61 protein-coding genes and 2 pseudogenes (2 of these 63 cut by a window edge) are annotated in these 57,306 nt (G+C 45.5%); 16 read left to right on the top strand and 47 right to left on the bottom strand.

Annotated elements, in window-relative coordinates; translation table 11 throughout:
- The 3 genes from QFZ80_RS12680 to QFZ80_RS12670 form a co-directional block, all read right to left on the bottom strand.
- On the bottom strand, nt 1-779 hold the 5' portion of the coding sequence (locus QFZ80_RS12680; protein WP_307559186.1) for a Gfo/Idh/MocA family protein. The gene continues 256 nt to the left of window position 1, outside the view; the window shows 779 of its 1,035 coding nt (coding positions 1-779); its start codon is at nt 777-779; its stop codon lies off the left edge, out of view.
- A gap of 129 nt (nt 780-908) precedes the next feature.
- Nucleotides 909-1,178, bottom strand: coding sequence for an HPr family phosphocarrier protein (locus tag QFZ80_RS12675; protein WP_307546315.1), 270 nt, complete (start codon nt 1,176-1,178; stop codon nt 909-911).
- 31 nt (nt 1,179-1,209) lie between these two features.
- On the bottom strand, nt 1,210-1,851 hold the full coding sequence (locus QFZ80_RS12670) for a serine/threonine-protein kinase (RefSeq protein WP_307546316.1): 642 nt from the start codon (nt 1,849-1,851) through the stop codon (nt 1,210-1,212).
- 236 nt (nt 1,852-2,087) lie between these two features.
- Here QFZ80_RS12670 and QFZ80_RS12665 point away from each other — a divergent pair, with 236 nt between their 5' ends.
- A complete protein-coding gene (locus QFZ80_RS12665; protein ID WP_307546317.1) occupies nt 2,088-2,978 on the top strand; it encodes a cation diffusion facilitator family transporter in 891 nt (296 codons plus the stop codon).
- Entirely contained in the window at nt 2,975-3,238 is a 264-nt protein-coding gene (locus QFZ80_RS12660) for a hypothetical protein (RefSeq protein ID WP_307559184.1), read from the top strand. Before QFZ80_RS12665 ends, QFZ80_RS12660 begins: the two co-directional genes overlap by 4 nt.
- Nucleotides 3,239-3,307: 69 nt before the next feature.
- On the opposite strand, the gene msrB is transcribed toward QFZ80_RS12660, so the two are convergent.
- The 11 genes from msrB to QFZ80_RS12605 form a co-directional block, all read right to left on the bottom strand.
- Nucleotides 3,308-4,291 carry a peptide-methionine (R)-S-oxide reductase MsrB gene (gene msrB, locus QFZ80_RS12655; protein ID WP_307559182.1) on the bottom strand — a complete coding sequence of 328 codons (984 nt, stop codon included), beginning with the start codon at nt 4,289-4,291 and terminating at the stop codon, nt 3,308-3,310.
- Nucleotides 4,292-4,405: 114 nt separating this feature from the next.
- A complete protein-coding gene (locus tag QFZ80_RS12650; protein ID WP_307559180.1) occupies nt 4,406-5,338 on the bottom strand; it encodes a manganese-dependent inorganic pyrophosphatase in 933 nt (310 codons plus the stop codon).
- A 465-nt stretch (nt 5,339-5,803) separates the two neighbouring features.
- Nucleotides 5,804-6,439: a polysaccharide deacetylase family protein gene (locus QFZ80_RS12645; RefSeq protein WP_307559178.1), complete on the bottom strand. Its 636-nt coding sequence runs from the start codon at nt 6,437-6,439 to the stop codon at nt 5,804-5,806.
- A 504-nt stretch (nt 6,440-6,943) separates the two neighbouring features.
- Nucleotides 6,944-7,297 (bottom strand): GIY-YIG nuclease family protein, encoded by a 354-nt coding sequence (locus QFZ80_RS12640; protein ID WP_307546322.1) that lies wholly within the window; start codon nt 7,295-7,297, stop codon nt 6,944-6,946.
- 35 nt (nt 7,298-7,332) lie between these two features.
- Entirely contained in the window at nt 7,333-8,088 is a 756-nt protein-coding gene (locus QFZ80_RS12635) for a DUF2087 domain-containing protein (protein WP_307559176.1), read from the bottom strand.
- Between the two features lie 134 nt (nt 8,089-8,222).
- The gene (locus QFZ80_RS12630) at nt 8,223-8,672 is read right to left on the bottom strand and encodes a DUF6157 family protein (protein WP_307546324.1); all 450 of its coding nucleotides are present in this window, start codon (nt 8,670-8,672) and stop codon (nt 8,223-8,225) included.
- A 5-nt stretch (nt 8,673-8,677) separates the two neighbouring features.
- Complete coding sequence (locus QFZ80_RS12625; RefSeq protein ID WP_307546325.1) at nt 8,678-9,226, bottom strand: DUF1697 domain-containing protein; 549 nt, start codon at nt 9,224-9,226, stop codon at nt 8,678-8,680.
- Between the two features lie 41 nt (nt 9,227-9,267).
- Nucleotides 9,268-10,116 (bottom strand): HAD-IIB family hydrolase, encoded by an 849-nt coding sequence (locus QFZ80_RS12620; RefSeq protein WP_307559174.1) that lies wholly within the window; start codon nt 10,114-10,116, stop codon nt 9,268-9,270.
- 66 nt (nt 10,117-10,182) lie between these two features.
- Nucleotides 10,183-10,443, bottom strand: coding sequence for a metal-sensitive transcriptional regulator (locus tag QFZ80_RS12615; RefSeq protein ID WP_307546327.1), 261 nt, complete (start codon nt 10,441-10,443; stop codon nt 10,183-10,185).
- A gap of 12 nt (nt 10,444-10,455) precedes the next feature.
- Nucleotides 10,456-12,915: a CoA-disulfide reductase gene (locus tag QFZ80_RS12610; RefSeq protein ID WP_307559171.1), complete on the bottom strand. Its 2,460-nt coding sequence runs from the start codon at nt 12,913-12,915 to the stop codon at nt 10,456-10,458.
- A gap of 229 nt (nt 12,916-13,144) precedes the next feature.
- Complete coding sequence (locus QFZ80_RS12605) at nt 13,145-14,398, bottom strand: TolB family protein (RefSeq protein ID WP_307559169.1); 1,254 nt, start codon at nt 14,396-14,398, stop codon at nt 13,145-13,147.
- A 210-nt stretch (nt 14,399-14,608) separates the two neighbouring features.
- Here QFZ80_RS12605 and QFZ80_RS12600 point away from each other — a divergent pair, with 210 nt between their 5' ends.
- The 3 genes from QFZ80_RS12600 (at nt 14,609) to QFZ80_RS12590 (ending at nt 16,665) form a co-directional block, all read left to right on the top strand.
- A complete protein-coding gene (locus QFZ80_RS12600; RefSeq protein WP_307546330.1) occupies nt 14,609-15,382 on the top strand; it encodes a threonine/serine exporter family protein in 774 nt (257 codons plus the stop codon).
- A 4-nt stretch (nt 15,383-15,386) separates the two neighbouring features.
- Nucleotides 15,387-15,815 (top strand): threonine/serine exporter family protein, encoded by a 429-nt coding sequence (locus QFZ80_RS12595; RefSeq protein ID WP_307555533.1) that lies wholly within the window; start codon nt 15,387-15,389, stop codon nt 15,813-15,815.
- Nucleotides 15,816-15,966: 151 nt separating this feature from the next.
- Nucleotides 15,967-16,665 carry a class I SAM-dependent methyltransferase gene (locus QFZ80_RS12590; protein ID WP_307559167.1) on the top strand — a complete coding sequence of 233 codons (699 nt, stop codon included), beginning with the start codon at nt 15,967-15,969 and terminating at the stop codon, nt 16,663-16,665.
- Between the two features lie 5 nt (nt 16,666-16,670).
- On the opposite strand, the gene QFZ80_RS12585 is transcribed toward QFZ80_RS12590, so the two are convergent.
- The 3 genes from QFZ80_RS12585 to QFZ80_RS12575 all read right to left on the bottom strand — a co-directional run bounded on the left by QFZ80_RS12585 (nt 16,671) and on the right by QFZ80_RS12575 (nt 18,575).
- Complete coding sequence (locus tag QFZ80_RS12585; protein ID WP_307546332.1) at nt 16,671-17,141, bottom strand: DUF2269 family protein; 471 nt, start codon at nt 17,139-17,141, stop codon at nt 16,671-16,673.
- A 42-nt stretch (nt 17,142-17,183) separates the two neighbouring features.
- Entirely contained in the window at nt 17,184-17,516 is a 333-nt protein-coding gene (locus QFZ80_RS12580; protein ID WP_307546333.1) for an ASCH domain-containing protein, read from the bottom strand.
- Nucleotides 17,517-17,630: 114 nt separating this feature from the next.
- Nucleotides 17,631-18,575, bottom strand: a complete 945-nt coding sequence (locus tag QFZ80_RS12575; protein WP_307546334.1) for a helix-turn-helix transcriptional regulator — start codon at nt 18,573-18,575, stop codon at nt 17,631-17,633.
- A gap of 131 nt (nt 18,576-18,706) precedes the next feature.
- On the opposite strand from QFZ80_RS12575, the gene QFZ80_RS12570 reads away from it, so the two are divergent.
- A complete protein-coding gene (locus QFZ80_RS12570; protein WP_307559165.1) occupies nt 18,707-19,132 on the top strand; it encodes a VOC family protein in 426 nt (141 codons plus the stop codon).
- Between the two features lie 124 nt (nt 19,133-19,256).
- Here QFZ80_RS12570 and QFZ80_RS12565 read toward each other — a convergent pair whose 3' ends face one another.
- The 4 genes from QFZ80_RS12565 to QFZ80_RS12550 are packed head-to-tail and all read right to left on the bottom strand — an operon-like array spanning nt 19,257 to nt 23,772.
- Nucleotides 19,257-21,086: a cache domain-containing sensor histidine kinase gene (locus tag QFZ80_RS12565; RefSeq protein WP_307559163.1), complete on the bottom strand. Its 1,830-nt coding sequence runs from the start codon at nt 21,084-21,086 to the stop codon at nt 19,257-19,259.
- Between the two features lie 38 nt (nt 21,087-21,124).
- Nucleotides 21,125-21,700 (bottom strand): type 2 periplasmic-binding domain-containing protein, encoded by a 576-nt coding sequence (locus QFZ80_RS12560; RefSeq protein WP_307559161.1) that lies wholly within the window; start codon nt 21,698-21,700, stop codon nt 21,125-21,127.
- A complete protein-coding gene (locus tag QFZ80_RS12555; RefSeq protein ID WP_307559159.1) occupies nt 21,684-22,634 on the bottom strand; it encodes an extracellular solute-binding protein in 951 nt (316 codons plus the stop codon). The genes QFZ80_RS12560 and QFZ80_RS12555 overlap by 17 nt, the downstream gene beginning before the upstream one ends.
- A 34-nt stretch (nt 22,635-22,668) precedes the next feature.
- Complete coding sequence (locus QFZ80_RS12550; protein WP_307559156.1) at nt 22,669-23,772, bottom strand: SGNH/GDSL hydrolase family protein; 1,104 nt, start codon at nt 23,770-23,772, stop codon at nt 22,669-22,671.
- Between the two features lie 250 nt (nt 23,773-24,022).
- Between QFZ80_RS12550 and QFZ80_RS12545 the strand changes: the two genes are divergently transcribed.
- From QFZ80_RS12545 to QFZ80_RS12535, 3 genes are all read left to right on the top strand, one after another.
- Nucleotides 24,023-25,594: an FAD-dependent oxidoreductase gene (locus QFZ80_RS12545; RefSeq protein WP_307564100.1), complete on the top strand. Its 1,572-nt coding sequence runs from the start codon at nt 24,023-24,025 to the stop codon at nt 25,592-25,594.
- Nucleotides 25,595-25,624: 30 nt separating this feature from the next.
- Entirely contained in the window at nt 25,625-26,683 is a 1,059-nt protein-coding gene (locus QFZ80_RS12540; RefSeq protein WP_307559154.1) for a Gfo/Idh/MocA family protein, read from the top strand.
- A gap of 80 nt (nt 26,684-26,763) precedes the next feature.
- Nucleotides 26,764-30,009, top strand: coding sequence for a family 10 glycosylhydrolase (locus QFZ80_RS12535; RefSeq protein ID WP_307546340.1), 3,246 nt, complete (start codon nt 26,764-26,766; stop codon nt 30,007-30,009).
- 183 nt (nt 30,010-30,192) lie between these two features.
- Here QFZ80_RS12535 and QFZ80_RS12530 read toward each other — a convergent pair whose 3' ends face one another.
- The 11 genes and pseudogenes from QFZ80_RS12530 to QFZ80_RS12480 form a co-directional block, all read right to left on the bottom strand.
- Complete coding sequence (locus tag QFZ80_RS12530) at nt 30,193-31,029, bottom strand: Gfo/Idh/MocA family oxidoreductase (RefSeq protein ID WP_307559152.1); 837 nt, start codon at nt 31,027-31,029, stop codon at nt 30,193-30,195.
- Nucleotides 31,030-31,104: 75 nt separating this feature from the next.
- Nucleotides 31,105-32,637, bottom strand: a complete 1,533-nt coding sequence (locus QFZ80_RS12525) for a type 2 periplasmic-binding domain-containing protein (RefSeq protein ID WP_307546342.1) — start codon at nt 32,635-32,637, stop codon at nt 31,105-31,107.
- A gap of 109 nt (nt 32,638-32,746) precedes the next feature.
- Entirely contained in the window at nt 32,747-33,667 is a 921-nt protein-coding gene (locus tag QFZ80_RS12520) for a carbohydrate ABC transporter permease (protein ID WP_307559150.1), read from the bottom strand.
- A gap of 24 nt (nt 33,668-33,691) precedes the next feature.
- Nucleotides 33,692-34,663 carry an ABC transporter permease gene (locus tag QFZ80_RS12515; RefSeq protein WP_373460063.1) on the bottom strand — a complete coding sequence of 324 codons (972 nt, stop codon included), beginning with the start codon at nt 34,661-34,663 and terminating at the stop codon, nt 33,692-33,694.
- A gap of 176 nt (nt 34,664-34,839) precedes the next feature.
- A complete protein-coding gene (locus QFZ80_RS12510; protein ID WP_307546344.1) occupies nt 34,840-36,438 on the bottom strand; it encodes a response regulator in 1,599 nt (532 codons plus the stop codon).
- 162 nt (nt 36,439-36,600) lie between these two features.
- Nucleotides 36,601-36,774, bottom strand: coding sequence for a hypothetical protein (locus QFZ80_RS12505; protein WP_307546345.1), 174 nt, complete (start codon nt 36,772-36,774; stop codon nt 36,601-36,603).
- A 130-nt stretch (nt 36,775-36,904) separates the two neighbouring features.
- On the bottom strand, nt 36,905-37,906 hold the full coding sequence (locus QFZ80_RS12500) for an aldose 1-epimerase (RefSeq protein ID WP_307546346.1): 1,002 nt from the start codon (nt 37,904-37,906) through the stop codon (nt 36,905-36,907).
- 215 nt (nt 37,907-38,121) lie between these two features.
- Nucleotides 38,122-38,253 carry a hypothetical protein gene (locus QFZ80_RS12495; protein WP_307546347.1) on the bottom strand — a complete coding sequence of 44 codons (132 nt, stop codon included), beginning with the start codon at nt 38,251-38,253 and terminating at the stop codon, nt 38,122-38,124.
- A gap of 43 nt (nt 38,254-38,296) precedes the next feature.
- Entirely contained in the window at nt 38,297-39,976 is a 1,680-nt protein-coding gene (locus QFZ80_RS12490; protein WP_307559147.1) for a ribulokinase, read from the bottom strand.
- A gap of 77 nt (nt 39,977-40,053) precedes the next feature.
- Nucleotides 40,054-41,016: pseudogene (locus QFZ80_RS12485) on the bottom strand (substrate-binding domain-containing protein).
- A 100-nt stretch (nt 41,017-41,116) separates the two neighbouring features.
- Nucleotides 41,117-42,163 (bottom strand): sulfite oxidase, encoded by a 1,047-nt coding sequence (locus QFZ80_RS12480; RefSeq protein WP_307546349.1) that lies wholly within the window; start codon nt 42,161-42,163, stop codon nt 41,117-41,119.
- Nucleotides 42,164-42,379: 216 nt separating this feature from the next.
- On the opposite strand from QFZ80_RS12480, the gene QFZ80_RS12475 reads away from it, so the two are divergent.
- A complete protein-coding gene (locus QFZ80_RS12475) occupies nt 42,380-43,051 on the top strand; it encodes an SIMPL domain-containing protein (protein WP_307546350.1) in 672 nt (223 codons plus the stop codon).
- A 22-nt stretch (nt 43,052-43,073) separates the two neighbouring features.
- Here QFZ80_RS12475 and QFZ80_RS12470 read toward each other — a convergent pair whose 3' ends face one another.
- The 5 genes from QFZ80_RS12470 to QFZ80_RS12450 all read right to left on the bottom strand — a co-directional run bounded on the left by QFZ80_RS12470 (nt 43,074) and on the right by QFZ80_RS12450 (nt 46,770).
- Nucleotides 43,074-43,472 carry a DUF1801 domain-containing protein gene (locus QFZ80_RS12470; protein ID WP_307546351.1) on the bottom strand — a complete coding sequence of 133 codons (399 nt, stop codon included), beginning with the start codon at nt 43,470-43,472 and terminating at the stop codon, nt 43,074-43,076.
- Complete coding sequence (locus tag QFZ80_RS12465; protein WP_307559145.1) at nt 43,472-44,047, bottom strand: histidine phosphatase family protein; 576 nt, start codon at nt 44,045-44,047, stop codon at nt 43,472-43,474. The genes QFZ80_RS12470 and QFZ80_RS12465 overlap by 1 nt, the downstream gene beginning before the upstream one ends.
- A 109-nt stretch (nt 44,048-44,156) precedes the next feature.
- Entirely contained in the window at nt 44,157-44,486 is a 330-nt protein-coding gene (locus QFZ80_RS12460; RefSeq protein WP_307546353.1) for a DHCW motif cupin fold protein, read from the bottom strand.
- 117 nt (nt 44,487-44,603) lie between these two features.
- Nucleotides 44,604-45,542, bottom strand: coding sequence for a hypothetical protein (locus QFZ80_RS12455; protein ID WP_307559143.1), 939 nt, complete (start codon nt 45,540-45,542; stop codon nt 44,604-44,606).
- Between the two features lie 100 nt (nt 45,543-45,642).
- Complete coding sequence (locus QFZ80_RS12450) at nt 45,643-46,770, bottom strand: low temperature requirement protein A (protein WP_307559141.1); 1,128 nt, start codon at nt 46,768-46,770, stop codon at nt 45,643-45,645.
- A gap of 197 nt (nt 46,771-46,967) precedes the next feature.
- Between QFZ80_RS12450 and QFZ80_RS12445 the strand changes: the two genes are divergently transcribed.
- Nucleotides 46,968-48,005 (top strand): stalk domain-containing protein, encoded by a 1,038-nt coding sequence (locus QFZ80_RS12445; RefSeq protein ID WP_307546356.1) that lies wholly within the window; start codon nt 46,968-46,970, stop codon nt 48,003-48,005.
- Nucleotides 48,006-48,142: 137 nt separating this feature from the next.
- Here QFZ80_RS12445 and QFZ80_RS12440 read toward each other — a convergent pair whose 3' ends face one another.
- From QFZ80_RS12440 to QFZ80_RS12420, 5 genes are read right to left on the bottom strand one after another with little or no spacing between them, the layout of a single operon-like run.
- A complete protein-coding gene (locus tag QFZ80_RS12440) occupies nt 48,143-48,793 on the bottom strand; it encodes a class I SAM-dependent methyltransferase (protein WP_307559139.1) in 651 nt (216 codons plus the stop codon).
- 45 nt (nt 48,794-48,838) lie between these two features.
- On the bottom strand, nt 48,839-49,102 hold the full coding sequence (locus QFZ80_RS12435; RefSeq protein WP_307546358.1) for a hypothetical protein: 264 nt from the start codon (nt 49,100-49,102) through the stop codon (nt 48,839-48,841).
- Entirely contained in the window at nt 49,095-49,814 is a 720-nt protein-coding gene (locus QFZ80_RS12430; RefSeq protein ID WP_307559137.1) for a hypothetical protein, read from the bottom strand. The genes QFZ80_RS12435 and QFZ80_RS12430 overlap by 8 nt, the downstream gene beginning before the upstream one ends.
- 33 nt (nt 49,815-49,847) lie before the next feature.
- Nucleotides 49,848-52,334: an ATP-dependent helicase HrpB gene (gene hrpB, locus QFZ80_RS12425; RefSeq protein ID WP_307559135.1), complete on the bottom strand. Its 2,487-nt coding sequence runs from the start codon at nt 52,332-52,334 to the stop codon at nt 49,848-49,850.
- A gap of 5 nt (nt 52,335-52,339) precedes the next feature.
- Nucleotides 52,340-52,480 carry a hypothetical protein gene (locus QFZ80_RS12420; protein ID WP_307546361.1) on the bottom strand — a complete coding sequence of 47 codons (141 nt, stop codon included), beginning with the start codon at nt 52,478-52,480 and terminating at the stop codon, nt 52,340-52,342.
- Between the two features lie 157 nt (nt 52,481-52,637).
- Here QFZ80_RS12420 and QFZ80_RS12415 point away from each other — a divergent pair, with 157 nt between their 5' ends.
- Complete coding sequence (locus tag QFZ80_RS12415; RefSeq protein WP_307559133.1) at nt 52,638-52,892, top strand: YpbS family protein; 255 nt, start codon at nt 52,638-52,640, stop codon at nt 52,890-52,892.
- A gap of 14 nt (nt 52,893-52,906) precedes the next feature.
- Nucleotides 52,907-53,071 (top strand): hypothetical protein, encoded by a 165-nt coding sequence (locus QFZ80_RS12410; protein WP_156389927.1) that lies wholly within the window; start codon nt 52,907-52,909, stop codon nt 53,069-53,071.
- A 53-nt stretch (nt 53,072-53,124) separates the two neighbouring features.
- On the opposite strand, the gene QFZ80_RS12405 is transcribed toward QFZ80_RS12410, so the two are convergent.
- From QFZ80_RS12405 to QFZ80_RS12395, 3 genes are all read right to left on the bottom strand, one after another.
- Nucleotides 53,125-53,688: an NUDIX hydrolase gene (locus QFZ80_RS12405; protein ID WP_307559131.1), complete on the bottom strand. Its 564-nt coding sequence runs from the start codon at nt 53,686-53,688 to the stop codon at nt 53,125-53,127.
- A 111-nt stretch (nt 53,689-53,799) separates the two neighbouring features.
- The gene (locus tag QFZ80_RS12400) at nt 53,800-54,057 is read right to left on the bottom strand and encodes a DUF2164 domain-containing protein (protein ID WP_307546364.1); all 258 of its coding nucleotides are present in this window, start codon (nt 54,055-54,057) and stop codon (nt 53,800-53,802) included.
- Nucleotides 54,054-54,374 carry a Dabb family protein gene (locus tag QFZ80_RS12395; RefSeq protein ID WP_307559128.1) on the bottom strand — a complete coding sequence of 107 codons (321 nt, stop codon included), beginning with the start codon at nt 54,372-54,374 and terminating at the stop codon, nt 54,054-54,056. Before QFZ80_RS12395 ends, QFZ80_RS12400 begins: the two co-directional genes overlap by 4 nt.
- Nucleotides 54,375-54,579: 205 nt before the next feature.
- Between QFZ80_RS12395 and QFZ80_RS12390 the strand changes: the two genes are divergently transcribed.
- From QFZ80_RS12390 to QFZ80_RS12380, 3 genes and pseudogenes are all read left to right on the top strand, one after another.
- The gene (locus QFZ80_RS12390; RefSeq protein WP_307546366.1) at nt 54,580-54,756 is read left to right on the top strand and encodes a hypothetical protein; all 177 of its coding nucleotides are present in this window, start codon (nt 54,580-54,582) and stop codon (nt 54,754-54,756) included.
- A gap of 143 nt (nt 54,757-54,899) precedes the next feature.
- Nucleotides 54,900-55,890 (top strand): annotated as a pseudogene (locus QFZ80_RS12385) (YpdA family putative bacillithiol disulfide reductase).
- A 124-nt stretch (nt 55,891-56,014) separates the two neighbouring features.
- Nucleotides 56,015-56,317, top strand: coding sequence for a hypothetical protein (locus QFZ80_RS12380; protein ID WP_235550974.1), 303 nt, complete (start codon nt 56,015-56,017; stop codon nt 56,315-56,317).
- Between the two features lie 64 nt (nt 56,318-56,381).
- On the opposite strand, the gene QFZ80_RS12375 is transcribed toward QFZ80_RS12380, so the two are convergent.
- Together QFZ80_RS12375 and QFZ80_RS12370 are read right to left on the bottom strand one after the other, a co-directional pair.
- Nucleotides 56,382-56,936 (bottom strand): DNA-3-methyladenine glycosylase I, encoded by a 555-nt coding sequence (locus QFZ80_RS12375; RefSeq protein WP_307546368.1) that lies wholly within the window; start codon nt 56,934-56,936, stop codon nt 56,382-56,384.
- A gap of 84 nt (nt 56,937-57,020) precedes the next feature.
- On the bottom strand, nt 57,021-57,306 hold the 3' end of the coding sequence (locus QFZ80_RS12370) for a TatD family hydrolase (RefSeq protein WP_307559126.1). It continues 521 nt past the right edge of the window; 286 of the gene's 807 nt are visible here — the last part of the coding sequence; its start codon lies beyond the right edge, outside the window — the gene reads right to left on this strand; the stop codon is at nt 57,021-57,023.

The following is a 57,306-nucleotide window of genomic DNA, read 5'->3' as shown; positions in this document are numbered from 1 at the left end:
GGTGCGCCGCTACCGTCCCACAGAGCGGTGCCCTGCTCGCCGGTCACACGCCAAGCCGCCTCCCAAGAGGTCGGCGCCCCTTCCGCGCACCAGGAGCCGCGGTAACAGAACACAGTGCCGTCTGACATCTCATAGATGCAGATAGCAGAGGCATTCCCGGCGTACCACGAGCCGGGCGGGTTGAATTCCTGGCAGTACACCGAAACGGGGTCTGCCCCAGTAATAAACCGAGCCTGATCGAAGGTATGGATCGCCATGTCTAGAATGAGCGGGCTTTCCATCGCTTCGCGAAAGCCCCCAAAATGCGGCCCCAAGAAAAAATCAGCGCCGACATAACCCACGCGGCCGATCGTGCCCGCGTTAATGATCTCCCGCAGTGCGCGGATGTTCGCGTCGTAGCGGCGGTTCTGCATGACGGAGAAGGATCTTCCCGTCCGCTCCGCCAGCTGCACGAGCTCCCGCGCTTCCGCCATCGTGGCGGCCATCGGTTTCTCACCGAAGACGTCACATCCTTGCCGGAGTGCTGTGCCGCACACCTGGAAATGGCTGGACGGAATCGTGATGTCCAGCACCAGATTAGCACCGCTATCCTGAATAGCTTGCTCCAGATTGTTATAGACGCCGCAGGTAAGACCATGGCGGTCAGCCATGGCTTGTGCGAATTCCGTCTTAATATCAACAAGCGCGACAATGTCGCTATCCTCACGTTTTAACATATACTCGACCCATACATTTGCCATGCTGCCGCATCCTACGACCACGATGTGATACTTACTCATCTCGTACATTCCTCCAATATCATCCCTAAATTGCGTATATCCGCTTTGTTACTCTTTATTTTATCCCTTTTCTTAGGGACATTCTCTATCCAATCTTGTGAGAATAGGGTCAAATATTGTGGTGAGTAATTAATCCCCTCGGTATGGCTCAAACAAATCAAACATAAAGTGCATGGCCTCTTCCTCATCTTTGCCTTTGGTGAGCAAACGAAGTGTAGTTCCAGCTTTGATCGGGACTAGAAGCATGCCTAGTAGGCTTTTCACATCCACAATGTGGTGTTTTTGATCAAGCTCAAAATCTATCGTAATGTCCGAAATAAAATGAGAAGACTTTGCAGAGATGATTGATAAATCGCCCCGTTGTAAATCGGAATGGATCTCAAATTCATGTACTCTCATAACCAAACCTTCCTTTTCTATAAATTTCGGTTCATTTGCTCTTTCTGCGGTATTTCTTCCATTTGCGATAGCTTCTCCGAACAACATTCAAAGCAAAGCCGGGAATGGGCATTTTCCGTACCCACGGATAATAGAAACGATCATAGGCATTTTTGAGATCGTCCCACATGGGACAATATTCGCTTTTCATAAAGTCAGATACGTCGACTACTAATCCTCTGCCATCCTTCATCATCACATTTTTCCCATGTACGTCATGTGGATTTAGGCCCCTGCTAACTGCGTAAGCGAGTGCTTCATCTATGTCTGTAATAACTTGCCGTGGAATTGGAAGCCCTCGATGTAAGCATTTGTATAAAGTAACTCCAGTCAAACGGCGCAATACCAAATAATTATCCCCTGCATGCAAGCATTCTGAAAATGCGGGATGTTTCCCTAGACGTCTGTATACTTCCTTTTCCTCCTCAATCCCTGGTCTGCCTGGTGCATACACTTTAACGACGACCTCAGGGTAATTCGGATGCGCAAGTACTGCTGCATAATTACCTGAACCAACTATCTTCCATGGCTTAGGTATATAGTGGACAATAATTGGATCGTAAGGTTGCTTACTGTAAAGCTCCAAATTCGGGAGCAATTGGTGTTCTATTTCAATCATCCAAGGCTTTAACATAGAATTATTTCTGCTCCCCTTCCATCTTTTCTCTACCCCCGTATAGGTGACGGAAACATGGTTTGTTAATTACTGCTATGTGTGGTATTATACAAAGATATTTGTGTAAAGTGAAGTGTTGAACATGTCCTATTATAATTTGCTAGATTCCCATATAAAAATGAAGCTAATCCCTTGACCCTTGGTCAAGGGATTTTTTTTCCTTGGGGAAACACTTCTGGAGGAGGTCATCATTGATGAACAACGACAACAAATCATCTTTTTGGGCGATTTGGATATCCCTAATCAGCAACATCATACTTACCATAATGAAAATCGTAATCGGATTGCTGTTTCATAGTGAGGTTTTATTAGCTGATGGGGTTCATAACGCAGGTGATATTATCGCTACGATCGCAGCACTTAGCGCGATGCAAATTTCCAAGCTTCCAGCCGATGAAGACCATCCCTATGGCCATGGCAAAGCTGAGGTGTTAGGTTCTGGATTTGTAGCTTTTATCCTTGCGCTAGCAGCCATTTATATTGCTTATCATTCGACTGCCGCATTTTTCCACGACCCCCTAAAACCAAGCTTAATTGCCTTTATTGCAGCAGCAGTCTCTATGGTTTGGAAATACGCCCTCTATGTTTACACGTTGCGGATTGGCAGCAGAACGAACAGTAAGGGGCTGATTGCTACAGCCAAGGATCACTTGGCCGACGTTTACGCCTCATTAGCGGCAGTTATTGGAATTGGAATGGCCTTTGTTGGTAAAACTTATAACATTCACTGGTTATCCTACGGAGATGCAGCGGCGGGAATTATCGTTTCATTATTGGTTTTGAAATTAGCTGTGGAAATGGGCAAGGAAGCCTTTGATGTTCTGATGGAGAAAACAGTGGATCAACAAAAGCTGCACCAGTATACGCAGTTAATCCAAGCGATTCCACAGGTAAAACGAATTGATCGTATTCGCGCAAGGGAACACGGTCATTACATTTTAGTGGATGCCAGAGTTGCGATTCCTGGTGAGCTTACGATCCAACAAGGTCATGATATCTCCCGTGCTATCAAGAAATCCATTATGGAACAGCATGGTGACGTAGATGAAGTCCTTATCCATTTGAACCCTTGGTACAAAGAATGATGCTCAACAACACGAAAATAACAGAAAGCGGTGATGTGATGCCAAGCAATGCTTATTATCTAATCTTTTCTGTCATTTTAATAGCGGCCGTCTTATTTACAGTGATCATTGGTCACTCCCGAACAAATAAAGAAGGCAATCCTGAATATGATAACAAAACCAAAGGCAATTGGTCTCGACTTACGCTCTTCTATGTAGCTGCTATTGCCCTTGGAGTGCTTGCGCTGATTATCTATGTAGTTAACCGTACATCCACGTAAATGAGAAAGACGCTAGCCAGGATCTTGATCCTGATTAGCGTCTTTTTTGTAAATCTCCCCTGAAAGGTCTTACTTCTCCTCAAAAAAACGAAGATAAGCGCCATAGCCTTCCTTTTCCAGATCTGCCAACGGAATAAACCGAAGCGCAGCTGAATTAATGCAGTATCTGAGACCATTTGGCCCTGGGCCATCATTAAACACGTGACCTAGATGGGAATCTGCCTCGTGGCTTCGCACCTCTGTACGTACCATGAAATGACTATGATCAGCTTTCTCTTTCACACTACCTTCGAATACCGGTTTCGTGAAACTAGGCCAGCCACAGCCCGAATCAAATTTGTCGTAGGAGCTGAATAATGGCTCACCCGAAACGATGTCCACATACAGACCCTTCTCATGAGAGTCCCAGAACTCATTCTCAAATGGCCGCTCTGTCCCATTATTTTGCGTTACTTCAAATTGAAGCGGTGTTAATTTTTGCTTACGTTCTTCTTTATCCTTGGCTGTGTTCCAATACTTCTCAATATAGGAATCACGTCCTGATCCTTTGCGGTAGGCCTTGTAATGCTGCGGATTTTTGTGATGATAGTCCTGATGATAATCTTCCCCAGGATAAAAGGCTTCAGCATCAATCCGAACAATCTCCGTCACGATAGGCCGATCGAAGCGACCGCTATCCTGAAGTGCTTGCTTGGAAGCTTCCGCTTTCTCTTTTTGCTGGTCACTATGGGCAAAAATGCCAGTCCGGTAAGACGATCCGCGGTCATGGAACTGACCTCCTGCATCCGTGGGATCAATCTGGCGCCAAAATGTATCAAGCAATTTATCATAAGGATATAGTTCAGGGTCAAATGTAATTTGAACGGCTTCTGCATGTCCTGTTGTCTCCGAGCATACTTCTTTGTAAGTCGGATTACTTGTGTGACCGCCAATGTAACCTGACACTACGGATATAATACCTGGCAGTTCCTCAAATGGTGTAACCATACACCAGAAACATCCACCAGCAAAAGTTGCCTTTTCATAATTACCTTGTTGAGCGTTATCAACCATTTCTGCTTCACCTCTTTCTTTTGTATCCCTTCTATCATACCAAAAAATGAGCGTACAACCAAAAGACACCGTTCATCCTGAACGGTGTCTTCGTAATACAGATAAAAGCGATTCCTACAGGTTGTTGAAGATATCCGTAAGAACAGGAACGATTTGAGATTTACGTGAAACAACGCCTTTGAGCAACGCTTTGTTGTCTACAAGCGTAACGTTGTAAGCTTTCTCCACAGCATCGGCTTTACGTCCAAGAGCAAGACCGACGGAATCATTGTTAAGAATGTCTGTAACAACAAACAAGAACAAGTCCAGGTTTTTCTCAGCGATGATGGCATTAAGCGCGGATTCAATCTCAGCTTGCTGGGAAAGAACATCGTTAACATCAACCGCATTTACTTGTGCGATTTCGGCTTTATAGCTGCCCATTTGGAATTCTTTTGCGTCCAAAGAAATCAATTGTGCAACTGTTTTGTCACTCAGATCTGCTCCGGCTTTCAACATTTCCAGACCATAAGTCTCAGCGTCCACGCCAGCAATTGCAGCAAGTTCGCGAGCAGCGGCAACGTCTTGCTCCGTGCAAGTCGGGGATTTGAACAACAAGGAATCCGAAATGATAGCTGAAAGCATCAAACCTGCGATGTCTTTGTCGATGGAAACTCCGTTTTCTTTGTACAATTTATTTAGGATGGTTGCTGTGCAACCAACTGGCTCTGCGCGGTAGTAAAGCGGATGGCTAGTCTCGAAGTTAGCAATACGGTGGTGGTCAATTACTTCCACAACACGTACTTGATCGATGTCTGAAACACTTTGTTGACGCTCAACATGGTCTACCAAGATGACATTAGCTGCTTCATTCGCAACAGTCTCAACTTGACGAGGCGCTGCAACTTTAAAAGTATCCAATGCATATTGTGTTTCACCATTCACACTGCCTAGACGAACAGCTTCGACCTCTTGGCCTAATTTCGTTTTCAGTGCAGCATAAGCAATTGCTGATGTGATTGAATCAGTGTCCGGATTTTTATGTCCGAAAATTAGTGTTTTTGACATTGTACGACTCCTTAACCGAAATAGTATAGTTAGTGCTTATAATCTCTATTTACGATTATACTAAAAAATCTCTGTAAATCCACTACTAAACCAAAAGCTTTAGTTTGAATTAAAAAAATGGACTGAATTGGGTCAGGTAAGAGCTATTGATCCCAGGAAAACTGTATGTTCTGCTCTCCAATGTGAGCGTTCTTAAGTTTGATGTTTAGTTAGTCAAATTGCTCGCTTATTCTTTTGATCAGCCTGAATAATGGTTTAAATTTGGGGTGGTTCAAGTAATGTTTGAATCAAATAATTTAGTTCAAATAATGTACCGATGAGAATTGTTGTACGATGTACAACTCCCTCTCAACTAAACCAAGGAAAGGCTGTCAAACTGGCTTTCTAATTGTCTTTATATTTCTCTTTTTTTTCACGCTATACTTCTAAACAAAAACAATTTAATAACTTACTTTATAATCTCACTCAGCCAACAAAGCTAATCAAGTTAATCAAGCTAACCAAACTAGCAGTAAGCTTCTGAACCCATGTAGCAAAATCATCTTCGCCATGAACGACAATTCGACTTAGTTCATATGGCGATTGGTTCGATGAAGCATACCCTTCCTTCGTTGTAAAGGCATAGCGGTAAGCCGCCTCTTTTAAGATCTTCAACGTTTCCTCATTATACTCGCCAAACGGATAAGCAAAAACATCTACGCTCTTCCCAAGCGCCTGCTCAATACGTCGGCGCGATTCCGTGATCTCTTCGCGCTGCTGTTCAACGCTGAGCTGTGTGAGATGCGGATGTGTCAGCCCATGCGGCGCTATGTCCCACCCCGCCGCGCTCAGCTCTTGCACTTGCGGCCAGCTTAAGTAGCCTGGCTGGCCAATGAATCCTGGCGACAGGAACAGCGTCGCCGGAAAGCGATGACGCTGGAGGATCGGCAACGCCACCTCAGCGTTATTCGCGTAGCCGTCATCGAACGTGAGCAGCACGGGCCTCTCCGGTGACGGCTGTTTCTTCTCGATGATGCGCACGAAGTCATGCAGCGTCAACGGGGTGTAGTGATGCGCAGCGAAATAGTCCATTTGGCGCGCGAACATATCGGGGTGGAGCACGTACGTGTTCCCTGGCTCCACCCCGATGCTGTGGTAGTTCAGCACGGGAATCACAATTCCGTGCTGCTGCCCATCGACCGCGACCTGTGACGCGGATGCTTGGGCTGCTGCTGGCGCAAAGCATGCCAGCAAGACCCACGCAAGCGTGAACGCTCGCGCCATTCGCAAATATTTATGAATCCCCATCGCATTCATAGTCATATATCGCATGCTCCATTCTTCCCATTCATAATCATATGTCGCTTACTCCACACATCTCATTCCTGTTCCCAATCTTAAACTCGGGATGGAATCCCTTAATACCTGCAGATGTCTACTCAGCTTCTCCGTCCCCTTCAACTCGTATGCATATAATCCTACTATTACTGTCTGTTACTCTAAACGATAATTGACTTCTCTGGCACTCAGCTGTCCAGACAATCCCGCATCTTTTGACAACAAAGAGTTACAGTAACAAACCAAAAAGAGGTTCAGCAGAATCCCTGCTAAACCTCTCCCAAACCCCTAAAGCTTCCGCTTATTATAACCGCGATCCTCATAGGGTTGGAGTTCCTCAAGCCACTTCTCTTCCAGCTTCTTCAACGCATCGTTCTCGTCGAAGTAACCAGTCTCCTTCACTTTGAGTACTTCTAGAACCTCAAGCACGAAGGCATCGCCGCCAAATTCGTTCCAATCCTTCTGAAGTAACAGATTCCGATGCGTGCCCATTTGCAATTCCAATAGCTTCCCATTCATAGTTTTTAAATTCTTCGTACTTAAAATCCACAACTTTCCATTCATCGTATTCCGGACTTGAAAAACACCGGCTTCCTTCTTCGTTTCTTTATATAGTTGCTGCAGCTCTTGTCTACGATTCATCTCATTGGGCTCCTTTTTACTCATGTTGTTCCTATTCATCCTTTCAGCCAATATTGACTTCCGTCTGGTTGTCGATCGAGAAAGCCATACTCAATCAAATATCTGCGAATCTTCACATAGTCATGAAAAACTGGCTTGATAATCTCGTTGACTTCCTTTTCTTCATAAAAGCGATCTTGTTCGAATCGTTTGGCGATTTCACGCAGCACAACGACTTTATGCTTTTCTTGCTGTGAAAATGAGACTAGCTCGCCTGACGTACCATTAGGGAAATACTTCTTAATGATCTTCTCGTACTCATCTTGCGTGATATTGTATCGTTCATCCACCATCTTGGCCGTTTTATGAATTTCTACAAAAACAGGCGCGTGCTGGTCCTTCTCTTTTAACAGTTCCATCATCGTCACAAAAATCTTGGCTTGGCGCTCTTTTTCCTTCAATCCAAATCGATGATTACGAATCGTTGAGGCACTGCCAATGCCCAATTCCTTTTGGATTTCACTATCGCTCTTTCCTTCATAGAACAGTTGAAGCAAACTATTCTGATGGTCAGTCAGACCTGTAAGCTTTTTATCCAACCCGATGAAATATTGAAAAACAGATCCATGTGCATGCCCTATATGCCATTTCAGATAACGCTCTGCCTCATACAAGACACCATCCTGGGGATAAATAATTCCCGCTTCCGTTCTCTTGCCGCAAAGCAAACAAATGTAACCATCATCTTCCTGTACATAGCCACGTTTCCACTCATCAAGTGAGGCTTTCCAGAACATTTCAGACATTTCCAAAGTAAACACTTCCCAATAAAGTTTATTATATATTAGACATTATATTATTTTGTTTATCAAAATGTCAAACCTCAGAATAAAAAAAAGAATCCCATTCTGATAAAAGGATTCCTTGGTTTCTCTTCCTATTTCTTTCACCCGCGAGAACTTCGCATCGCAAATAACAACTTCGGACCATCTTCACTCCCCGTACCTGCTTCAACAAATTGCTGGTAGGCTTCAGATTCCATAGGGTAAATCGCAATTTTGCCTTCTTCATTGTAATGTACGCCCCAACCGTGCTTTTTGGGAAGCATGGAAGCTCTTAAACAAGGGTGGTTTTTAGAAAAAAGCTCCTCACGAATTTCATTACTTCGAGCTTCGATTTCACTCTGAGGGATTTGCTTATGTAGCAAATAGACTTCATAAATAAGTTCGCCTTGTGTATATTTATAAGGGTTCTGTGACAGTAGCTCGTATTGAATCAAATGAGCGGTTTTACTATCCTTTTTCATGGAAGGTACAGTTCCGACTTCAACTGGACAGTCAGCAGAAACCTGTATAAATGTATCCTTATAACTCATATGCGCATCATCATAGGCCATCTAGGTTAACTCCCTCCTTCTGCAAGTTGAATCAATTTATTCACAGTCTCCCAGTTCCGTGTTGTCGCGGATACACCTAGCTTCTTTTCGATGAAATTGTTGCTGAACTTTGATTCTCCGTAGTTTTTACGAATGAGTAAATATACGGTGAGCCCTTTGACGTGGAACTCGTCCACTTCATTTTGAAAGGCTTCTAATTTGGCGATAGCCGCATCGGTCGCTGGATGAGATAAAAAGGTGATATATCTTTGTTCATTCGCTTCTGCATTGACTATATGGTATGGCGTATTTTCTACAACCTCGTGCAATTCTTCTAAAGTTCGGATGACGACAGGAATATCGAAGGTAAGTTGACCCTTTAGCTCACTGACAATTCGATCACGTACGACCGCAGGGTCTTCTTCCTCACAATCAAAAATGACGTTACCGCTCTGTATATACGTAATTACATTCTTATAATCCATGGATTCAAAAATGCTTCGCAGCTTGTCCATCTTAATAATCTTCTGTCCGCTGACATTAATTCCGCGCAAAAGTGCAACATACTTCGGCATCGCTTAACCTCACAACAATTTTTAGTACCATTATACACCAATTATGGCTTATTTGCTTTCATTCTAGCCTCGATAAAAGCAGCAACACCATCTTCTTCATTACTTTGAACAATCTCATCCGCCATGTCCAAAATTTCAGGATGCGCATTGGCAACAGCAACCTTACGACCTGCCGCTAGAAACATGCCGACATCATTCAGATTGTCTCCAAAAACTGTGACATCCGCAGAGCTGCATCCCACATGCTTAGCCCACAAAAGCAATCCATTCTGCTTATTCGCTTGTGGATGGCTGAATTCGAGAAAATAATGATTATCGATATAGTTATCTTTCATAAAATGAATGTGAACCTTTGACCCGAGTGCAGCGATTACCTTTTCTTTCAAGGGAGCAAGTTCATCAAACAAACCAATATAGGTTAGAATTAGAGGACGTAATGTATCAGGACATGCCAACTCCTCAACTTCACTGAATCTCGGATCGTTAGGTCGGCTGGCTGCAAACTGCAGATCCCCTGTCCTACCAAGCTTCTCATGTAGTACTCGCTCCTTATCCTCGTGATCTAAAGCAAACAGAAGAGGGACTAAACCGATTGATTTCCCGATCAGTAAAAGGGTATTCGTCGTCTTTGGATCAAGCCAAAATCCGTCCAGCACACATTTCTCGACAGGGTCGAATAGTAATGCCCCATTGTAGAGAACAAGCGGATGGGACCATGGAATTTGTGAAACGACGGCGTTTGAGCTTTGATAGCTTCGCGCAGTGGCATAACTTACGACGGCACCTTCCGTAATTGCTCGACTCATTACTCGTACAGTGTACTCCGACGGAGTAGCATTAGATTGAAGTAAGGTACCATCTAAATCTGTTAAATAATAGCCTTTGTTCATGGGCTTACTCCTTCTTCCGTTATAAGTCTTGACACTCAACTTCACAAAACGATAGAGTATCCTGTTTTATCTACTCTTGACGAGAAGTTCAACAGCTTCTTGGATCACCTTGTCTGGCGAGTTCCCCTTCTCAAGCTCTTCATGGATACAGTGCTGTAGATTAGAGCCGATGACAACACCAATCGTTCTATCCACAGCCGTACGAACAGCTGATAATTGAGTCACAATCTCACGGCAATCCTCCCCTGCCTCCAGCATTCCAAGGACTCCGCGGATTTGTCCTTCAATCCGTTTTAATCTATTTTTTAAAGCCTTATCGTATTCCATTCTCTTCTCTCCTTAGATAAAGAGATTGAGTCCGGCATCCTCCGCATCGCCCAAGTAGCTGGCTACACCGGCATAATCAATGCCATCGATCAACTCTTCCCGTTTAATACCCATTATATCCATACTCATCGTACAAGCAATTAATTTCACGCCGGCTTGGATGGCACCTTGCATGAGCGACTCTAGTGACTCGACATTTTTCTGCTTCATAACATGTCTAATCATCTTAGCGCCCATACCTCCCATATTCATTTTGGATAAAGGCAATTTTCTGGTTCCTTTGGGCATCATCATGCTGAACATAGATTCTAGACCATCTTTCGCTACGTAAGGCGCATCCTCTTTACGAAGTACATTCAAACCCCAGAACGTGAAGAACATCGTTACTTTCTTGCCCATCGCTGCCGCACCCGAGGCAATGATAAATGCAGCAATCGTCTTATCCAAGTCCCCACTGAATACGACCATCGTTGTCCCATTAGTGCTAACCTGTGAGGCACTCGATGAAAGGTCTGGCGTTTCCCCCTGTCCTTTGCGCACAACAGCCTTGACAATGCCTGAAGAAGTATCCACCGATTCCATCGTATGCCCGGTTTTCTCAGACCATTTCTGAATATCGGAAGCGAATCCGAAATCTGTAGCGTGAACCTCTAACCGTTCCCCGACCTGCAATCCTCGCATGGTCTCATAAACCCTCATGATCGGACCCGGGCATTGTAAGCCGCAAGCATCAACAAAGAGGGGTGGCTGATTCGTATTTGATTGTGCTTCCATAGACTTACTAATCTCCGTTGTTGTCACTGCTTTTATCGATTGTGTTTGAACTCCATCCATCATCACGCTATACGTCTTGTAGCCGCCATCCACATTACTAACTTTGTAGCCGTTCTGTTTAAGAATGCGAGCTGCTAAATACCCTCGTAATCCGACCTGACAGGAAACAGCAACTTCTGAGTCAATGGGTATGTCATGTAGACGATCACGTAAAGAGTTAAGTGGGATATTAATGGAACCTGGAATACAGCCAAGCTCTCTTTCAATTTCGTCTCTCACATCGATTAGAAGTCCACCATTTTCCACGTAACGATCAACCTCATGCCACTGAAGGGTATTTACTAGACCTTCCATAATGTTGGACGCCACATATCCGGCCATATTAACGGGATCCTTCGCTGATGAATAAGGCGGAGCATAAGACAGTTCTAAGTCAGCAAGCTCGTAAGCTTTCAAACCACCGCGCATCGCTGCGGCAATTACATCCAATCGCTTATCCACGCCATCTGCTCCAACGATTTGGGCACCGAAGATTTTTCCACTTTCTTTGTCAAAAATAAGCTTGAGCGAAATAGAAGCCGCCCCCGGATAATAGCTAGCATGAGAGCTCGGGTGTATATGAATGACTTCATAGGGAACTCCCAATCGTCGCAGTGTCTTCTCGTTATTGCCTGTAACGGCAGCAGTGAGATCAAAAACCTTCACAATGGCTGTTCCATATGCTCCATGATAAGAGGCTTGAAGTCCGTTAATATGATCAGCAACCAGACGTCCTTGACGATTAGCCCCCCATGCAAGGGGGACAACCGTTTCAAAGCCTTGAACCCGGTCTTTAACCTCAATAGCATCCCCAATCGCATAGATAGACGGATCATTTGTCTGCAAATGCTCGTTTACTCGTATTGATTCCTTAACCCCTAATTCAAGCCCTGCTTCACGGGCCAATTGGCTTTCAGGTTTAACACCGACCGACAGGATGATCATATCTGTGGCCAACGCTTTACCGGATGCTAACTTCACGGTTTTCCCACTATCCTCCAAAGCCACTACGCCATCATTGAAAATCAAGTCAACACCTTTGAGCAACAAATGTCTTTCAATTAGTTTCGCCATTTCTGGATCAAGTGGCCCTAAAACCTGTGGATTACGTTCGATAACCGACACTTCAATACCCCGGTGACGAAGATTTTCCGCCATCTCAATCCCAATGAATCCCCCGCCGATAATGGTGACATGCTTCGGTTTTGTCGAATCCAAGTATGATTTAATACGATCCGTATCCGGTATATTCCGAAGAGTAAATACGGCATCTGCTGCCGCTAAACCTTGAATGTCAGGGACGATAGGCTTAGCTCCCGGTGACATGATCAAAAAATCGTAAGGTTGTTCTTGAACTACCCCCGTAAACAGATTACGGGCAATAACCTTTTTGGCTTGACGATCAATGGCCATCACTTCGGTTTGAATCCTGACATCAATGCCGAAACGGTCCTTCATTGTTTTAGGTGACTGGATTAGCAGTTTATCGCGGTTCGTTATTGTTTCACCAATATAATAAGGCAAGCCACAATTCGCGAAGGAGATATGTTCTCCCCGCTCATACATGACGATTTCATCGTTTTCATTCAGTCTGCGAAGACGTGCAGCTGCGGACGCTCCCCCTGCAACTCCACCGATAATAACAATTGTTCTTTTCATTGTGTTCACTCCTAATATTGTATTATACCCCTATGGGTATATATAATACCCCACGGGGTATTATAATGTCTATAGTTATTTACGGTCCGGTTTCCATATATTCGTCCATCAACCTTAGCATGGCAAAGAAGCAGGCCGTCTTTGGGTTTGGGCGACCTGCTTCTAACTGAAGATCAGCTGATCGATACTGGTAAATGAGTAATCTACTTCAGGGATTCCTCATTTTTGTTTATTTTCGAATAAAAAAACTCAGTACCGTATTCCAGTTCCGCTGTTCGTAGTAGTTGGCCCCAAGGTCTATGTTTTCGATCCAAATTTCAGCATTTGTGCTATGAGGACTGGTGACCATGACATTGGATATGCTTCGATTGGATCTGATCCATGCCAACTGGTGTGAGGGTAGTGAGATGGGATTAAAGTCACCATAAGTTTCCGAAGGCTGTGTTATAAGCTTCTGTTGTTGACTCTTCAACTTCACATTAACCAAATAAGGAAACTCGCGTTTGGCTGAGTCGATCGACCACTCCGCTTCTTTGGATCTTGAAGTAATGATACTTCGGAGACTATACCAAGTGAAGCTATGCTCGACATATCCCCTAGGAGTGTAGGAAACAGAAACAGATTTCCCTACAGGAAGCCGTAAAACTTTCAAATGTTTATTCGTTGTAGCTTCTCTTCCGACACCTTCGATATAAGCAAGTTTCTCATCTTTGCTCGCCCACTCAAACCACATCACGTTGCTAACCATTTGATCAATTGTTTTGAAAACTGAACCGTCTGCGGATAACACACACAGTGTATTGCTATCGGCAGACAGCGATGCGGTAGGCTTTGCTAAGAAAACAATCCAACGTTCGTTTGCAGACCACTTGAAGATGCTGGTGTTCACAGCAAAAAAATCATCAGATTGCTTGGGCAGGACATACAACGTCTTAATGAGGTTAGGATCGGCATTTGCAGTTAATGGAATTTTCATTATTCGTATCGGTGTCCATCCATCGTGTAAAAGCTTAGCAGTTGTTGAAGCTAAGAATCCGCTTCCATCCGGATACCAGGAATAATTCCCGATACCGTCTGCAACCTTCACCGGTTTTGAAAGTTCATCTGAGTCTATCCAATTAAGCTGCTGCCCTGTTAGAAATGCGAGAGAATTCCGGTTAGGTTGCCATTGAAAGTTCCTTCCGCCTTCCTGTGCAACGAGATGACTTTGTCCAGTTTGAACCTGTAATAGCCACAGTTCCTGCTCATTTTCGCCCTTTATGTAAGCTATCCACTGGCCGTCATAAGACCATTTCGGGTTTAATATATATGCTCCTCGGGTTTGTTGTCTTTCGTTGTTACCGGCTTTAATCCATAGATCGCCATTTCGAACGAATGCTGCTTTCAGCAGTTCAGCGGGCTTTTTTGCATAAATAGTCGTACTATTCGTCATGATGAGTACTACAGCCAATATGACAAGAATGGCATTTCTAAAAGCTCTCATGATTTTCCTCCTAATATAGGGATCTTTGAGCGGAGATCAAAGTCTCTCTGCTTGGTAACTTACCTTTTACGATTTCCTTTTGTTGTTAAGAACATACGATGACATGACCTATTGTAGTTGTATGTACACCAAATGTACTCGGCATAGGATTTTCAAAGGAATCCATGATATATTATACTTTTGGCAAATACTTTTAGGAGAGAACAAACCATGGCGTATCCTGCTGCTACGAACTACGAAATTGCACAAGTTTGTTTACTAGCCGGTAAAATCATGTTGGAAAACGGTGGTGAAACCTATCGCGTTGAAGACACCATGACCCACGTCGCTGAAGCCTTTGGAGTACCGAACTCCCATAGCTTTGTAACGCCGACCGGTATCATTTTCTCCATAGATGGGCCTGAGCAGACCACACGACTTATTCGTATATCCGCTCGATCGACCGATCTTCGTAAAGTCACGATTGTAAATGCTGTTTCTAGACGAATCAGCCAAGGGGAACTTACACCTAAAGAAGCTTATCAACTGCTTGAGGACATTGATGTGGCCCAAATGGGTTATCCCGCTTGGTTTCAAATACTATCCGCTGCTGTTGCAAGCGGTTGTTTCTTAATCATGTTCCAAGGAGAATGGCATGATTTCCTATCTGCATTCGTTGCAGGCGGAGCTGGTTTAGCGTTTCTTAATTATTTTCATCGGCTAGTGCCGATTAAGTTCTTCGCTGAGTTTCTGGCTTCCTTACTCATTGGAACCATGGCTTTTTTGTTTGTTAAAGTAGGGCTTGGTCATGAACTTGATACCATTATTATTGGTTCAGTCATGCCGCTTGTTCCGGGACTTCTGATTACGAATGCCGTGCGCGACTTAATGGCAGGCCATTTCGTTTCAGGGGTTTCCAAAGGCGCTGAAGCCTTCTTAACTGCTTTTGCCATAGGAGCCGGCATTGCCTTTGTACTTTCATTTTATAATGGGGAGGGAATTTAGGATGATGATGATTGAACAGCTCTTAACGAGTTTCATCGCGACTGCGGCATTCGCTATTCTTTTCAATGTTCCTAAGGGCACACTTTTGCAGTGCGGCTTCGTGGGAATGTGCGGTTGGATGCTATATGTTTCCTTTCAAATGATTCCTTTAGACCCAATCCTGGCCACGTTGATTGCCTCTTTTTTCGTAACCGTGATTAGTCAATTTTTTGCTAAAATATACAAAACTCCTGTTATTGTATTCAGTGTATCGGGTATCATCCCGTTAGTTCCAGGGGGCTTAGCCTATGATGCTATGCGTAATGTCGTTCTCAATCACTATGATCTGGCCGTACAACTGGCAGCCAAAGCCTTCCTGTTATCGGGTGCTATCGCGATCGGACTTGTCTTCTCCGAGGTTCTTAATCAACTGTTGCGTCGAACAAAACATTGACCCCATCGAACTATTCGTTATAGTTCTTGCCCACTTGATAGTTTATACCTATAAAGATGATCGGTTTTATATCTTAGATTTTTCCTTCTTTTCCCTTTAAAATAAGACCAGGAAGCAGCACATCAATCTATGTAATGGAGTTGATCAGCCTATGAGCGAGACAGCAAACCAGCAAATCACAACAAAATTCAACGAAATTGCTGAGAAGTATGATAGCCAGCGGAGAAAACTGATTCCTTGTTTTGATGATTTTTACCACACAGCCACTTCACTTGTACAGGTCGATCATGAATCTCCACGTATTCTTGACCTAGGAGCTGGGACAGGCCTTTTCTCCTTATACGTACTTAGTAAATACCCAAATGCGAAAATAACACTAATTGATCTCTCGCAAAGCATGCTCGACATCGCTAAACGGCGATTTGGAGAAACCCAACCCAATATGACCTATATTGCTGAGGATTATAGTACATTCGAGACTTCAGAACCATTTGATTGCGTCATTTCTTCGCTCTCCATTCACCATCTCGAGGATCAGGATAAACATGCCCTATATGAAAGGATTTTTAAGCTGCTTAAACCAGGCGGGGTTTTCGTTAACGCAGATCAAGTCCAAGGCAGCAGCCCTTTCCTTGAACAATTGTACCGTTCTGATTGGGTGGCCAAAGTAGAAGCCACTGATCTAACTCCTGAAGCTTTGCAAGCTGCCTACGAAAGGACGAAGCTGGATAAAATGGCTCCCCTCGATCAACAGCTGAACTGGCTTCGGGCTTGTGGCTTCATGGACGTTGACTGCGTCTACAAATATTATAATTTCGTCGTGATGTACGCTCGAAAGCCAACTGTTTAACCATTTTACCAAAGGGTCGGTTTGGCCACCATAAACCACATCATCGACAGCGTAATAATGACATACCAGATTAATGCCTTGTGCAGCTTGTTGACTAAGAAATCTCGATTCTCGTGTGGTGCCTTGAGCTTACGAAGCAGAGGCGAGAATGCACGGGCAATAAAGTACAGCGAAGCAACCATGATGAGAACCGTGACGATAATCCATGATGTTTTCCACGTCCAAGCCGTTAACCACGTGAGTAAAATCCCTGTTGCTACAAGCACGTGGCCGGCATGCTTTGTAAGCCGAACTGTAATGCGAAATGGCTCAAGGTAGTTTGGCAATTGCTCGAATGGCGCATTACGAATGCTAGCTAATAATGGAAACAAGATAAAATAAGGACCAATACTTAAAACAACACTAAATATATGGATATATAAAAGCAGTACGTACCAAGACAACACCATCATCCGTTCTATCTGAGAATTCAACAAAACAGTGCAGATCCTTAGATCCACACTGTTTTTTGTTCCTACTTATTCAGCCTTTTGAAATTCGTGTACCCATACTTTCATCTGTGGCAGCCATGGCATTCCTGGATGCATAGCTAAAATACTATCACGGTACTCATCTACGGACGTATGGCCTTCTGCTTTTGCATGTTCCACAGTTAATTCACCCAAAGCTTGTTGGTAAACATTAGTTACTGTAAATGCAGTGCCTTGCAATTCCATCGTTTCACCGATATCTGCATAGCGTCCATTACGTCTGCAAGCTGTTTTCTCACCAGCGAGCACTTTGCTAACTTCAGCTTCTTTCGTTACGAGTCGATCGATCGAACACGTTTTTGGTGGCAATGTTTCGTTCATATTAGTTCCCTCCTTTTGGCAGTTCTCATTATAACGAAAGTCACAAGCTTTGTCGAACTGCGCGGCAAACTCGTCACTCGATTTACACCTTCCTCAACGATTAATCATATATTCTTACTTATATTTTGCCATGATCTCAGCAATCATCTCTTTCATCGCATCCACCAATTCCGGTGGACTTGTTACTGTCGCCTCATTTCCCAAACCAAGAACAAACTTTGCGAAAAAAGGGATGTCACTCTTCGCAATGTTACCGTCAAGCCAACCTGTGCCATCGTTACGGATATGCAATTTAGATACCGTCCATAATTCAGCCTCGCACTTCTGGACACCTTCTTTGCTCAATTCCACATATAAAATAACTTCCTCCTCTTCCACCTTGTTAAGAGATTCTCTATTTCCAAGATGAACATGCCGAAGATCCATCGGTTTGGAAGCAGAAGAAGAAACCGCTGAATGCATTCTGTCACATCGGAATACACGAATATCGCCGCGAAGAAAGCAATAAGCTGGACAGTACCATAAACCGTTGCTTGCATAGATGCCAATCGGCTGTATTTCCCTACTCGATATTCCTTCTCGCGATTCATAATCGATGAGAAGGACTTTTTGATCGATAGCCCCATCCAGCAAGATGGATAAATAGGGGGATTCCGAATGTCTTGACGGTGTTATAAAGTCAACCCGGTTCTTCATTTGATCAATACGATCCCGGACGTCTCCAGACATGTAGTTATAAAACTTGCTCAATGCCGAAGAAGCTTCTGTTTTAAAGGGAAGGTATGCATAATGCCGCAGGGCATAACAGGCAAAAAATAAGGCTATGGCCTCATCCTCGCTAAAGGCGATGGGTGGCAGGATTCTTTCATTCAACACCTGATAACCGCCGTGAGGTCCCACTTCCGAATATAAGGGAACCCCTAACTCACTTAATTCCTGTAAGTCTCTTAAAATCGTTCTCGATGACACCTCAAACTCTTGAGCAAGTTCCTTGACAGTAAACTTCCGTTTTCGGTTTATGGTCATCATCAATGCCAGGAGTCGTTTCGATTTGGACATAACATTTCTCCGTTTTTTATATTTATGACAACTACTGTCACTATTATAAGTTAGTATTGACATTGAGCCCACAAGAATTTCTGAACATCGTTCGAAAGAATAAAAATTTGTGTCTAGGGAGTTGTTTGATCATGATTTTACATTTAACACCTTTTATTATGTTGGACGGAAATGCCAAAGAAGCTATCGATTTTTATGTGCAATCATTAGAGGCTAAAGTTGTCTTTATCCAAACATTTGGAGAGAGTCCAGAAACACCCGAAATACCATTACCGGCACATGCAAGAGACCGTATAGCTCATTCGGTGCTAAAAGTCGGTCAAACAGAACTTATGGTTTCCGATATTTCTCCGGGTCAATCGCATCCTATTGGCAAACAAGTTACCATCTGTATAACAACTTCTGACAAGGAACAAGCTGTACAGCTATATGAATCGTTAAGACAAGACGGCCAAGTAAGCTTGGAACTGCAAGAAACTCATTTTAGCCCTGCTTACGGTATGGTCATAGACAAGTTCGGTGTAATCTTTCAAATTTTCACTGAGCGTCAGCGCTAACCTATTTGTTAAAGCAACTGATTTTCAATCGTGGAACAATAGCAAAAAAAACGGCTCCGTTCGCAACATCCGCGAATGGGCCGTTAAATAATGAAATACAATGGACTGAAATTCACAAAAACCCTCAGCCCGCCTGCTCTTCTAAAGGCGACACACATTTGTCCAGCGGTAGTCGGAGCGTGATCCGTGTGCCCCTCTTAGCGTCGCTCTCGAAGAGAAACTGCGATTCCTTGCCGTAGTACATAATCATCCGTGTGACCACATTTCGCAGTCCGAACAGATCCTTTTCCTTCTTGAGTTCCGTCGAAATACCTTCTGCCGCTAGCTTAGAAGCTTCCTCTAGTTTACTGCGAATATAGGAAAGCCTTTCATTATTGACCCCAACCCCGTTGTCGCATACTTCGAGCACAAGCCGATTACCTTCCAAATACGAGGAAATGAAGAGCTCTCCGCCCCCACTCTGTTTTTCCAGACCGTGTAACACAGCATTTTCAACAAGCGGCTGTAAGAGTAGCTTCAATACATGATATGGAGCGCTTTCCTCGGCGATGTCGTACCGAACGGTAAAATGATCCAAGAACCTCAACTGTTGGACTTTAATGTAATATTTCAAATGCTCGATCGTCTCCCCGACCGCAAACGTTTCGTTTCCCTTGTTCAGGCTTAGCCGGAAAAATTTCGACAGATTAATCACCATTTCACTGATTTCATCCGCTTCATAGTTTTTGGCCGTCCAATAGATGGAGTCAAGTGTGTTATAAAGAAAATGAGGGTTGATTTGTGATTGCAAAAATTTAAGCTCTATTTTGGAAAGTAAAAGCTGCTTCTCATAGTGGTCACGAATAAGTGTCTTCTGGTTCTCAGCCATCCGGTTGAACGATTCAATAACATATCCCAATTCATCTACGCGCGTATCTTCCAGTTGGATGGTGAAATTACCTGTACGGAGCTGCTTCATCCCATAGGCTAGCTTCCGCAGCGGGGCAGAAATCCCCCTATAGATGATCCAGGAAATCCAAACGGCCAGCACAAGGCTGACGGCTAAAATCCCATAACTAAACACCTTTAGAGAGTCGGTATGGCTGCGAAGCTCCTCCAAGGGCTGCTCCATCATGAGCGACCATCCGGAAAACTTCGATTTCACGCTGATCGAAACCATTTCTATACCGGTTTGCTGTGACTTACGGATGGACCTAACCTCGTTCACTGTGTCCCAGACTTGAGGATGCACACTCGCACCCGTGCCAGTGATCGAGCTTCCATCGCTTCCAAACAGATAGATGTTCGCATTTTTGGAGGGAAGCAGCGGTTTCGCCAACTCAATGAGGGCGCTTTTTTTGACGGAAAGCACGAGCAGATTCGGATTAATGAGTGTCCTGTTATAAGGATCCATCGTCCGGATTAGATGAACGCTGTCTGCATCAAAGTAAGATTCCCCCTCCTTCGGCGTAAAAAAAACCGTGCCCCCACTCGACTCCATTAATCGCTGATACCATTCCTGCTTCTCCGCTCCTTCGGACAGCTTGCGTCCCCCAAGTTTGGTGGAAATGACGGTACGTGACGGCATATGGATGATGGTGATTTGATCCACAATTAAATTGACCGTCGTCATGTTCGTTAACTGGTCCATCACTTGTGCAAAATGAACGAACGACTGCTTCTCCGGCTCCTGCCCGACGGACTGCAGTGTCGTATTCATGTTCATATCGAACGCGATCAGCGAAGAAAGCTGTTCGAGGTTCTGCAGTGTCAGATCGATGTAATCCGTCATCGTATGCAGAGCCCCTTGTGTCCTCTCACCCGTTTGCACTTCTAATATCGTCTGTGATTTTGAGATGGCAAAAAGACTGAAACCGGCAAGCGGAAGCAGAATCAGTAAAAAGTACCATGTTAGCCGAATCTGAATATAACCGACCAGTATTTTGCGCACTTTGGGCAGGATTTCTTTTAACATAGTGGTGGTCCCTCCATTCGTGCCCTGCTACTTTCCGGCTACTTGCCGGTTTCTCGCCACCATTCGTTCACTTCTCCGGTTATTTCATCGCCGCCAGCATCCTTCCATTTCTTCACAAAGGCATCGAATTCCTCGATAGGGCTCATTCCTGCGATGATTCGCGTAAATGTCTCTTCTTGCAGTTTGGACAACTTGACGTGATGCTTGCCCATTGCGGGTGTCGGTGGTCCGTTAAACCGGTCTTCCATCAGGTTGCTCTCTATTCGCTGCAGGTTTTCGTATAGCTGAAACTGTTCGCCGAGTCCCTCCAGCCGATCTTGTGTTATTTCCCGCTCTGCGGTATCGACCAACGATCCATAGATACCCCGATAACCATGCTTCGTGTGCTCGTCGAACCGGATAGAAAGCTTTCCGTTCACCCGGGTCCATATTTCATTTTCAAAACCGAGCTTTAGGCTTGTTTGTCCGGGGCCTGCTATAAAATCGAGAAATTTGACAACTGCTTCAGCGTTTTGACTCTTGACGGGCACAACATTGTAAGAACGGACGTTTGAAGTGCTGTAGACCCCGTGTTTGCCGTTCGGTCCGACCGGAAAGTCAAGCGGGATCCACACCGCTTTCGGATCGTTTTTGCGGTTTGCCGCAATGTGGGTGCGCTGTATCAGACCAAGCCGCGGAATATAGGCCGACCCGGCCGGTCGCTATCTTTTCGCCAAGTACATCGATTTTATTGAGCGGGAATTCCGGGTCCAGAATATTCTGGTCGTACAGGCTGCGAAGGTAAATGAGTGCCTCTTTCATTTCGGGGAGGATACCGGAGTAAACCAACTTACCGTCCCGTTCATACCAGGCGTTCATTTGTACGCCGAAGGCGCCGAGAAAAGGCGACGTTCTCCTGAGACGCTCCAAGATCGAGAGACCGAAGGTATCCGTCCTTCCGTTTCCGTCAGGATCTCCTTCGGCAAAAGCCTTCATCACCGCAGTAAACTCTTCAATTGTTCGAGGAGGCTGCAGGCCTAGCTTGTCCAACCAGTCTTTTCGGGCGTAAATGATTTCAGTTCCCTTCACCTCGTTAAGGCTGGGTATAGCGTATATTTGGCCATCAACGGTAACGTTATCCCAAGCTTCTTTTGGGATTTTGGCCTTCAGGTGCGCCCCATACTTCTCAATATAGTCATTCAAAGGCGTGAGCGCCTTTTGATTCACGAAATTAATAAACCAAGAGGGATTGCTCGTGTTCAGCAGATCCGGAGGCTCCCCAGCCGTCATAATGACGTTTAGCTTTTCATCATATCCATTCAGCGGCGGGAGTGTCACATTCACCTGTACGCCGATGTTTTTCTCGATATCGTTTAGGTAGGGGTTGTTATTCTCATCCATACCTTCCGGAAAGTTCATGCCCAGACTGTTCACGACGATTCGAATGACCGGTTCCTGTGCAGCTTCCGCAACCTTATCTTCGTTCTTTGCCCATTCCGGTAAGCTGCAGCCAGCAGTAGTGAAGCATGCGAGTAAGACGAGAATCGCTGCTTTCTTCCTTTTCATCATTCAACCACCCCTTCAGGCATAACGATACCGGCAATCAATCGGCCAAAATATTCTGCAGCACTGGCGTGAGCCCATTTGCCATACGCAAAAAGCCGAGGTCAGTCGGATGCGAACCGTCTACCGTACATTCGTGAGCATCCTCACCCAGCAGTTTAGAGCCGTCACAAAAATAGATGTTGGCGTCGCCCAGTTCGCGTGCCTGCTCTACGGCTCGGTTCTGGATTTGTTTGCGGTCCGCTCGATCCTGCGCCATCTGTGCCTGAAATTTTTCCTTGGCGTGGGTAATACGCGAGATCACGAGAATAGGCGTCAGTGGGTGTTTATCTCGATAGATCGATATGAACTCGGGCAGTGTTATCTGAAGCAGTTCAGTAGAACCACAGTTCCCCTCATAATCCAAGATCAGGCATGCAGGGTCCGGGATTTCAGAAAGGATATGAGCGAGCTCCGGTTCTCCCTTACCGTTTCCGGAAAAGCCTAGGTTGAGAAACTCCATGTTGATTCGTCTGGATAGAATGTTTGTATAAGCCATACCCGGACGGGCTGCGCAGCCGCCTTGTGTTATGGAGGTGCCGTAGACGATGATCTTACCGCTATTTTCGTAAATCGGTGGCGGGACGATCTGCGCTTCCCGATCCAATCCAATCCAAACTTCCTCTACGCCTTGGTAGAGCGGAAAATTCAACGTAATGATCCTGCTCTCTTGCGCCATATCTTTATAAATAACAGCTTCGTATTCGGTCAGCTTATGATCGTAAACGGTTGTGCCGTAATAAAGCTGCTCCCCCGGACTTCCGATGTAACAATCAAACCCGCATTGCCCCGTCGCGGGCATATGATACATATTGGCAGCCCCCGACAGTTTTACTTTGACAGATAACGAGGTGGCATCCGTCTCGAAACGAATTTGTCCGCCAGCGGTGCAGTTGGCCAATTGGTCTACCGCTTCTGGAAGTTTCCAATCTGGTTTTGCCGGCAGCCGGCGGTAAAGCCTTTCTTCGTGCAGCCAGCCGAAACCAGCAATATGGAATGGCTTCTCTAGCGGTGAATACCAATTAAGATTATTGTCGCCGGATTGCTGAATTCGCATGTTTGCGTCCAACTGCACGGTGTTGACCGGTTGTTGTTGATTTGGCATCATAAAGTCCTCCTCTACTTACTCCTTAAAATGAACTCACATCGTGAATCTTTGTTATCCATTTTCGACTCCGATCAAGCAATCCCTTTTTTTCATAGCCAATGGTTATTAAAGTACCAAAAGAAGTCATGGTCCTCCGCTGTGACCTCGTTCCCGCTGTATTACAATGAGGATAGCCTGTGAATTTATGCAGGCGAGGAGGAAAAAGGAGGGAATATTTCCGTTGTCACACAAGAACAGCAACCACAACATTCAAAAATTTCATACCGATATCGTCGTGATTGGCGGTGGAACCGGCGGCTGCGCAGCCGCACTTGCCGCTGCCAAATCGGGCAAGACGGTGATCATGACCGAGGAAACCGACTGGATTGGTGGGCAATTAACGAGTCAGGCTGTTCCGCCGGATGAGCACCCATGGATTGAACAGTTCGGCTGCACCCGCACGTACCGGCAGTTCCGGGATGGGGTGCGTGATTATTACCGGCGCCATTTCCCCCTTACCGAAGAGGCACGGTCCCGTTTCAATCTTAACCCTGGAAACGGTGGCGTTTCGCGGTTGTGCCATGAGCCACGCGCAGCATTGGCAGTTCTGCAGGAAATGCTGGCTCCTTATATTCACAGCGGGAGGCTGCAGATTCTTATCCGTCACAGCGCAGAATCGGCTTCCGTCGACGGTGATGACGTACGAACGGTAACGGTACGCAATTTGCTTACCGGACAACTCGTGGAACTATACGCTGCCTACTTCCTTGACGCAACGGAATGTGGAGATGTTCTGCCGCTTATCGGCGCGGAATATGTGACTGGGGCGGAGTCCAAAAGCCAAACCGGGGAACCACACGCCGTGGAAGGTGAAGCTCTTCCGCAGGATATGCAGGGCTTTACATACTGCTTCGCGATGGATTACATCGAAGGCGAAGACCACACCATCGAACGTCCAGAGCGCTATGATTTCTGGCGGCAGTACAAAGCCGATTTTTGGCCCGATCGGCTGCTAAGCTGGTCCGGCGTCCGCCCTCATACGCTAGAGCATGTCACTTATGAACTTTTTGAAGGGACGGAAAAGTACTCTCTGTTCTACTATCGGCGCATTATCGACAGCAGAAACTTCGAGCAAGGCTTTTATCCCGGAAGCATTACACTGGTCAACTGGCCGCAGAATGATTACTGGCTTGGTTCGGTCATCGACGTGAGCGATGAGGAAAGAGAGCGGAATCTGTGGGATGCGAAGCAGCTAAGCCTCTCCTTGCTTTACTGGCTGCAAACGGAAGCGCCTCGGCCTGATGGGGGGATCGGCTACCCGGGACTTCGTCTGCGCAAAGACATCGTAGGAACCGAGGACGGACTGGCCATGTCACCTTACATGCGAGAGTCACGCAGGATCAAAGCCCAGTTTACCGTACTCGAACAGCATGTGAGCACAGCCTGCCGACCCGATGGGAAAGCAGAGCAGTTCGCCGATTCTGTAGGCATCGGCTGTTACCGAATTGACCTGCATCCCAGCACGGGAAATCGCCATTATATCGATATCTCTTCCCTGCCGTTCCAAATTCCACTCGGCAGCCTGATTCCTGTCCGCATAAACAATCTGCTTCCAGCATGCAAAAATCTTGGCGTCACCCATATTACAAATGGCTGCTACCGGCTCCATCCGGTTGAATGGAACATCGGCGAGGCGGCAGGTTTTCTGGCAAGCCGCTGTATCGACCGTGAACTCCTGCCCCGCGAGGTACGCAGCATGGAGACTGAGCTTAGAGCCTTTCAGAATATGCTTGTAAGCTATGGGATTGAGCTGGCTTGGCCAACAATTCATTCTGTATAAAAAACATTCTAGAGACGAGGAGTTTTTCAAATGAGCAAAGTACGTGTAGCGGTCATCGGAGCCGGATCCATTTCCGAAATGCATTTGAAATCATACCAAAATAATCCAGACGCTGAGCTTTACGCCATCTGCGACCTGAATGAAGAACGCGCAATGGCGAAAGCCGAAAAATACGGCATAACTCGCATTTACACAGACTATAAAGAATTGCTTGCCGATCCTGGGATCGATGCCGTCAGCATCTGTACGTGGAACAATACCCATGCGCCGATCTCCATCGCCGCATTGGATGCCGGCAAAAACGTGCTTACCGAAAAACCGCTCTGCATGACGGTTAACGAAGCGCTTGCCGTGGAGGAAGCGGTCCATCGATCCGGCAAAACGCTACAGGTCGGTTTCGTCCGCAGGTATGCTTCTAACACTCGCATCATCAAATCGTTTCTGGAAAACGGTGAACTCGGTGATATTTACTACGCCAAAGCTTCGTGCATTCGTCGTCTCGGCAACCCGGGTGGCTGGTTTTCCGATGTCGAGCGTTCAGGCGGCGGTCCGCTGATCGATGTAGGTGTCCACGTTATCGACCTTTGCTGGTACTTGATGGGCCGACCGAAGGTGAAGTCAGTCTCCGGCAATACCTACAAAAAACTTGGCAACCGCGCTAACGTGAAAAACCTTGCCTTTTACAAGGCGGCGGACTATGACGCTTCTCACAATACCGTAGAGGATATGGCGAATGCGCTGATACGTTTCGAGAATGGCGCCTCCATCCTTGTAGACGTAAGCTTCACGCTTCATGCGAAGGAAGACGAGCTTACCGTGAAGCTGTATGGCGACAAAGGCGGCGCCGAACTGGAACCTCAGCTATCTATCATTACGGAGAAGCACGATACCATCTTGAACCTCACGCCGCAGATCAACAACCTGTCTTTTGATTTTGTTGCCGGGTTTCAGGATGAAATCAATTATTTCATTGAAGTATGCCAAGGCAAAAAAGAAACCATTTCTCCTGTTCAAGACGGTGTTGAAATGATGAAAATTCTTTGCGGTATCTATGAATCTAGCGAAAAAGGCGAAGAAATACACTTCTAAAAAAGCAGCTTACGACAAAACTCACATAGCATCGGTTCAAAACTAGCCCTATCACATGAATGGAAGGATAGTGAAACCCGTTGAATAAGTCGAAATGGTTGTCTATGACCCTATTGCTCACAATGATCGTTTCCCTTTGGTCCACAACCGCGCTTGCTGCGGAAACCGTCTCAGGCTCCGCTGCCACTGCCGCTGCTCCGACCGCCGCCGATTACATTGAAGTAGAAGCCGCTCCGGTCGACATTACCATTGATATTGAAGGTCCTCGCAAGCAAATTAATGCTGTTGATAAGGATGTAAGCGGCATCACCGATTATGTAGCTTTATTCACAACGGAGTATGCACCTCAGATTACGGTTGGAAAAACTTCCGTCGGCGTTGTCGTCGATGGAGCTAACCAGGTCACTCGGGTGGTAAACCCTTCTGTGAACGGCGCAGTGCCTGTCTGGACAGGGCCTACTGACCTAGTCATCCCACAAGGCGGTTACATCCTAGTTTCGAATGACGACAGTTGGGCGAACAAGACCTACAAGCAATATCTGGCGAAAAATTTCAAGGTCGGTGACAAAATCAAGCTGCGCAAAAACGGTGAAGTCATCCCTGTCTCTGAATTAATGACAGGACAAGGCCTCAAAGCTCGGCTTAAGCTGAACAACGATGAATGGTTTACGGTAACCGAGCCGAAAACAGTGGTCTCCGGCAAGCTGGAAAACCTAGAGCAAGGTATCCCCTATTCGATTCGTGTGAACCAATCCACGGTTGCCTTGCAAGCGAACGGCACCTTCCAGATCGAGGTTGTTCTCACGGAGGGTGTCAATTATCTTGATGTCATCGCCGCAAAGAACGGGACGGAAAATGACCGCAAGACGCTTGTCGTGTTTTATAAAAAACAAACCGGCACCGCGAAGGAAGTCGTCCTCTGGGTAGACCAAGGAACGAATATTTTCAAGTTACAGACGCCTGAAAATGTTCACGATATGCTGATCAAGGCAAAAGACGCCGGAGTCACGGCCATAGCATTAGATGTTAAAGGTGTAGAAGGCTTCGCCAACTACAAGAAGAACGACCTGACCGGTCGTCCACATATCTCACAGATGACTGCGCCTACCCGTGCGGGAGCGAATCCGAACCTAGACATGCTGGAGGAATTCATCAAGTACGGGCATCAGCTCGGCATCAAAATCCACGCAGCGTTCAATGTCTTTGCCGAAGGCTCACCTGCGCACAACGAGTATGGGCTGCTGAATCAGCACCTTGATTGGGAAGAGCACGTTTACCGACCCGAGGATGGCGGCCAGATTCTGCGGCTGCGTGAGAGCAACTATTTCAAAACGGGCAAATCCCTCGTTGCTTTCGTTAACCCGGCTAATGATGACGTAAGAGCTTTCGAACTGAAAAATATGGAAGAAGTCATCAAAAACTACGATGTTGACGGCGTCGTGCTCGACCGTACCCGCTATGACAATGAAACGGCTGACTTTAGCCCCTTAACCCGCTCGAAGTTCGAGGCGTTTCTCGCCGTTCGCGGTAAACAACTAACAAACTGGCCGGCCGACGTTTTCACTTATGTGAACAATGTCCGGCAATTCGGACCGCTCATCAATGATTGGTGGGAATTCCGCTCGCAGACGATTAAGACGTTTACGGATGAGGTCCGTTCGCTCACCGATCGCTACACGGCGCTGAAAGGCCATAAGATCTACTCTTCCGCCTATGTCGGCTCCTGGTTTGAGTCTTACTACCTGAACGGTGTCCACTGGGGCAGCCCGAACTTCAAATATGATAGTCGTCTGCAATTCCCTGCCGACAGCCTTTACACGGACTCTTACGCACAAACCGGCTATACAGGCAACATTGATTTTCTTATGATTGGCACGTATCAAACGACGCAAAAAGAAATCGAGCATCACATCACGCTAGGTAATATTGTAACGAACGGTGAAGTTCCGATGTACGCTAGTATCGCGCTGGCGAACATCCAAGATCCCCCGCTGCAGCGGTCGGTGTTCCAGGCTGGCTTGTCGCAATCGAATGGTTTGATGCTTTTCGACTATTCGCAAGTTAACTGGGCAGTTGTGAAAGCCTCGCTCCAGAACGTGGAGTACGTCAAGGATTATCAAGTAGGCTCGAGTGTTCCAGGCAATCAGGAATCGTTCCTCGAAGGCGATTTGTACAATGTGAGCCGGAATGAGAATAATCTCAACGTCTATACGGATTCGTTTGGTCTAACGACAGCTACCAGCACCTTTGGTGTCGAAGCGATCGTAGATAGCACCGGTAAAGTCACTAAGGTCGTTAACCAACAACAGGCGCTTAGCTGGAACTGGACGAATATGTCACCTAATAACAGCGTCATTCCGCATGGCGGCTTCGTGATTTCTGCTCTGGATGCTTCCGGCGTTCGGACGAGACGACAGCTGGTCGCCAGAACGTACAAGGTCGGCGATGCTGTCAGATCGGCTGTGCTGCGCGGTCACTTAGCCTATGCAAACACCAGCACACCACTGAAGAATCTCGAGATCAAAGGCAATGTTGAAGTGCTTGGGACGGGAATGGCTGATGTTCGTTTGAACGGCGTTCCGACTGCGCTGGCTAACAACGGAGACTTCAGTGGCAAGGTCTCGCTGGAAGTAGGTGCCAATCCCGTAAAAATCTCCGTTTACGTAGACGGCCGCAAAACGAACGAAAAAACCGTAACCATAACGCGTACGGCTCCCGTCATCACAGGCATTGAGCTTGATTCTGCCGCCTACCGACTAGTAGCAGGCGACAAACATGCCACCGTCACGACAGCCGTTTACTCGGACGAAACGAGAGCCGTAGTAACCGGTGCTGTGTTCAGCTCCAGCAATCCTGAGGTTGCAGCCGTTGCCGCAGACGGAACAGTTACCGCGCTGAAGGCCGGGACTGCTGAAATCACCGCTGTCTATGAAGGACAAACTACCAAATCTGTCGTTACTGTCGTCGAGCTGGCAAGTCTCACCTTTGATGAGAATAAATACAGTCTTGTCAAAGGTGAGACCTTCATAGCACCGCTCAAAGCTTCTTACTCGGATGGCACAATGGCGTACATCACCCAAGGAGCGACATTCATCTCTTCGCTCGATAAAGTTGCATCCATTGCTGCAGACGGCACTATTACAGCTGTGAAGCCTGGATCCGCAACTATTACTGCCTCTTATCGTGGCAAACAATCGGAGATTAAGATCAAGGTGTTCAATTCTCACCAAGAGAAGATCGAAGATAAAGAGAATGATGAAGGCGTATACGACGATGCAGCGAATGATATTAGAGAGAATGAAGTTGGAGATATGGTTGAAGGTTGACAACAGATAACGTCTGAGAACGGAAATCATCACATGTTCAAAAAAAGCATCCGTTACCTTCCATTTGGAAAGGGCCGGATGCTTTTTTGAGCAGTTTGTGTAAATGAGCCGATTGGTTAGAACCACTAGTTGGTACTCACGCGGGAACCTATCCCTGCCGTTTGATTTTTAATGTTTCTCAGTTTACGGCAGCTCCAACCACTGATAAGGCGTCTTTGCGGCCTTCATTCCAAATTCCAGAATCGTTGCAATCGCAATCGTTTCTGCCTGCGGAACAGGTGGCTTCTGAGTCTCGAAAAAACCGATAAGATTCTCAATAAAAGCCCCAAAGAAATCCGACTCGATCTTTAGAAACTTCGATGACCCCGCTTCATAACTGAGCGCCGTGCTGAACGGACATTCCCATCCATATAGGTTTATCGTTGCTTGGCGGCCATCCCCATACCCGATCAGCAGCGCTGGTGTATTTGCCGTTCCCGTCCACATCACGCGTTTGACTTCCGTCCCCATCAACGAGACGATCGGCTCCACCTGGTGGATCGAATAGTTCTCAAACCTCCCTGGTCCCAAGCTGCAAATGGAGTCTATTCCCTGCTTCTCAAGTTCCGTATACTCAGAAGCAAACCGTAAAGCCGAAGTTGAGTACATGGGGGTCCCATGTTTATCAGCGAGCTCGAACATCCGCAGGGCTGCGGCCCGGTCGGGTGCGAAGGTCTTATCGATGTAGGTAGGCTTGCCGGACCGAAGCGGAATCAGCGACAATTCTTCATGGTACTCCGGATGATCCGGCGACAGAACAACCAAGTAGTCACTCTGTTCCACAATCGCCTCGATCGAGTCAAGAAGCTGTATTCCCTTCTTCTCGCTCCAGTCCGCATTACTGAGTTTTCCTTCGATATTCGACTTACCATAAGCGTATGCGACCTTCATGCTGCCACTCGAGGCCTTTTCAATCCAACCAGGATATTTCTCCGCATGCCACTCGTCCAGAAAATAATCAATAAACCCGATCTTTTTCATCCTTATCTCACTCCCTCAGAGAAATAAAACCCCCACGGCACGAACCGCAGGGGAATATTGCGCCTTAAAACAGGCTTACTTCTTGTTCGCAGCGTACCATTCGTTGGCAGCTTTCGTCATTTCGTCTCCGCCTTCCGCTTTCCATTGGGCTAGAAACTTGTCATAGTTTTCGAGAGGCTCTGAGCCAGTGATGTATTTCAGGAATGAATCTTCCATCAGCTTTTGCAGCTTCAGATTGTATTTACCGATAGCTTCAAGCGGCGGTGCAAAAGCAAGCGGGTCAACGACGGTACTGCCTTTGGCTGCTTCCTGATTTTTATTAAAGGCATCCGTCAGAATCGGATCTTTACGAACACGAGCCTGCCAATAGATCGGGTAGTTCTTCTCATCCACACCTGTCAGGAAAGTGGAGGCATTGTTATATTGATCGTTGAAGATCGGCAAGATTGGAAGGTAGTTTCCATTTTCCACCTTGTGGTGAACGCCTTCTTTACCGATCGTCGCTTCTTTATGAATGTCTTTATCAAGCTTCATGTCCAGGTATTTGATGATCTCTTCTTTGTTTTCTGCCCATTTCGGTATACCTACATAATAGCTGATACCTGCGGAAGCCATAACTTGCACTTTACCATCATCGCCTTTCAGGTAAGGCAGGCTTGCGATTTTGGCGTTTGGCGTATTTTTCAGCAGCGCATTTTGTACGGTAGGCGCATTGAAGTAGCCGTTCGAGATAATAGCAGCTTTGCCGCTCGTGAAGTTCTCGATGACTTTGTTCGCCTGATTGAGAGACCATTCCTGGTCAATCAATTTCTCCGTATAAAGTTTTTTCATAAATTCCAAGTATTTTTTCATGTTCGGATTTTCTACCACATTGATCAGTTTGCCGTTAACATCCTGCCAGCCGGTCGTTGCGCTCGACTGAACCATCGTGATGCCGAACGTCGGCAAGATTTCAGGAACGAGCGGGGTTTTACCGCCGGACAAAGCCATGACATTTTTCTTCTCTTTGATCGTCTTCATGACGTTGTACAGCTCATCGCGTGTTGTCGGTGCCTTCAGTCCGAGTTCATCCATCCAGTCCTGGCGGACGATAAGTGCTGTGTTGACGATCGTACCCGATCCGGTCTGCGGAATACCGTAAATTTTACCGTTCAGCTTCGCCCCGTTCCAGGAGTTTTGAGTAATAACGTTTTTCATATTAGTGCCATATTTATTAACCAGCTCGTCAATCGGCTCAAGTGCGCCGGAAGCTGCCAGCTTGGAATATTGTGGACCGCTGAGCAGCATGAAGCCGTATTTCTCTTTGTTGGCCATGAGCAGATTGAGCTTGTCGTCCGGATTCTCAACCGGCAGCATGTCGTAGGTAACTTTGTAGCCGGTTTTTTCATTCAGGAACTTCGCTACTACTTCGGTATTGGGATCAAAACGCGCATATTGCAGCAGCGCCTTGAATTCCGGCTTCGGCTTGTTGGTATCTGCAGATGTGATTGGAGCTGTAGACGCAGACGGTGTTGTGGAACTGCCTGCCGATTGGCCGCTTCCGCCGCAAGCGGTGATAGACGCTGCCAAAGTCGTGATGGTCATCAGAGCTAACAATTTTTTAACCATGAAAGAGCCTCCCTTTTTCGTACTTGCGTATAGAGATGTGCATAAAACCAAATTTCATGGAACCATCTTAGGCCTGCAAACCACCACCCTTCAAGTTTAATTTGTGAGATCAGCCCTTTACGGAGCCGACTAGGACGCCCTTAACGAAATATTTTTGCAGGAACGGATACACCAATATGATCGGCAGCGTTGCCAGAATGATGGAAGCCGCTTGGATCGACTGCGGTGAAACGTTCAGCGATGCGTCAACATTAGTCCGCATAAAGGCATCCGTCGAAGAGACGAACAATTCTTTCAAATAAAGCTGCAGAGGTTTCATATCTGCCGAGTTGATATAGATCAGCGACGTAAAGTAATCGTTCCAGAACGTAACCGCGTAGAACAATGCGATGGTTGCCAGCACTGGCATCGACAGCGGCAAAATGATGCGCGCAAGGATCGTCATATTACTGGCCCCATCCATTTTCGCCGATTCTTCAAGGCTGTCAGGCAGACTTTCGAAATAGCTTTTGACAATAAGCATGTTGTACACGTTAATCATTAATGGCAAGAAGAGAACCGGAAGTTTATCGATAAGATTTAGCTTGTGCATAAGCAGGTAAGTTGGGATCAAACCACCGCTGAACAGCATAGTAAACAGGTACATGATGATAAAAAACTTGCGTCCCCGCAGTCTCGGCTTAGAAAGCGGATAAGCGGCTAGCGTCGTCATGAATAACGCGAGCAGCGAGCCAACCAGGGTCACAGTAATGGAAACCATAAACGCATTCAGGAATAAGGAATTGCTTGCCACATACTTGTAAGTCCCAATTTGAAAATCGATCGGATAAAAGGTAACCATCCCCGAAACGACGGCCGCCTCGCTGCTAAGCGATTTGGCGATGAGATTGATGAACGGAAAGATGGTGGAAAGTCCCATCAGGATAAAGAAAATATGATTAACTACTGTGAAGATTTTCTCGCCACGGGATGCTGGGATGGCTCCAGACCTTCTAACGGCAGGTGATTGTAAGGTGCCTTTTGTATGCATAGCTAATCCTCCTTTATTCGCCGTTTACCAGATACCTCGTCCGAAAAACTTACGGGCCAATCCGTTACCCGTTAAGATCAAAATAAACGCAACCACGGATTCGAATACACCTACAGCGGTTGAGAAGCTATAATCCTGTTCACCGAGACCTATGCGATACACATAGGTGCCAATTACATCTGCGACGTTGTATACGCTTGGGTTGTACATAACGAGAATTTGTTCAGTTCCCGCCTCGAGCACATAGCCCAGACGAAGGATGAACATGAGCAGGATGATCGGAACCAGGCCGGGCAGTGTAATATGTACGATTTGCTTCCATTTATTAGCGCCATCTATTTTAGCCGCTTCGTACAAGCCGGGATCGATACTGGCCAAAGCCGCCAAGTAAATGATCGTGTTCCAACCAGTCTCCTTCCAGCCAGCCGTGCTGATGAGAACTGAGCGGAAAATATGGCTGTCCAGGAAAAAGCGGATCGGTTCGCCGCCCATAGCGACGATTATTTTGTTGACGATACCGCCGTTCGTGGAAAGCAGATCAATGAACAAGCCGCTGACGATAACCCAAGACAGAAAGTGAGGCAGATAAATAACGGTTTGTACGCTTTTTTTGAACGCCATGCTCTTCAATTCGTTAAGCAAAATGGCGATCACGATCGGGAGCGGAAAGAGAAATATGATTTTGTAAACAGAGATCATTAAGGTGTTCTGGAATACCTGCAAAAAACTGGCGGACGATATCAATTTATCGAAATGCTTCCACCCGACCCATGGACTTGCGGCCATACCATCGAAAATATTGAAATCCTTGAAAGCAATGATAATCCCGTACATCGGCGTGTACTTAAACAGCAGCAGAAATGCGATGCCGGGAATGAGTGCGAGATACAAATCCCAATCTTTCCTGATATCGACCCACAATTGTCGTCTATAGCTCTTTTTACCATTTTTCTTTGTAAATATGACAGTTTCCGTCGTAGTGGTCGATTCTCGCAAGGTGTCTCCTCCTTCTTACCTGTCTTTCTTAGATTTAGTTTATCACCCACCGTTTTTTTGCGAATTAGAGGAATATTACTTGTTTTGGTACTTTCATAACTTCTCGTGTCGGACGTACAAAAAAAACCTTCCCAGATCAACTGAGAAGGTTGCAAACTAAACGGCTTGTAAGGAATTCAATGACGAACTTCCCCGGGCGTCACGCCCCAATATTTACGGAATACTCTTGTAAAATAGCTCACATCTCTATAACCGACACCAGCTGCGGCGTCGTATACCCTTGCTCCCTCTTGCAGGATCGCCTTGGCCCGCTCCATTTTACGTTCCAGCACATAGGTAGAAAAGGCCTTGCCTGTTTCTTGCTTGAAGAGACGGCTAAGGTAGGATGAGTTAACATACAACCGATCGGCGACAGCATGCAGCGTCATTTCCTGATCGATTTCATTTTCAACGAGACTTAAGATGGTCTTGATCATGCCATGACTCGTCGATTTCCGCCTCTGTCTGGCATAGGTTAAATATGCCTTAATCATCCGCTGCAGCCAAAACAGAATTTGTTCCTTCGCGGCCAGCTCCAAGTGATTGTGAAAATAAAGGTAATCCTCACCGGCCACTTCCCGCACTGGCCAGCCCTGCTTCTGGATCATGCAAATAAAGAGGCTTGTGAAATAGAGGATGTGCTCATGCATGTCTTCAACCGTTTCCGCTTTGGCCATGCCGCCGTCCCAAAGAGCTGTTAACGTTTCGATCGCTTTGTCGCCTTCCCCTGTTTCGAGCGCGATTTCCAGCGCTTTTTCCAAGTTTGGCTGAAACGACAGTTCAGGCTCTCTCCCCTGCTCTTCCCGGTATGGGATCGCCAGATCATAACCTAGTACGATCCGATTCTGTAACGCGCGAACCGCTTGTACGTACAGCTTATTCATATCCTCTTGGCAGCCCGTTATCCCGCAAATCCCCGCACTTGCACTTAACCTAAGGCAGCTTCGTACAGTTAAAAGCAGCTTTTCAGTCATTGCATTGATTTTCTGGAGGGCTATTCCAGACTCCTCATTTCCATCAAGCTGGAACACGATGACCGTACAGCCCGCATAATCGGTAGAAACCCAACAAGGTGTGTCCAGCAATGTCTCCTTCACGATGCTGCTCAGTGAAAATTGGAGCAGCGAAATATCTTTCTTGCTGAATCGGGTTTCATCCTCCGACAACGGGTCCATATCGACTACAGCAACAGCATATTCGGCATCTTTTTGTAAATCCATTTGAAGATCCTTGCTTTTCTGTTCAATCTCCCATGGTTCGTACTTTCCGTTCAGCCACCTCTGGAAAAATTCATTGATTAGGTGTGGAAGATGCAGCTTCCATTTTTGCTTTAACTCATCCTCGTTGTGGCGCTGCTCAAGCTCACTCTTCAATCGGTCGGCCGCTTCGAGCACTGTCTCCAATATCTCCTCGTCCCCAGCCGGTTTTAACAAATATTTCATAACACCAAGCCCCAGTGCCTCTTGAGCGTATGCGAAATCGTCATGTCCGCTGAGAACAATGATTTTCAACAAAGGATCGGCTTGGCGAAGTTTTCTTGCTAAAGTCAGCCCGTCCATCTCCGGCATCTGCAGGTCCAGCAAGATAATCTCAGGCTTTTTGAGGTCGATCAGCCGCAGTGCTTCCATTCCGTTTCCTGCCTGTCCTACGACTTCAATTCCGTGCTTGTCCCAGGGAATGTTGTTAGCTAGTGCGTTTCTGAGGCGGACTTCATCTTCCACAATTAATAAATTCATAGTTGGAATCTCCTTGATGGATAAGATGTATATGCAGAACCCCTTCGCTCATGACACGTTATTTTCCTGCTGCCTTGTTTGACATGAAAAAAATCTCCTGGCGATTTAAACCCTCACCAAGAGACTTTTTCTTATTTTAATGATCCTAGATTGGCTTTATGATTACTCTCTCAGCGCTTCCTTCAATTTCGTAGACATACTATCCATGGAGCCCGATGATGGACGGTTCACTCCGCGTAGTTTCGCGATTTCTTGTTTCAATCTCTCGTTTTCTAATGTTAGTCTCCTGATCTCTGCTGTGAGTTGTTCTTTTTCTAAAGCTTCATTATTTTCCACTATGTATCCCGCCCTTTCTTTCTGGATAAAAATACCCCCTCGCCGCTAGCAGATCATCACCTTGGATTCTCTCCATGCGTCAAAGGGGCCTTATTTAGAGATCTTTGGTCGGAGATCAAAGTCTCTCCTTTTATTTGTTCACTTCAATCGTATAAAGACGTCCTATTTCTTCCCAAATTTCGCCAGGCTCCAAGGAAACCAGTCCAATTTGTTCAGCAGGAAGATCTACATTCGGTGCATTCACCAGATTCATTTGCGGTTCTGGGCAGAAAAACCCTTCCGTAGCGCCATTATTCCAGATCATCCACTGCTTGTAGGAAGTCCCCACATCATAAACCAGTTTGATACCTTCGCGTGAATCTGTCAACTCCATATAGTTACGTCCATTTTGCGGCGAGGTTGTGTAATGGTTATCCATGGATTCAAAGAACGGCGACAAGCCGCCTACTTTCATCTTCTCTTCGTCAGCTGATAGAGGTTGATACTCACCAGTTGGCAGCATTCTTTCACTCATTTTCCAGCGGTTGCCGATCGTCATTTTGAACCCATAATCAGAAGCCTGACTGTTCGGCGCAAAAGGTGCATTGATCGTCGTGTGATACGCTAACAAGCAAGGCATAGCCTCTTTGCCTTCATTATGTACGGATACATGCTGATGCAAACCATATGCATTCAACGTGTAAGTCAAGCGTATCGTGAACTCATGCGGTAAATACGAATAAACCGAATGCCCTTCTCTTACGCGTAAAGCTAAAGTAACACGACTCTCCGATTCATCTGTACTGAATTTCTCCACATCCCATGGAATATTGTGCACAAAACCGTGAAGGTGATTTCCTGTTTTCGGTTCATTGATCGGAAATTCATAGACTTTGCCTTTCCAAGGGAACTTCCCGTCCTCATATCGATTGGGTGGAAATAATACGGGTATCCCGTGAACGATTGGACGTTCTTTAAAAGCTTCCATCTCTTCCATTGCAGGCTCACGCAAAAAGCGGTATTCTTTTTCAGTATCTCTAAAAGCAATTAGATTAGCGCCAATTTCCGGTAAAACAGCTGCTTCATAACGGCCAGCTTGTAACCAAATGGCTTTCTCTCCTTGATATGTTCCTTCAAACGCTTTCGTCGTCATTCCGCGTTAACCTCCTACATAGCTGTGCCTTTAAATTTGGACAGGCTCATATAAATTTACTCTAAAGCATGTGAATCAAAGAAGTCAATGGATGAAAATAACGCAAACAATGATAAATGTGACTTTCCGTAAAGTACGAATAAGAAAACTGTCCCCCTCAAAAAGGATGAACGGTTTCTCATTTTATTTAAAACATTTATTCTGTTTGCTCTCGTCTAGTGTTTCCAAGCAACCTCACTCCAGCGAAGCTCATTTTGGAACTGCAGCACTGAGGTGTTCTTATTGATAATCACCACTTCGACTCCAGCTAATTCTGCCCAGTCCACTTTTTCTGAAAAAGGGTTCATAGCTAATAGCCTCCTAGGTTGGTTGGGAATGTAAAAATCCGAACTAATGACGAGCTTCCTCACGAATAGAACGAAGTCTCTTCATCACGTCATTCTCTCCGCGTCCAAAATAATCATGCAGTTTGCTGTACTCCTGATAAAGCTGCTCATAGACAGCAACATTCTCAGCGATTGGCTTGAACGTTTCTTTACGAACACGGGCCATTTTGTGCGCAGCGTCAACGATATTATCATAACCGCCTTTGGCAGCACCTGCTGCAACAGCCCCGAACATCGCTGCACCTAGTGCTGGCGTTTGTTTGGAATCCGCGATTTTTATTTCCCGATTCGTTACATCGGCATATATTTGCATGAGCAGGCGATTTTTTTGCGGCAACCCGCCACAAGCGTATAATTCTTGCACTTCTACACCATTATTGTGGAATGCATCGACAATTTTACGTGTTCCGAACGCGGTTGCTTCCAGTAATGTGCGGTAAATTTCCTCTGGCTTCGTTAAGAGAGAAAATCCTAAGATAAGACCGTTTAATTCAGTGTCAACGAGTACGGAACGATTACCGTTCCACCAATCCAAGGCGAGTAAACCGGTTTCTCCCGGTTTGTAAGCGGATGCATGGCGTTCCAGCCATTCATGTACATTCGTTCCTTCTTGCTCAGCCGCAGCTTGCACATAAGCAGGTACCCCCTGCTCCACATACCAAGCGAAAATATCTCCAACCGCCGACTGACCAGCTTCATAGCCCAAATATCCAGGAATAATGCCGTCTTCTACGACGCCGCACATTCCTTCAACTTCTTTCTCTTCTGTCCCCAGCAGCATATGACAAATGGAAGTCCCCATCGCCATGACCAGTTTACCTGGTGTTACCACACCTACACCAGGAACAGCTGCGTGTGCATCTACGTTACCAACGGCAATGGCAGTTCCTGCTTTCAGACCCATCAATTTAGCCATTGCTTCAGTTAGCTCACCAGCTTTTGTACCGAGTGGGACGACATCACCGCGAAGCTTGGTTTCTGTCAAATTTTCAAGACGAGGATCTAGAGCCTTAAAGAAATCTTTACTCGGATAGCCGTCTTTTTTGTGCCAAATGGACTTATAGCCCGTGGTACAGCTGTTACGGACGATGTCAGACTGACCCGTCATTTGCGAAACGACCCAATCTGTTGCTTCCAAGAATCGATCGGTTTGCTCATAAATATCAGGAGCTTCGTTTAAGATTTGCCAAACCTTCGCAATCATCCATTCGGAAGATATTTTGCCGCCGTAACGAAGAAGGAACGATTCTCCTCTGCTTTCCGCGATCTCGTTAATAAGGTTTGCCTCATCTTGCGCCGCATGATGCTTCCATAACTTCACCCAGCTGTGCGGATTATTCGTCAGTACCGGATTGAAACAAAGCGGCTGGCCCTCTTTATCAATCGGGAGCATCGTACATGCTGTGAAATCAATACCAAGCCCGATGATATCGGCTGGATTCACACCGGATGCCTTCACAACCGCGGGAACAGACTGTGTCAATACATCGATGTAGTCTTGGGGATGCTGCAAAGCCCAATCATACGCAAGCTTTATCCCAGATATGGGCAACTTTTCATCAATAACGTTGTGCGGGTATGGCGTTACATGATCGGCAACCTCAGTACCATCGCTCAAGTCGACCAATACGGCACGGCCAGATTCCGTTCCATAGTCAACACCAATCGCATATCTCTTAGACATGGATAGTCTCCTTCAAATTTCAGCTGATTTTACATTCAGTATATCACTTGTACGTACAAGTTGACTAGATGCATTTTTTATGAAAGTGAAACTTGGATGGTTGACTCCCTGACGATTAGTTCCGGCTTGTAGACTTTCCCCGTTTTACTTCCATTTGCTCGTTTATTCTGTATCATATCGATCAATATCTCTGCTGCATCAACGCCCATTTCCGTTTTGGGATGCGTAAGTGTCGTCAGCTTGACCTCAGTTGCGGTTGCTAAAGAAGAGTCATCAAAACCGACCAGCGAGATATCCTGCGGCACTTGAAGCCCTGTTGTACGTATAGCTTCAAGTAGATAAATAGCTATCTCATCATTGTAGCAAACGAAAGCCGTTGCCCGCTCATCCACATGACCTAGCATCGCTAGTGCGCTTTCGTAGGGTTTGTGTCTCTTCTCCTCCGTCGAATAATGAATGACGAATTCCGGTAACAGCGGGATTTGATAGTGATGATGAGCACGAATAAACCTTTCAGCCGATTAACCCCTTGCAAGTCATCGGTCTTGAAGAACCCAGCAATGCAGCGATGCCCAAGCTCAATTAAGTGCTGAGCAGCCTTGAATCCGCCCTCTTCATCATCCAAGACCAAAGAAGGACAATTCATCCCGGGTACCGCTCATTAATCATCAAATAAGGAATATGTTCATAGTCTAAGGAGAGGTAATAGCTTAAATTTGGATTACTTTCTGCGCTTTTGGTCGGTTCAATAATAAGCCCGCTTAAGGGCTGACTCATCATCATGTCGAGACTTTCCTTCTCATTTTCCTTATCATTGTCTGTGGATGACAAGAGCAGTCTGTATCCTCTGGCACGTAAGGCTGATTCCGCTCCTCTTACGATATGAGGAAAAATATAGTCAGATATACGGCTCATCTAAAATTGCTCGGCTATTTCATTTCTGATGGCATTTGATCATTCGGTTTCAGCTTCCCGGTATGAAGCCACGATAGGATTTCCTGTTTCAACTGTAAGTATTTCGGCATTTGCTTTTCTTTCATAATTCACCTCAGGTTATTGATTCTGACCGTATTATAACATTTGCCCAACTTGTATGTACATATACAGAAGGAGAAGCGTTTCGAGATGTACAACTGATAGTCAATCCACATAAACACGTATGTGCTGTATCGCATTATAGCCATAACCTTTTACATTCCAATCTGCGATTTCACTTTGAACGTTACCTGCAGCATCCTTAGCTCTGACTTTAATGTCGTAGGTTCCGGATTCAGTTACCGTCCATCTCCAACACCAACGCCTCCAAGAATATGCTTCATGTTGTTCTAACCAAGATGCTGCCATCCAGGTATTGCCGTTGTCGATACTTATCTCAACCAGATCAACTGGATCTCTGCCAGATATCGCCGTACCCCATACCCAATTCTCCCCTTTTGCCAATACCTCCTGGTCTGATGGTCGGGCAATGGTCGAATTCAGCCGAATGGTTGTAACCGGTTCAGGGGAGGATGGCGTTAATGGTTTTCGATCATATACATAATCCACGACTTGGAAAGGTCCTTGGAAGTGTTCCTCTATAACGACGATACGGTGAAGCCATTTGACTGAAGCCATTCCATACCAACCTGGAGCAATTAATCTAGCTGGATAACCATGACGGAAGGGTAGCCGCTTTCCATTCATATAAAGAGCTATAATGGTATCGGGATGCAGAGACTGTTCGAGAGATAAACTTCTTGTATAGGAAAACACGCCTGGCATATCCGTTCGAACTCCTTTATCCATGCCCTCGAACGTCACTTCACGTGCATTCCTTTGAACATCTGCTGCATGCAATAAATCTTGAAGACGAACCCCTGTCCAAACAGCATGACTAATTGCCCCTAGTCCCCACTGCTCGCCACGAGTTTTCGGATGAAAAAACGATCTCTTATCGCCAACACATTCGAGCGTTACAGGCAATGTAACTTGGGGCATATTCAAGAGATCATAATACCGAAAATAAATCGGTTTGTTTACACATCCTTCGATAGAAAGTCCCCAAGTTCGCATGTCCACATTCGGATATGGAAAATGGTTTCGGATATAAAAAAGATGTTCTGGCGTGATTCGACTGGACAGTGACAGCATTGGGAACTCTTGATTTTCTGGCATAATTTTTCGTGTAATCAAATGAGGCGAATACAACAATTTAACCACCCTTTCGCAAGAACAAGATCTTACTAAAAGATATGGACCATATGTTGAATTGAGAATCCTGTTTCACCTTCCACCCTATTCAGACACGATCGCTATTTAAAAAGTAAAAGGGGCTGTCGATTGACAGTCCCTTTTTATATAAGAATTTTAGTCCACACATTTCCATACATTAGATTATGCCCTTTACTTGAAAGGAGTCCTTCTATGTGCAATTATCCAGTTAATAAGTCGGCCTCATTTTCTCAATATAAATGCCCACCTACAATAGAAGTCCTAGGTATAGGAACAGCGGCTGCAGCTCCCGACAGGGCGATAGTGGTGCTAGGAGCCATAACCGAAGGTCCAGTCTTACCTGCTGTCCAAACCGAAAACGCAAAAATAGTAACCACTATCATTCAATCCTTATTAAAACTAAACATCCCCCGGGAAAAGATACAGACGTATGATTTTGGAATTGAAATCCAGTACGATTATCAAGATGGTAAGCAAATTTTTCGAGGCTATAAAGTAACCCATCTCTTGCAAATCACCAACGACAGAGTAGAACTGACAGGAATTCTCGTTGATACCGCCGTTTCCAGTGGTGCCAATAACATCACCGACATTAAGTTTACGACTTCACAGCCAGAATTTTACGAGAATCAGGCCTTATCGCTTGCCATTCGAAACGCCCGTCAAAAGGCAGTGACCATAGCAAATACACTAGGAGTTACTCTTGTCACAGTCCCCAGCCAAATTCAAGAAATGACCGGACCCTCCGAACCCATCCCCTATGCAACCACCATGCTTTCCAAAAGTACGGTTACCCCGATCCAACCAGGACAATTAACGATTTATGCTAAAGTACGTGTGTGGTATCTGTTCGCCGACCGATAATTGAATCTTACTGAATGTCTAACTAGGAACTTGTCACTTCAATCCATCTCGCTACAACTTCTGCAAGCTTCTCTTTCTTATCCTCCACATCGCTCATATCGGTTAATTTGACAATAGCTCTATCATCGGCAACCCAATCTAATAAGCCTGTTGTGTCGTCAAAAAGCGGTCCATTCCCTGCATGATCTTTTATCTTGGCTCCACAATGAAACACAAGCCTAAAAAATCCTTTCCCTTGCAAATTAAAGGTCACCCGATCTTCATTATTAAAACAGAAACTTGGTGCATTCCATTTAATATGTTCCGTAATGTGTTCATTTGCGCTTAAAATGATTTTTCGAACTTCTTCTATTTCCTTCTTCTGGGGATGTTCAAGATTGTTCAAAAAATCAACTACTTTTTGATGACCGGATGGTTTCATTAATTCCACAACCTCTCAACAAGATTTAATTCCTTTTCTTCAAACTCTAGTCTATAAATATCAGGTTTAGTGGTCTGTTTCCAAAATTCAAATCCGTAATTAGCATCAAAATAATTTAATATGATCGTCATTATATTTCCGTGTGTACCTATAGCGATTTTCTTGCCTTTAAAGTCAGATAGTAATTTCATAATTAAAGGTATAGCCCGTTCTTGCGCCTGTCTTGTTGTTTCTCCCTCGGGCAGGCAAAAATCAATATCGACAAAAGATTGTTCAATTCCAATTAATAATTCCTCTTCGGATACTGCGTAATTCAAGCTAGCGATTGGTCTCTCGATAAGCTCTATGTATGGAATAATTTCTTTCTTTAATAGCTCTGCCAACGGACTAACCGTTTCTAATGCTCGAAAATATGAACTAGAAACAATAACATCAATGTCTTCGTTACTTAATATCTCAGCCACTCTCTTAGCGTCTAATTTCCCTTGTTCAGAAAGTCTAGTGCCACCTGTTCGTTCATGTTCAATTGAAAATGGGGCTATCCCATGCCGAATAAAATAAATATAGGTTTTCATTCATTCTCCTTTCACTTGCATCTTTTTACCGTAAATCTAATATTTTGAATTATAAGGAGGTGCATAACTTAGTTAGCCGATTAGCGCTATAAAGGCAGCAAATCAGTTATTAGTCAACAATAAATAATTTTGCTCCAGTTTTCGTGTAAGACCTATGTGGATTTGCATCATCAGCCACTTGATAACTGACTCCTGGCGTGAGTTTAAATTCTCTTCCATCTGAAAGTTCAGTATACAATTCACCATCTAGTACTAATAGAACGTGACCTCTATTACACCAATGGTCAGCTATATATCCAGGCGTATATTCTACCATTCGCACCCTTATGTTTCCCATTTCAAATGTACGCCAATACGCATTACCTTCAATTCCAGGATGTTGAGTAGCGCTTATTCCACTCCAGTCAATTGTGCAAAATGGAACATCCGTTATTTTCATAAAATGGCCCCCCCTACATAATTTGGTTTTCATATGTTTCCATATATTAAAAATAAGGTTGAACACGACTTGTGTCCAGCCTTATTTCCATTTTTTTGAATAAACGTTTTTTATTACTTACTGTGTTACGGTAATAACCATGGCGGTTAATCCCCTACTATTTATAGAAGCGTCTGATATACCGTTAGCTGAACCTGTAATTGTAAACGAGTAATTATAGGTGCCTGGACCCGGATTATCCACCCAAGTTAGAGAAGTCGTTACAGCTGCTTGCGGAAAAAAGGGCTGATCCTGATTTTGGATCATTACAGCATGATCCGTTGTTACGATATCCCCTAGATTTCTGGATATGGAGCTATCCACCGAATAATTTTGAACGACGATAAAATTAACATTCGCAAATGCATCTAATTTGACCACCTGATTAGGCAGCAATGTAATTGGGGGTAAAAATAACTCTGCTGTTGCATCTCCCGATCCTTGGGTAATGATAAATGGGACAGGAGTGTTGCTTCCTCCGAATCGAACATCGACAATTCCAGAAGAACCTGGCATTCCAGTCGGCCCCTCGGGACCTTGCGTACCTTGGAGTCCTTGAGCACCTGTTGGTCCTGGTATTCCAGCCGCCCCAGTAGGGCCTTCCGCTCCTTGTGGGCCCGTCGATCCAACAGGTCCTTGTGATCCTAACTCACCTTGAGTACCTGTTATCCCTTGAACTCCGGCTGGCCCTTGGAACCCCATAGGTCCCTGAGGTCCGGCAGCGTCACTTGCTTGACTAGCAGCTGTTGCGACGCTTAATGCACTAGCACTTATTAATTGCACAATGTTTGATGTGATATTGTTAACGACGCTGGGAGCAAGTTTGTCTATTGTGATGGCCCTCCTTGCTATCTTGGATCCACTAACAGATCTTTGAGCAAGTTCCCTGCTCGTTACTGCCCTCCTTGCTAATCTGTCTGATGTTATGGGCTGTTCAAGCTTCCTAACATCTCTCTTCACAGCTTGTATGTCATTATCTAAGCTGGATAACGTCCGTCTTCGGGCCAATGCCATCATCCTTCCTCATATCCTTCAAGGTATAACAACCTACCCACATTATATGAGGATGGCAATAAGATCCTGCACGATGTTTGTCTTGGTTCATTTATCTAAAAATTCAAGTTGTTAATTTAGCATATACGCCAAAAAACAGCGTCACTTCTCCAATAATCATGTAATTTGGTAAAAGAAAAAACAAATCCACCGCGAAAAAAATCCCAAGTAATCCTACTAATAACACTAAACGATATATACCTAGTCTTTGATGTGCGTGTCGATATTTATGGAAAACCAACGTAGTTGAGAAAAAGTAGAGCAGTACAGATCCAAAAATAAAGCTTAACATAAATGAATAATTTAATTGTTTCAAAAATAACAATTGGATCGATGCTGCAATCATACACATGGATAAATAAATGAATAAATGGCCATAAATGATAGTTTGCCCCGCAGTTTCTAATGTCTTATTCACTTTCTTTTCAACATTGTCAAAATATTGCCACCATATAGCAATAATTAATAAAAAAGTCATTGACGCAAATACAATAGATTGCCACGTCCAGTCGCTAGACTGCAAGACTGTAAGTATACTGATTACGGATTCACCAAGAAGAATAAGTGTAAACAACGAGAAGCGCTCTAATAGATGATGGGTATTTATGGGACTTTTCACCAAGTAGTGCCGACCGATTAATGGGAGAAAAATGTCTACTGTTATTCCCGCATACAAAACTGCATAGCGAATCCATGAGTCGAAAAAAAGTGAGCAAGAAGAAATCACCAATCCAATCCAAAAGCGGCTTCCTAAATAACGGGCAGTGATCTTTCTATGTGCTTCTTCTTTTTTTTGTACCGAAAGATATTGGATGGCTGTCATCGCTCTTAAACCAATATAGCCTATTAAGAATGGAACATAGTATTGGTCAAAATTAACCGATAGACTGGCCGTCATTATGAGCACAAAAAATAATTGCAAAATCAGAAATATTCGGTGTGATAAAATATCTCTTCCAAACCGGTTTACAAAGAGGGATTGCCCCACCCAAGCCCACCAAATCGGAATAAATATGAGGACGAATTTGGCTAAGTATTCAACTGGAATGGATCCATTTTCGACATGTAACAAGACATGACTCGCTTTTGAAACTGCCGCTACAAAAAGCAGATCATAGAAAAGTTCCAGCCAGGTAACTTTCTTCTCAGCAAATGCTGTAATTTGTTGTGATCCCGATGTGTGTTGATTCATCATTCTGCTCCTTTGGTTTGGATGTGATTTAAAAAAATGCTATCCACATTTTAGCATATAGGCTTATCAAATGATTAAACTTTCTGGTGTTTCAATGTATTTTGCGCTATTATGATTCCCACAAATTGGAAAGCAACTAACACCCAAGCAGATGCGTCTATATATTATCAAAGAAAACTTAGTAAGGGTGTATGAACATGAAGATTAAAACCAGCTTTCTTACAGGCACAGCGTTTACGCTGCTGACCATGATGTTTCTCCAGACAACGTCGGTACAAGCTGAGGCGAATCCTTCGCCTTCCGTATTTCTGGATGGGAATCCGATGTCCTTTCAGACTCCCCCTGTTATCGAAAACGGTTATAGCCTCGTCCCGATGCGTGCCATTTTTGAGGCTGAGGGAGCAAAAATTTCTTGGGATGAGAACACAAGAACAGTCACTGCCATTAAAGATGGCATTGTCCTTACATACCGAATCGGAGAAACAGCTGCTTATAAAAACCAAGAACGGCTGGAGATGCCCGTGCCAGGCAAAATTATCGACGGGTTTACGATGGTTCCGGTGCGATTTATTAGCGAAACGCTAGGCAATCTTGTGAAATGGCATGAATATTCCCGTTCCATTACCATTTCAACAGCTCATGACTATGAAACCACTATCGAATACGGCGTCAACCTACGTGACTCTCCAGCGAAAGATACAGATACCCGCGTCCTACGTATTCTTCCGAAAAACGAGAGAATCCACGTGATCCGAGAAATCGACGCAAATTGGTTGGAGGTTCAGACCAAAGACAATACGATTGGCTTTATCTCAGCCATACCGATGTATACCGATTATACGAACCCTGCGTTGGCCGAGAAAAAAGCGGATGAGTTGCTCACTTACGGGTCCAAATTTATGGGAACCCCTTACGAGTTCGGTGCCGCTTCCGGCCAAACCAATACGTTCGATTGCTCTTCTTTCGTACGACATCTTTTTAACGAAGTGCTGTCCCTCGATCTTCCACGAGTCTCCTACGACCAAGCCCAGAAAGGGAAAGAAATCGGAATCGATCAAATACGCAAAGGCGATCTATTGTTCTTCAGCGCTCGTGGGCTCGATATCGGCCACGTAGGCATCTATGCGGGAGACGGGAAAATGCTTCATACTTATTCGAAAGAGCTCGGCGTACACATCGCAGACTTCGATGAAAAATGGAAAAAGCGTTTTGTCACGGCCAGGAGATTGTTCTAAATGAGGGTGAGTCAAATTGCGAATGCAGCATGACTCTTATTCATTCCGATCAGCTATTAACGAAAATAAGCCTAATTAGTTCGACTATTTCTGAACTAATTAGGCTTCCTTTTCACGAAATCATTCCGGCGTTTGTGTTACTTCGGTCCTGGGAGAGAGTTCGCTCGCTTCTTCCTGGCAAAGATCGATTGGTAATCGACCTGCATGCCCTCCATCGGTAGAACAGAAAAGTGTTCAATGTCGAATACTTCACTTACTTTTCTCTGAATGTGCTCATCTTCGTAGAAGGAGAAAAAGCGTTGAGGTCTGTACGAGTCCAATTCCCAAATCCCTTCGCTTTCGTACCCGCCATAAAGGCCCATGTACAAGTAACCGTCTGGTTTCAGCACTCGCTCCATATTAGCTAGAACTTGCAGAAAACTATCCTTTGGTACATGAAGCAGTGCATTCATCGTCCATATAGCGTCAAACGACTCCGACTCCAAATCCAAGGTGTAGAAATCCATGGCGAAGGCTTCGAGTCCTTTTTGAAGACAAATGTTCACCATTTCATCGGATAAATCAACGCAAGTGACTTGGCATCCATGATTTTTCAAATAAATCGCTTGATGGCCAGGACCGCTTCCAAGATCTACAATCCGTTGTCCACTACCCTTATCAGCTGCCTGCAGCCTAGCCAAAAAACGATCCATCTCATTTACTTTCCACGACTGAACTGTATCCCCATCCCGCAATCGAGCATGTTGATCATAGCTCATCTTGAGCGTTGCCTTTACCCCATGATCCATCGACGTTTTCTCCTATCCTAGCGATCATTATATAAGCTGAATGTCTTACTTCACTAAGGTTTTTTGAGCTGCGTCTACGAGCATATCAAACCATTCATCATCTTCCAGCAAGTCTTCAACTGCTTCAATATCCTCTTCTTTGCCTGATTCCTGTAAGAAGTGAAGCGCGTAGCTCCAGTCATCTTTCCCCCGTTTGCTTTGTAGGGTAATTTCGTATGGATGCTCATGGCCTTCCACCTTGAATTGCACTTGCCCGAGGTAGCCTTCTTCTTTGCTGTGTTCCATGCTCGCTTTTAGAATTTCAATCATGTTCATCATCCTTTTCTATTCGTTGTAACCAAGTCCAAATCGTGTTTATTGTGGTTTGCAGGTTCGTTGTTTCATTCCATATATAGGGATTGTGATCTCTGAAATAATCGGCATGTCCACCTACAAGAGGTAAGGTTTGTCGATGAGAAGGAGCATGTTTCATGCGATTCCAACGGCGCAACCCCAAGCGAGTACTTATCCAGCCACCCCATGTGCCCAGTCTCGGTACGGGATCATTGGATTTATCCAACTGATTGGCAGCATCAAGATAAAGAACACGACTCTTTAACGATGGAGGAATCGCACATTTCGGCGATCCAATTTGGACCACACCGAGGATGGAAACCCCCTCTTTCATAAGAGCATCAGCCGCCAGAATAGAAGCCACAGCTCCTGCACTATGTCCGATTAGCAGCAGCTGCTGTCTAGGGACAAGGTTGTCGGTGATCAACTTCAACAAGCTTTTCCCACCATAATGAGACCTTTTCCGATGTGCATTGTTCCATAGATCACTGGTAATTTCTCGGAGCTGCACTTGCTTGCGCCGCGTCCAATCACCATACGGATAATGGATAACGACTTGGACACGTGAACCTGCTTGTTCAAAACGAGCAGCTAGTTCCGCCGCGAAAGCATCAAGGAAATAAGGTGCTGTGGCGAAACCAGCAGATACATAAATGACGAATTCCTCCGGTACGGAGTGGATTGTCATGGCTTGCTCAGTTCCCTTCTCGTGCAAATTAGGTTAGGAACGCGGTTTAGCTCGATTTGTCGGTATCGCCGCCATCGGATCATCCGGCCAGTAATGTTTGGGGTATCGGCCTTTTAGATCTTTTTTGACTTCGAAATAAGCATCCCGCCAAAAGCTCGCCAAGTCCTTCGTCACCTGAACAGGACGCTGAGCAGGCGATAATAAGTGTAAGGTCACGGGCACCCTACCCTTCGCGATCCGCGGGGTATCGGCTAAACCAAACATTTCTTGCAATCGAACCGATAAAGAAGGCGACTCACTGACGCTATAATCAACGGGAATACGTGATCCGCTGGGTACCTGAATGTGCGTTGGCGCCCACTCTTCTAACCATCGGCGCTGCTCCCATGTTAGCATTTCTTCTAATATGTTTGTCAAGTTAAGACGCCCTAAAGCCCCTTTGCTTTTCAAACCGTAAAGATGGGGCCCTAGCCAGTCCTCTAAGGAAGCATGCAAATTGGCGTCCCCCATATCTGGCCATTCTACATCAAATCGATGCAAAAACATAACGCGCTGTTGAAGCTGCCTCGCACTCCGAGTCCAAGGCAGCAGCTCCAAAGATTCTGCTTGAATACCGGAAATCAAAGCTTGCAGCACTAAGTCAGGGTTTGGATCCTGCAAAGGGTTTTCTTTGATGATAATGGCACCTAACCGAAGGCGCTGTCTTGCTTTAACGGAACCCGTTGCCTGTTCCCATACCACTTCTTGCTCTTTCAGCAAGCGGCCCTCAAAGGCTTCAAGCAGCTCGTCCTCCTGAATCGGGGCTGCCAAATAAATACGGCTCTCCGCTCCGTTATCGTCCAGCTCGGCGGCGACAAGATAACGCTCGTTCGAGAGCGGCTGCAGCTCGGGCAGCACAGCGCCCCGCCCGCTGCTGAGCAGGAACCGCCCTGTCGACCGCCGCTGCGCGATGCGGTCGGGATAAGCGAATGCGAGCAGCAATCCGCTCGCATTCGCTTTATTCCCGCTCGGCCGGATGCCGAGCTGCTGCATGAGCACTTTGGCTTCCGCCGCGATGCGGCGGCATAAGCCAAAGTCAACGTCTGCGCGCTGCTCGCCCTGCGCAGCGCGCCAGAGCACTTCGATGCGGGTGCGTACATCCGCATCTTGGCCCCTAGCTGCGCGCATGAAATCGCGCTCGCTCAGCATGACCGCGAGCTCGCACGCCAACGCGCCGAGCTCAAGCGGTTTAGCTTGCAGCACCATGTGCGCAAGCCGCGGGTGCAGACCTAGCGACGCTAGTCGTTTGCCGTGCGCGCTCAAGCCCCCGTCCTCTTGCAGCGCGCCCAGCTGCACGAGCAGTTCCCGCGCCTGCTGATACGCAGCAGCAGGCGGCGGGTCTAGCCAGACCAGCGCAGCTGGGTCTGGCACGCCCCAGGCGGCCAGCTCCAGCGCGAGCGGCGCCAGATCCGCTTCGCGGATCTCTGGCGTGCTGCTCAGCGGGAGCTGCCGCTGCTCGGTCTCGGTCCACAGGCGGTAACACACGCCTGGACCGAGACGACCGGCACGGCCTCTGCGCTGATCTGCAGAGGCGATAGACACATGCACCGTCGTAAGGCGGGTCATGCCGGTGCGTGGCGAGAAGCGGGGCACGCGCATGAGCCCGCTGTCGATAACGACCGTGACGCCTTCGACGGTTAAGCTTGTCTCGGCAATCGAAGTGGCCAGCACAATCTTCCGATGCCCAGGCGAACTTACAGCCAGGGCTTGGTCCTGCGCTTCTTGGGGGAGATTACCATACAGAGGTGTGATCTCTATCTCTTTCCCTAATTTAAGCGCAGCAAGGCCGTTAGCAACACGATGGATTTCAGCTGCTCCCGGAAGAAAGACGAGCAAACTGCCTTCATTCATTTGCAAGGCGCGTTGGATGCTTGTTACTACAGCCTGTTCTATTTTACTCGTCATTTTCGCATCCAGATAGTGAGTTACAACAGGATAAGTTCGCCCTTCACTTTGAATAATGGGTGCATGATCAAGCATGGCTGAAATCGTGTTGGCCTCGATCGTAGCCGACATAATAAGAATTCGCAGATCCTCACGTAAAAGGGTTTGTGATTGCCTGCTAAGCGCCAACCCCAAATCTGCATGTAAGCTCCGCTCATGAAATTCATCAAAAATAACAGCCCCCACCCCTTCCAGGGCAGGATCTGTTTGAAGCATGCGCGTAAGAACGCCTTCCGTTATCACTTCAATTCGTGTGTTCGGTCCAACCCTCGAGTCATTTTTCACCCGATAACCAATGGTCTGCCCAACTTCTTCACCACGAAGCTTCGACATATAGCGAGCAGCCGCACGAGCTGCCAGTCTTCTAGGCTCAAGCATGAGTATCTTTTGGTTTTGCAGCCAAGACTCTTGCAGAATAGCAAGCGGTACTTGCGTTGTTTTGCCCGCACCAGGCTGAGCGACCAAGATCGCACACGGATTTGTTCGCAAAACATCTTTCAATTGAGGAAGTATGGATTCAATCGGTAACGAGTTCATTAGTTTCACTCCGAGGCTTCTGTCAGTCTTGTTATCGCTTGCTCCATGCGTTTCACGGGTTTCCCTACATCATACGGAAATGTAATGTAAGCGGCATCCATGCCGTCATGTTTCTGAATTTGAGCTTGAAATGAATAGGATTTCAAATCTGTCACCCTCTCACTTAATTAATGACATTAATTATTAATGAGGTGAAGTTTGTAATGTCGATTATTGTTCGAATTTCCTCTTGCAAAAACTGTTCCTCACCTATTCAATCGTGTATACTAGATTAGAATCTGGTCACTAAAGGAGAACTTTAAGATGAATGTACATGAAGCGATAACCAAACATTCGAATGCACAGCACCTACATCTCGTTAGGTTCGCAGAGCTAGATGCGCAGCGTGAGCAAGCTATTGACGCTGCTGTAGATCTGTGCAGACGCGGGCTGTCTTTTAACGTTGATGCGATCAACGCCATAACAGCCCAAATCATCGCCCATGCCAAAGAAGGTATTTCTCCGCTCCGTTCTTATGTAACTGAAGACATGGTGCGTGATTACGTAAACAAAGGTTAAGGAGATAAGTATCGATGGGTGTTCTAACTTTTATTTCATTGCTAATTATAGGATCAGCATTTAGTGCCGGATTCTTGCTTTTGTTTAAGCGGAAAACAGCTCTTGGTATTGTCTGTATCGGACTCTCCATTGTCTGTTATATCGCTTATGCCTACATAGCGAACAAGTATTTCGTCTAAAAAATGGTATGTACGCAATGAGAACCGATTGGGTCACCCGATACGGTTCTTTTTCATTCAGCCCAGCTATTTTCCCTTAACGCACGAAACACAAGATCAAAATAAGAGACTGGATGCGGCACCAAATTATCTAAGGTCAGAAGCAGACTTGTTTTATCTAACTCACCTTCAGCACCCATTTTATAACCACTTGCCATTATTTCTTTTGTTTCTTGATAAACTAAACGCTCTAGGTCTACGACACTTACTGCGAACAGACCGCTTACCTCATCAGGCTGCAGTATAAAACGATTCAGTGGTTGGTCGCAGCGATATATAAACATATGACAAAACTCACGATCAATGAGTTGATCCGAAATAAGATCTTCTTCTGCAAACACCCCGCAAGGGATTAAATCACTGAAATCGACCTTCAGTCCAAGCTCTTCCTCTAACTCCCTCACACCGTCTTCCGTGTTTTCTCCGGCTGCAAGATGCCCGGCGCAGGAAATGTCCAGCAAATTCGGAAACAGATCCTTCTCTGGATGTCTTAGCTGGAGTAAGAGACTAGGTTCTTTCCCTTCAAGGCTAACGATCCAACACTGAAAAGTGCGATGCCACAGCCCTTTCGCATGCACTTCTGAGCGCGGGCCTCCCCAAGCCTATTCATCTTTTCATCATAGATATCAAACAGCTCTTCGGACTTGTTCAAATGGCTCGTGATCTCCCCTCAACCTTCCATGTCCATGCTATCTTCGTGCTATTTTTTTCGTTAACTTCATGGCATAGAGGTCTTCTTCCAATGAACCCATTCTTTCCATCAATGTCTTACCAGCATCTTCTATGGCCTGGTTATAAATAGGGACAGTCAGTTGTTGAAGCATATAATCGATTAATTGTTCCGTGGCCAAACGCCCTAATTCAATATTGTGGTCCAACTCCAGATGGCCTTGCAAGTCGTCAATCAACAATTCCTTTTCTTCTTTCGCTAATTTCAATGGTTTCATAAGAGAACCTCACTCAAAAATAGTAAGTCGATTTCTTGAAACCGACTTACTTCTTTTACCCAACGCTCCGCAACATAATGGATATGTACCGGATGTACATTGTAAGCTTCATAAGCCGCTCGATCTGCAAATACCATTGAAAATCCATAATCATAATCTGTCTTTGTGCTAACTTGACGAAACACTTCAAATTGCTCAACACCAGGTATTACTGCCAGTTCCTGGGCACTGCTTTTTAGAAATTGTTCTGCTTCCAGCGTATCTTTTCCTGCGTGTAAATTAAATACTACCATATGTTTGATACTTGTCTGATTCATAGGATCTCTTCTCCTTTTGTTTCCATCTATTTCTCCATTATAACGGATTTTGTATCAACGAACTACAAAACCTCTAGGCTTCTTCCATGCCGTTTCGCCCAGCTATCAGCAGGTTCATAACGTTTCCTTTTTATGGAGAATAAAAACAACCTCAAGTGTAAACGTTATAGCTGAAAGTTAAAATGCCCTTGAAAGGATGAACAAAATGGAAAATAAGAAGCATAGAGACAAATACACAGGCACAACGAATATGAACGCGAAAAATCAAGATATGGCTTTTGTGAACGACACGTTAGAAAATGCTCCAAATACGACACCTGTCAACATTGCGCAAGACGACATTAGCGAAGATAACGAAGAGCAACAATTGAATCAGAAGTAAGTGGCATTCTTAGATTTAGAGCAGTCTGTTATTTCCTAAGGTTAGGGGTAACCGTCTGCTCTTTTTTGCTTTGCGCAACTTGGCATCTCCCTCAGCTTGCGATACTATGGAATAAGTATTTAGTTTTGGGGAGGTTGTCACAATTGGAACAAGTCATCGTTATTGGTGCGGGTCCTTGCGGATTATCAGCCGCTATCGCCTTACAGCGCGAAGGCCTTTCACCTTTACTTATAGAAAAAAGCTGCATCGTCAATGCCATTTATTTATATCCTACCTATTTACAGTTTTTCAGCACGCCAGAGCTGTTGGAAATTGGCGGTTATCCGTTCACAACACCTCATGAAAAACCTTATCGCCAAGAAGCTTTGGTCTACTACAGAGAGGTTGCGCGTAGAGAACAGCTGCGAATTCGTTCCTATGAGGAAGTTGTTTCTATCGAACGCTTAGAGACAGGATTTACGGTACATACGGAAGATCAATTTGGGAAAAAAGGCGGCGTATAACACGCGCAATGTCATCGTAGCTACGGGCTACTTTGATCATCCTAATTTGCTCGGTATTCCCGGTGAAGAACTGCCAAAGACGACGCATTATTATAAAGAAGCCCATCCTTATGCTGGGGCAAAAGTAGCCGTTATTGGCGGAAACAACTCCGCGGTCGATGCCGCTATGGATTTGCTAAGAGTTGGCGCTGAAGTTACGGTGGTTTACCGCGGCAATGACTTCTCAGCCAACATCAAACCATGGGTTCGTCCGCTATTTGAAAGTATGGTAAAAAAAGGCCGTATTCACATGTGGTTCGATTCCCAAGTGGAACGTATTGATGAGCATACCATTATCGTACGAAAAGCAACCGAACACGTCACTTTAGACAATGACTTCGTACTTGCCCTAACCGGATTTCGACCGGATCGTGGGCTTCTAACCTCCATCGGTGTACAATTTCACGAAGAAACTAACGCTCCTCTTGTCCAACCTGACACGATGGAAACGAACATCCCTGGTTTATATGTGGCTGGTGTTGTCGCTTCATCTAAATATGATGCGAACGAAATATTCATTGAAACAGGCCGAATGCATGGTCTGGCAATCACGAAGCATATCGTTTCCAGAACGAACCTCCAATCCTATTGATTGGAGGTTTTTTTGCCTATGAAAATATTTCCCATTTTTCATAGATTCCTCTTCCATTACGAACACTTGTTTGCTATAATATAAATAAGAACAGATGTTCCAATTAGATGAGGAGGTTGTTAACATGATGAACACCAGTCACAATTTCCGTTTTATAGAGAGAGATTATTGGTACCACAAGGCATTGTGTGACACTGACCATCTTCTTCCCGGACAGATTGACGCCATGCTTGACGAAGCACATACCCACTACGCCGATTATACGTTCAAGTTTTATGACGATGGTTCGGTGACAATCATAGATAACGACACAAATAACCGCATTAAACCTCGCGAACTAACAGGAGCCGTATATGACTTCTACATTCGTAAGCGTATTTATTTAATTAAAACCAATCTAATGGAGAAACAACTCCAATACGCCTGATTGAAGCACAAAAAGGCCATCTGATTTGGACGATCGTCCTATCAGATGGCCTTTTCTTTATTCTTTATTTATATCGAAAACAGGTTTGGTTGTGATCGTTCACCATGCCAACCGCTTGCATATAAGCATAACAAATCGTCGAACCTACGAACTTGAAGCCGCGTTTTTTTAAATCTTTGCTCATAGCATCCGAGATTTCCGTCGTAGCAGGTACCTGACTCATATCCGTCCAATGATTGTTGATCGGCTTCCCGCCAACGAATCCCCAGATATAGGAATCAAACGTACCAAACTCTTGCTGCACCTTTAGAAAGGCTTTCGCATTCTGAACAACAGACGCTATTTTCAAGCGATTGCGTACGATCCCTGAATTCTCAAGAAGTTCATTAAGCTTCTTATCGTCATAGTTCACAATAAGCTGAGGATCAAACCCGTCGAACGCTTCACGGTAGCCCTCTCTCTTCTTCAGAATCGTATACCAGCTCAGTCCCGCTTGTGCACCTTCCAGGTTAAGCATCTCGAACAAATGGCGATCCTCATGGACAGGAACCCCCCATTCATGATCATGGTAATCGATATATAACGGATCTTCATTAACCCAACCGCATCTGACAGTCATTAGTACACTCACCTCATCTAGAAATCGAACACTTGTTCTATTTTATTATAAAACCTATACGAATAGATGTCCAGTTAGATTTAATTAGAATAAGTGAGGTAAAGGAATGCTGTAGAATTGTTTGGTATTAGTTAAAAGGGTATGTGCTGCTTCTTCTACTTGCAGTCCTTTTAGAAAGGCTATCTGTTCAATGACAGCATGGATCATATGTGGATGCGTCGGTTGGCCCTCAAAGGGGCCCTCGAAAGGCCATGGGCCATCCGTTTCGACCATCAACTGGTTAATTGGATAGCTACGAACAAGCGTACGAATTTCATCTTCATAGAGAACATCTGGTGTTATAGAGATGAAGTAGCCTGCTTGAATCATA

Source organism: Paenibacillus sp. V4I7 (assembly GCF_030817275.1).
GTDB lineage: Bacteria > Bacillota > Bacilli > Paenibacillales > NBRC-103111 > Paenibacillus_E.
Note: the sequence above shows the minus strand (reverse complement) of the source record. Positions and strands in the feature narration are given on the sequence as shown.

Coding starts and splice junctions, on each gene's coding strand:
- QFZ80_RS12675 (WP_307546315.1), bottom strand. CDS start 1,178: ATGAGAGTACATGAATTTGAGATCCATTCCGATTTACAACGGGGCGAT.
- QFZ80_RS12670 (WP_307546316.1), bottom strand. CDS start 1,851: ATGTTAAAGCCTTGGATGATTGAAATAGAACACCAATTGCTCCCGAAT.
- QFZ80_RS12665 (WP_307546317.1), top strand. CDS start 2,088: ATGAACAACGACAACAAATCATCTTTTTGGGCGATTTGGATATCCCTA.
- QFZ80_RS12660 (WP_307559184.1), top strand. CDS start 2,975: ATGATGCTCAACAACACGAAAATAACAGAAAGCGGTGATGTGATGCCA.
- msrB (WP_307559182.1), bottom strand. CDS start 4,291: ATGGTTGATAACGCTCAACAAGGTAATTATGAAAAGGCAACTTTTGCT.
- QFZ80_RS12650 (WP_307559180.1), bottom strand. CDS start 5,338: ATGTCAAAAACACTAATTTTCGGACATAAAAATCCGGACACTGATTCA.
- QFZ80_RS12640 (WP_307546322.1), bottom strand. CDS start 7,297: ATGAATCGTAGACAAGAGCTGCAGCAACTATATAAAGAAACGAAGAAG.
- QFZ80_RS12630 (WP_307546324.1), bottom strand. CDS start 8,672: ATGGCCTATGATGATGCGCATATGAGTTATAAGGATACATTTATACAG.
- QFZ80_RS12625 (WP_307546325.1), bottom strand. CDS start 9,226: ATGCCGAAGTATGTTGCACTTTTGCGCGGAATTAATGTCAGCGGACAG.
- QFZ80_RS12620 (WP_307559174.1), bottom strand. CDS start 10,116: ATGAACAAAGGCTATTATTTAACAGATTTAGATGGTACCTTACTTCAA.
- QFZ80_RS12615 (WP_307546327.1), bottom strand. CDS start 10,443: ATGGAATACGATAAGGCTTTAAAAAATAGATTAAAACGGATTGAAGGA.
- QFZ80_RS12610 (WP_307559171.1), bottom strand. CDS start 12,915: ATGAAAAGAACAATTGTTATTATCGGTGGAGTTGCAGGGGGAGCGTCC.
- QFZ80_RS12605 (WP_307559169.1), bottom strand. CDS start 14,398: ATGAGAGCTTTTAGAAATGCCATTCTTGTCATATTGGCTGTAGTACTC.
- QFZ80_RS12600 (WP_307546330.1), top strand. CDS start 14,609: ATGGCGTATCCTGCTGCTACGAACTACGAAATTGCACAAGTTTGTTTA.
- QFZ80_RS12595 (WP_307555533.1), top strand. CDS start 15,387: ATGATGATTGAACAGCTCTTAACGAGTTTCATCGCGACTGCGGCATTC.
- QFZ80_RS12590 (WP_307559167.1), top strand. CDS start 15,967: ATGAGCGAGACAGCAAACCAGCAAATCACAACAAAATTCAACGAAATT.
- QFZ80_RS12580 (WP_307546333.1), bottom strand. CDS start 17,516: ATGAACGAAACATTGCCACCAAAAACGTGTTCGATCGATCGACTCGTA.
- QFZ80_RS12575 (WP_307546334.1), bottom strand. CDS start 18,575: ATGTCCAAATCGAAACGACTCCTGGCATTGATGATGACCATAAACCGA.
- QFZ80_RS12570 (WP_307559165.1), top strand. CDS start 18,707: ATGATTTTACATTTAACACCTTTTATTATGTTGGACGGAAATGCCAAA.
- QFZ80_RS12565 (WP_307559163.1), bottom strand. CDS start 21,086: ATGTTAAAAGAAATCCTGCCCAAAGTGCGCAAAATACTGGTCGGTTAT.
- QFZ80_RS12555 (WP_307559159.1), bottom strand. CDS start 22,634: ATGATGAAAAGGAAGAAAGCAGCGATTCTCGTCTTACTCGCATGCTTC.
- QFZ80_RS12550 (WP_307559156.1), bottom strand. CDS start 23,772: ATGCCAAATCAACAACAACCGGTCAACACCGTGCAGTTGGACGCAAAC.
- QFZ80_RS12540 (WP_307559154.1), top strand. CDS start 25,625: ATGAGCAAAGTACGTGTAGCGGTCATCGGAGCCGGATCCATTTCCGAA.
- QFZ80_RS12530 (WP_307559152.1), bottom strand. CDS start 31,029: ATGAAAAAGATCGGGTTTATTGATTATTTTCTGGACGAGTGGCATGCG.
- QFZ80_RS12525 (WP_307546342.1), bottom strand. CDS start 32,637: ATGGTTAAAAAATTGTTAGCTCTGATGACCATCACGACTTTGGCAGCG.
- QFZ80_RS12520 (WP_307559150.1), bottom strand. CDS start 33,667: ATGCATACAAAAGGCACCTTACAATCACCTGCCGTTAGAAGGTCTGGA.
- QFZ80_RS12510 (WP_307546344.1), bottom strand. CDS start 36,438: ATGAATTTATTAATTGTGGAAGATGAAGTCCGCCTCAGAAACGCACTA.
- QFZ80_RS12500 (WP_307546346.1), bottom strand. CDS start 37,906: ATGACGACGAAAGCGTTTGAAGGAACATATCAAGGAGAGAAAGCCATT.
- QFZ80_RS12495 (WP_307546347.1), bottom strand. CDS start 38,253: ATGAACCCTTTTTCAGAAAAAGTGGACTGGGCAGAATTAGCTGGAGTC.
- QFZ80_RS12490 (WP_307559147.1), bottom strand. CDS start 39,976: ATGTCTAAGAGATATGCGATTGGTGTTGACTATGGAACGGAATCTGGC.
- QFZ80_RS12475 (WP_307546350.1), top strand. CDS start 42,380: ATGTGCAATTATCCAGTTAATAAGTCGGCCTCATTTTCTCAATATAAA.
- QFZ80_RS12470 (WP_307546351.1), bottom strand. CDS start 43,472: ATGAAACCATCCGGTCATCAAAAAGTAGTTGATTTTTTGAACAATCTT.
- QFZ80_RS12465 (WP_307559145.1), bottom strand. CDS start 44,047: ATGAAAACCTATATTTATTTTATTCGGCATGGGATAGCCCCATTTTCA.
- QFZ80_RS12460 (WP_307546353.1), bottom strand. CDS start 44,486: ATGAAAATAACGGATGTTCCATTTTGCACAATTGACTGGAGTGGAATA.
- QFZ80_RS12455 (WP_307559143.1), bottom strand. CDS start 45,542: ATGATGGCATTGGCCCGAAGACGGACGTTATCCAGCTTAGATAATGAC.
- QFZ80_RS12450 (WP_307559141.1), bottom strand. CDS start 46,770: ATGAATCAACACACATCGGGATCACAACAAATTACAGCATTTGCTGAG.
- QFZ80_RS12445 (WP_307546356.1), top strand. CDS start 46,968: ATGAAGATTAAAACCAGCTTTCTTACAGGCACAGCGTTTACGCTGCTG.
- QFZ80_RS12440 (WP_307559139.1), bottom strand. CDS start 48,793: ATGGATCATGGGGTAAAGGCAACGCTCAAGATGAGCTATGATCAACAT.
- QFZ80_RS12435 (WP_307546358.1), bottom strand. CDS start 49,102: ATGATTGAAATTCTAAAAGCGAGCATGGAACACAGCAAAGAAGAAGGC.
- QFZ80_RS12430 (WP_307559137.1), bottom strand. CDS start 49,814: ATGACAATCCACTCCGTACCGGAGGAATTCGTCATTTATGTATCTGCT.
- hrpB (WP_307559135.1), bottom strand. CDS start 52,334: ATGAACTCGTTACCGATTGAATCCATACTTCCTCAATTGAAAGATGTT.
- QFZ80_RS12415 (WP_307559133.1), top strand. CDS start 52,638: ATGAATGTACATGAAGCGATAACCAAACATTCGAATGCACAGCACCTA.
- QFZ80_RS12410 (WP_156389927.1), top strand. CDS start 52,907: ATGGGTGTTCTAACTTTTATTTCATTGCTAATTATAGGATCAGCATTT.
- QFZ80_RS12400 (WP_307546364.1), bottom strand. CDS start 54,057: ATGAAACCATTGAAATTAGCGAAAGAAGAAAAGGAATTGTTGATTGAC.
- QFZ80_RS12395 (WP_307559128.1), bottom strand. CDS start 54,374: ATGAATCAGACAAGTATCAAACATATGGTAGTATTTAATTTACACGCA.
- QFZ80_RS12390 (WP_307546366.1), top strand. CDS start 54,580: ATGGAAAATAAGAAGCATAGAGACAAATACACAGGCACAACGAATATG.
- QFZ80_RS12380 (WP_235550974.1), top strand. CDS start 56,015: ATGATGAACACCAGTCACAATTTCCGTTTTATAGAGAGAGATTATTGG.
- QFZ80_RS12375 (WP_307546368.1), bottom strand. CDS start 56,936: ATGACTGTCAGATGCGGTTGGGTTAATGAAGATCCGTTATATATCGAT.